This window comes from Kiloniellales bacterium, from assembly GCA_030066685.1.
Classification (GTDB): Bacteria; Pseudomonadota; Alphaproteobacteria; order Kiloniellales; family JAKSBE01; genus JAKSBE01.
The window spans coordinates 56621-114291 of sequence record JASJBF010000038.1 but is presented as its reverse complement, the minus strand read 5'-3'; the positions used below and the strand labels follow the sequence as shown (position 1 = coordinate 114291).

The following is a 57671-nucleotide window of genomic DNA, read 5'->3' as shown; positions in this document are numbered from 1 at the left end:
CCTGGAGGATGTCCTTGGGCAGGTCGATGACCACCGGTCCCGGACGCCCGGCCTGGGCGACGTAGAAGGCCTCGTGCAGGATCCGCGGCAGGTCCTCCATCGACTTGACCAGATAGTTGTGCTTGGTGCAGGGCCGGGTGATGCCGGTTGTGTCGGCCTCCTGGAAGGCATCGTTGCCGATCAGGTGGGTCGGCACCTGGCCGGTCAGGCAGACCACCGGGATGGAGTCCATCAGGGCATCGGTCAGGCCGGTCACCGCGTTGGTCGCGCCGGGGCCCGAGGTGACCAGCACGACGCCGACCTTGCCGGTCGAGCGGGCGTAGCCCTCGGCGGCATGGACGGCGCCCTGCTCGTGGCGCACCAGGATGTGACGGATCGCGTTCTGCTTGTGCATCTCGTCGTAGAGAGGCAGGACCGCCCCGCCCGGGTAGCCGAAAATCACCTCCACGCCCTGCTCCGCCAAGGCGCGCAGCACGATCTCCGATCCGTTGAGTTCCTCGCCAGCCATCGCTCCGACCCCAAATGCCCTCGGTCCGCTCGCTTGTCCCGTTCGCGCCGGCTAACCCCCTGCCCTTTATGGGCTTTTCAGCCTGCTCAGAGACAGCACGCGCGGCCCTCGGGCCGCGCGCCTCAGTTAAATTAGTCCCTCACCCGGAGGGGGTCAACAGGAAGTCGCAAATAATGTTAAAGATTTCTGCCCTCAAACTTTCCGAATATTGCGCGCTGAAAACCCGCGCCCCGGCGCCCTGGCCGCGCAGCCAAGTGTACTGCCGCTTGGCGTAGCGGCGGGTCGCCTGCTGGGCCCGGGCGACGGCCTCCTCGAGGGGGATCTCGCCGGCCAGGTGGGCGCCCAGTTCGGCGACGCCCACCGCCTTCATGGCCGGCAGGCCCGGCTCCAGGCCCAGGGCCAGAAGGCCTTCGACCTCGGCCAGGGCTCCGGCCTCGAGCATTCCCAGGAAGCGCCGGTCGCAGGCCGCGTAGAGCGCCACCCTCGGCGGGACCAGGGCCAGGCGTAGGAAGCGATAGGGCGGCGGCCGGGGGCTGTCACGCTGCCAGTCGAAGAGCGAGCGGCCGGTCGCCTCCAGGACCTCCCAGGCCCGCATCAGGCGCTGGCTGTCCGAGGGCCGCAGCCGGGCGCCGGCCTGCGGGTCACGCCCGGCCAGCTCGGCGTGGAAAGCCGCGCCGCCGAGCTCCCGGTGCCGGCGCCGGGCCGCCGCCCGGATGGTCTCCGGGACCTCCGGGATTGCCGAGAGGCCACGCTCCAGGGCCTGCAGGTAGAGCCCGGTGCCGCCGACGACAATGGGCAGGCGGCCGGCCTGCCGCGCCGCCTCGATCTCGGCCAGGGCCAGGGCCTGCCAGCGCCCGGCCGAGCAGACCTCGACGGCCGGCAGCACCCCGTAGAGGCGGTGCGGCGCCCGGGCCAGGGCCGCCGCGCCGGGACGGGCGGTCAGGATCTCGAGCTCCCGGTAGACCTGCAGGGCGTCGGCGTTGATCACGCTGCCGCCGAACTCCTCTGCCAGGTCGAGGGCGAGGCGCGACTTGCCGCCGGCGGTCGGGCCGGTAACCAGGACCACCGGCGGCTGCGCCTTTCGGCCGCTCCGGGGCTGCCGGGGCCCTTCTTCGCTGTTGCTCGCCTTCGACACCCGCTCAAATCCCTTGCCGCCGCACTGGCCGGCCATCTATATCGCCCGCCATGGACCACGTCGTCACGCTTATCGCCGCCCCCGGCGACCTCGAGCAAGCCCTGGTCGACCGGGTCGCGGCGGCCCTCGGCGCCTCAGGGGCCGCCTGCGGATCCGCCGACTGGCTGGCCGAGGCCGAGGCCTGCGATCTACCCATCGCCGGCCTCGCTCCCTCGCACGCCCGCCGGACCGTGCGGGGTGCCCTGGAGGGCGCCCCGGCCGATTTCGGCGTCGTCGCTCGGGAGAACCGGCGCAAGCGGCTGCTGGTTGCGGACATGGAGTCGACCATCATCGCCGAGGAGATGCTCGACGAGCTTGCCGCGCGCCTCGGGATAGCTGATCAGGTGGCCCCGATCACAGCCCGGGCCATGAACGGAGAGCTGGACTTCGCCGAGGCGCTGCAGGCCCGGGTCGGCCTCCTGACCGGCCAGCCGGCCAGCCTGCTCGAGGAGATGGCCGCCGGCGTGACCCTGAACCCCGGCGCGCGGGCCCTGGTGCAGACCCTGCGCGCCCAAGGCGCCTTGACGGCCCTGGTCTCAGGCGGCTTCACCTGCTTCACCGAGCCGGTCGGCGCGGCCTGCGGCTTCGACCGGCAGCAGGCCAATCGGCTGGTGATCGAGGACGGCCGGCTGACCGGCGAGGTGGCGGCGCCGATTCTGGACCGCGCCGCCAAGCGGGCGGCCCTGGAGGCCCTGGCGGCCGAGCAGGGGCTGGATCTGGCGGCGAGCTGCGCGGTCGGCGACGGTGCCAACGACGTCGACCTGCTCCAAGCCGCCGGGCTCGGCGTCGGCTACCGGCCCAAGGCGGCGCTGCGACGGGCCGCCGACGTCAGCCTCGACCACGGCGATCTGACAGCGCTGCTCTATCTGCAGGGCTACCGCAAGGCCGAGTTCAAAAGCTGACGCGCGTCCAGGCAGCGGCGGCGCGTCGAAGCATTTCCGGCGACTGAGGGTCAGCTGCTGCTGATCGGCACCGCGACCCACTGGAAGTCGCCCTGGCGCAGGACCAGGAGCGTGACCACCCGGTAGCCCTCGTCACGCGCCTTCTCGACCCGGTCGACGACCTCGGAGGGGCTGGAGACCTCCTCCTGATCGACCTCGACGATCACGTCCCCGGGGCGCAGGCCCTTTTCCGCGGCGGAACCGTTGTCGACGACATCGGTGATCACCACGCCCGCGGCCTTGTCGTCGAGCTGGAACCGTTGGCGCAGTTCGGGTGTGATCGCCGCCAGGCCCAGGCCGAGGGACTGGATCTGGCCGCTCTCGTCCTTCGGGGCCGGCTCCGTGGGTGAGACCGCCGCAACCTGGGTGTCGTCGAGCTCGCCCAGGGTCACGTTGAGCGACTGCTCGCTGAAGCCGTCGTTGCCCTTGCGCCAGACCGTGACCTTGACCTTTCGACCGATCGGCGTTTCGGCGACCATGCGGGGCAGCTTGCGCATCTCGCCGACCTCGCGGCCGTCGAAGCGCAGGATCACGTCGCCCTGCTTGATCCCGGCGGATTCGGCCGGCCCGCCCTCGGTGACGTGGGCGACCAGGGCACCCTGGGCCTTGCCCAAGCGCAGCCCTTCGGCCAGCTCCTCGGTCACCGTCTGAATCCGGACTCCGAGCCAGCCGCGGCGCACGGTGCCGCCGTCCTTGAGCTGGCGAATGACGTTGGCCGCCAGAGCCGAGGGGATGGCGAAGCCGATGCCCACCGAGCCGCCGGAGGGCGAGAAAATCGCGGTGTTCACCCCGACCACGTCGCCGTCCATGTTGAACATGGGACCGCCAGAGTTGCCGCGGTTGATGGCCGCATCGCTCTGGATGAAGTCGTCGTAGGGGCCGGCGTTGATGTCGCGCTGCCGGGCCGAGACGATCCCGGCCGTTACGGTGCCGCCGAGGCCGAAGGGATTGCCGATCGCCATCACCCAGTCGCCGATCCGCAGGCCGTCGGAGTTGCCCCACTTGACCGCCGGCAGGGGCTTGTCGGCATCGACCTTCAGCAGCGCGAGGTCGGTCTTCTCGTCGCGACCGACGATCTCGGCCTTATAGGTCGAGTTGTCGTGGAGCCGGACCGTCACCTCGTCGGCCTCGGCAATGACGTGGTTGTTGGTAACGATGAAGCCGCTGGAATCGATGATGAATCCGGAACCCAGAGAAGACGGTGCGCGGCGCTGCGGCGGTCCACCCTCGCCGCGCTGGCCGCGGCGTTCGAAGAAGTCTTTGAAGAACTCCTCGAACTCCTTGCTTTCACCCTGGGCGACGCTTTGGGTGGTCGAGACGTTGACCACGGCCGGCAGCAAACCTTCGGCCAGATCGGCGAAGCTCTCGGGGGCCGAGCGGGCCATGGGCTGGCCGCCCCAGGCCAGCAGGGTCACCAGAAAGACAGCGCCACCCTTGGCCAGGGCCTGATATCCCAAACGCAAAGCTCCGTTCCTTTCGCCATCTGACAGGCCAGCGATTATACTTCTCATCGCGCCGTGCATCACCTTTCTTCTCCAGCTACAGCCCCTCGGACAGGGTGCCCACCCTCAGGACTTCGCTCGGATATAGCAACTATTTCGTTAACCATAGCGAAGATTCGCAGATGGGATGTGGTTGGCGCCACCGTCCTGTCAAGCCGGGGGCGCCGCCTGCTCCAGCCTCGCCGCCACGAAGCTCGACCGCCCATAGGCCCCAAGACTTTGAACCGGACCGGGGTTCGCCGGAAGTCTGCGGCCTTGGAGCAGCAACGGACCCGGGCGAAATCCCATCAAGCCAGCCTCTCCAGGTTCGCGGACGATCTGGGCGGATTTGTGGCCGATCCAGGTTTCCCTTCGTCTAGCCGCGCAACAGCCAGACAAAGAGCGCACCTAGAGCGGCCGTGACCAAACCGCCGCCGCGGAGAACCTCCGGCGGCACCTCTGCCAATTTGCCGAGCGCGCGTCGGATCTGGTCCGGAAACAAAGCCCAAGCCAAGCCCTCTATGACCAGCACCAGCGCCAGCGCCGTGAGGAGCTCCGTCATTCACGATCACCACGACCCGCCGTGTCCGGGGGTCCGGCCGCGGCCGGCCGTTCGTCCTACTGGCCGCCAGGCTGGCCGGCAGGATTGTTGAAATAATTGAAGAACTCATTGGTCGGGGGGATCACCAGCATCGAGTTGTCGGGCCGGATCGACGCCTCATAGGCCTGCATCGAGCGGTAGAAATCGAAGAAAGCCTCGTCCTGGCCAAAGGCATCGTTGAGGATCCGGGTCCGCTCCGCCTCGCCTTCGCCGCGCAGGATCTCGGCCTGGCGCTGGGCCTCGGCGCGGATGACCGTCGCTTCGCGGTCGGCCTCGGCGGTGATCCTCAGGAATTGCTCCTGGCCCAGGGCACGGAACTCGGCGGCATCGCGCTTACGTTCCGCCTCCATCCGGGCGTAAACGTTCTGGCTCACCTCCGGAAGCAGATCGGCACGGATAATGCGGACGTCCAGGACGTTGATCCCGAAGTTCGACCCGGCGCGCCGGACCTCGGCGTTCACCTGGTCGCGAATCTGCTGCATCAGCCGCGTGCGATCCTGGGAGAGGATCGTCGTCAAGAGAACCTGGCCGAGCGTGGCGCGCAGCTTGTTGTTGACGATCGGCTCGAGCTTCAGCTGCAGCAGGTCCTCGTTGACGGCCACACGTATGAATTGCTCCGGACTGACGATCCGGTAGCGGATGAAGGCGTCCACGGTCACCCGCCGCTGATCCGCCAAAACAATGGTCTCGGCCCGTGGGTCCAGGTTCAGCACCCGCTTTTCCAGGTGACGGATTTCCTGCCAGGGCAGCTTGACCCCAATTCCAGGCTCGTCGACCACCCGCTTCAGCTCACCGAACTGCAGGACCACCGCCTGCTTGGTCTGGTGGACCGTGAACACGCTCAAGTAAGCGAGGAAGCCCAGAACCAGAATTACGACCCCAAGGATCAGAGATTTCTTGCCTTGCATCGGACTTTTCTCCCTGGGACCTACTGCTTGAGGTCCGGATTGCGCGCGGTTTCGGCTGCGCCCGGGCCCCGGCGCTGCAGCTGGTCGAGCGGCAGGTACGGCACCGCGCCGCTGGCGCCGTCCATGATCACCTTGTCGGTGTTCTGCAGGACCTTCTGCACGGTCTCCAGGTAGATCCGTCGGCGGGTCACGTCCGGGTTCTGCCTGTAGGCCTCGAAGACCTTGATGAAGCGTTCCGCCTCACCCTGAGACTCCTTGATCATGCGGTCGCGGTAGGCCTGGGCCCCTTGGATCATCCGCGTGGCCTCGCCGCGGGCCTCCGGGATGATCCGGTTCCGGTAGGCGTCGGCCTGATTGATCTTGGTGTCCTGGTCCTGGCGGGCCCGCTGCACGTCCTCGAAGGCGTCGGCTACCTGCTTTGGCGGCTGTACGTCCTGGAGGTTGACCGCCGTGATCGCGACCCCGGACTGGTACTCGTCCAGGATCCGCTGAAGGGTTTCTCGGGTCTCGGCGGCCAGGTTCTCCTTCTCCGTGCTCAGCGCCGGCTGGATGTCGGTACGACCGATGACCTCGCGCATGGCGCTCTCGGCCGCCAGCTTGATGGTCGCCTCGCGATCGCGGATGTTGAAGAGGAACTGGCCGGCGTTGTCGATCCGCCACTGAACGCTGAAGTCGATATCGATGATGTTCTGATCGCCGGTCAGCATCAGACTCTCTTCCGCACGGTCAATCTTGCCGCCGACCCCGTCGCCCCGGCGCTGGAATCCGACGTTGATCTGCCGCACGATGTCGACCTGGGGCGTCTCTACCGTCTCGATCGGGTAAGGCAGGTGCCAGTGGAGCCCCGGCGGGTCCAAGCTTTCCTGGTTGACCCATTCGCCGAAGCGCAGCTTTACGCCCTGCTCGCCGGGCTTGACCGTGTAAAAACCGGTAAAGAGCCAGACCGCGATCAGAAGGCCGATAACCAGAAGGAACCCGGAGCTGCCGCCCATGCCGGAGGGCAGAACGCTCTTCATGCGGTCCTGGCCACGGCGGATCAGATCGTCAATATCGGGCGGACGCGGACCGCCGCCACCGCCGGAGCCTCGGCCCCAGGGACCTTGCCCTCCACCGCCGCCTCCGGACGGGCCGCCGCCCCAGGGGCCGCCGCCGTTGCCGCCCCCGCCACCGCCTTGAGATTTCCAGGGCATCGTGAAGAATCCTCGCTATCCAGAAGGGCCGTGCCTACAAAGGACCGGCGCTTTGTCGTATATGAACCAGGGGATCGTCAACGCCAGTATAATCGACTTGCCGATTTGGCCCGGACAGTTTCTTCCTGCCTCTGTCGGGCATATCGGAAACTATGCGGAGTTTTCAAGGATGAGCCGGGTAACCGAGGCGCAGGTGCTGGAGGCGCTCAAGACCGTGATAGAACCGGGCCGCGGCCGGGACATCGTGGCCCTGAACATGGTCAACGGGGTCGTGGTCAGGGACGGCAACGTCGGATTCGCCATCGAGGTCGACCCGCGCCACGGGCCGGCGCTGGAGCCGCTGCGCAAGGAAGCCGAGCAGAAGGTCCTGGCCCTCTCCGGCGTGTCCTCCGTGACCGCCGTGCTGACCGCCGAGAAGGCCGCCGGCGGCGCGTCACCGGCGGAGGGGCAGCCGCGGCGGGTCGCCCAGGGCCCGGGCCAAGGACCAGGACAGCGGCCCGGCCCGGAGCGCGCCCTGGTGCCGGGGGTCCGCGCGATCGTCGCCGTGGCCAGCGGCAAGGGCGGCGTCGGCAAGTCGACGACGGCCACCAACCTGGCCCTGGCCCTGGCGACCCAGGGGCTCAAGGTCGGGGTCCTGGACGCCGACATCTACGGCCCCTCCCAGCCCCGCATGCTGGGGATCTCCGGCAAGCCGCAGTCGCCCGACGGCAAGACCCTGACCCCGATGGAGAACTTCGGCGTCAAGTGCATGTCGATGGGCTTCCTCGTGCCCGAGGATTCGCCGATGATCTGGCGCGGCCCCATGGTTCAGAGCGCCCTGCAGCAGATGCTGCGCGACGTCGACTGGGGCGAACTCGACGTCCTGGTGGTCGACATGCCGCCGGGCACCGGCGACGCCCAGCTGACCATGGCCCAGCAGGTGCCCCTGGCCGGCGCGGTCATCGTCTCGACCCCGCAGGACATCGCCCTGATCGACGCCAAGAAGGGCCTGAACATGTTTCGCAAGGTCGACATCCCGGTCCTCGGCATCATCGAGAACATGAGCACTTTCGTCTGCCCGAACTGCAGCCACGAAAGCCACATCTTCGGCCACGGCGGCGCCCGCCGCGAGGCCGAGAAGCTGGGCATGAGCTTCCTGGGCGAGATCCCGCTCGACATCGAGATCCGCGAGACCTCGGACCAGGGCCGGCCGGTCGTGGTCAGCCGCCCGGACAGCCCCCAGGCCAAGCGCTACGGCGAGATCGCCGAGGCCGTCTGGGGTCAGCTCTCGGCGCGCCTGGAGGGTGGCGGCCGTGCCGCGCCCAGGATCGTGATGCAGTAGGATCAGCGCGCCGCCTGAATCAGGGCCGGATCTCGATCGGGGTACCGTCGGCGACCCGGCGCCAGATGTCCCGGATCGCGTCGTTGGTCACCGCGATGCAGCCCTCCGTCCAGTCGCGCAGGAGGCCGGCCGCGCCGAGGGCCCCCAGGCCGTTGGGCAGGCCGTGGATCATGATCAGGCCGCCGGGTTCCTCGCCCCTCGCGGCCGCCCGGGCCCGGTCCGCCGCCTCTGGATAGGAAACGTGCAGCGAGAGGTGATAGCGGCTCTGCGGATTGCGCCAGTCGATGCGGTAGCGGCCTTCGGGCGTCCGGCCATCGCCTTCCCGCTGCTTGTGCCCTTCCGGATCGCGTCCGAGCGCGATGTCGTAGGCAATCAGCGCCGTCTCGCCGCGGTAGAGGATCAGGCGACGCTCGGCCTTGTGAACCACGATGCGGTCGGCCCGCTCAGCCTCCGGCGCCGGGACCGGCGGCTGCGCCGAGGCCGGCGGCGGCAAGGCGAAGAGCAGCATAATAAGCAGCGGCCGGAGCCCGACCGCCTTTCTCAGCTCGAAGAATCGCGCAGATCGCATGGCGAATCCCCCGGAAGAAGGCCCAGGGTGGAAACCCAATATGGCGATTCCTTGATTGCGCCTGCGGATCGCTCTGAGGCCCCCGGCCGCGGTCAGGTGCCGCCGAAGGTGCGCTTCAGATTCTCGAAACCGGCCTCGTAGACCTGGCGGATCACCGCCGTGGCGTCGCCTTCCGGCGCGCCCGAGGGCTCGAACTCGCTGGACCACTCGACGCTGCAGCCGCTGCCCTCGTCGCGCACCCGAAGCGTCGCCTCGTAGTTGGCGACCGGCAGGGGGCCGGAGATGATCGAGTAGGTGTAGAGCCGCTCCTTGTCGTCGATGTGCTCGAGCTTCTCCAGGATGGTGCCGCCGCCGGCCAGGTTGAGGCGCCGATGGACCTGGCCGTCCTTTTCTTCCTTTTCGCTGCTTTCGACGGCCGGGTGCCAGTCCGGCAAGGCGTGGAAGTTGCCGATCACCTCCCAGACCATCGCGGCCGGAACCGCCAGTTTCGTCGTTGCGCTGACCTTTGCCATTGCGCGACCTCCCTTCTAGAGCTTCCGAAGGGTTCATCCTATTGCGAGGCCGCCCGCGAAGCCAGCGGCGCGATCGGCCAGCAGCCGGGCACAGGGGCTAGGCTTCGCGGTCGAGCAGGGCCATAAGCTCGCGCCATTCGCGCTTGGACAGCCCCGAGTCCTCGGCCTCGACCGGCTCGCCGGCGAGCAGGCGCTTGACCACCGTCAGCGCCCGGCCCGACAGGTGGGCGCCGCCGACCACGTGGTTCTCGAAGGCCTCCGCGGTGATCGGTACCCAGCGCCGCAGCGTGTCGAGCAGAACGTCGGCATAGGCCCGGATCTCGTACTGGGCATGGGCGTCGGCACGCAGCCCGACGAAATGCAGCAGGTTGTGAAGGTCGATCTTCCAGTACCACTGGGTATAGATGTTGAGCGGCAGGTTCATGCGCGCCAACTCGCGCGCCAGGCCCTGGCGGCTCTCGTCGATGACCGAGCCGTCCTCGCGCTGGTTCAGCATTTCCTCGTAGCTGGCATAGCAGCGCGCCGCGTCCTCGCGCAGGAGGTCGAGCACGCGGGCCGCCTCCTCGCCCTCGAGCACCTCGCCGCGGCCCTGGCGATTGCTGCTCGACTGGGCCGCCAGGTGCTCGGGCGCCGGCACGTAGAACTCCTTGTCGAGGACCGAATAGCGCGCCGAGTACTCGTTGACGTTGGCCGTGCGATGGCGGATCCACTGCCGCGCGACGAAAATCGGCAGCTTGATGTGGTACTTGATCTCGCACATCTCGAAGGGTGTCGTGTGGCGGTGCCGCAGCAGGTAGTTGATCAGCCCCGCGTCCTGCCGCACCTGCTTGGTGCCGCGGCCGTAGGACACGCGCGCCGCCTGAACGATGGCGGCGTCGTCGCCCATGTAGTCGATGACGCGGACAAAGCCGTGGTCGAGCACCGGAATCGCCTCGTAGAGCACCTCCTCGAGGGCCGGCACGGTGACCCGGCGGGTCTCGCTGCGGGTTTCGCGCAATTCGCGCAGCTCTGACTCTTGCTCCTTGGTCAGGAGCTTGCGCAACTCGTTCCGCGGACCGGCGGCCTCGGCGGCCTTCTCGGCATCCTGCCCCTCACCGTTCCGATCGGGCTTCGAACTCTGTCCGGACATCGTTGATCCAGCCGCCTCCTTGCGGACTCCGATTCGTCAGGCGCAAGGATGACCCGGCCGTCCCAAGGCATCCAGCCCAAATCCACCCACAGCTTGTGGATGAACGCCTACGGCCCCGACACCCGCCGAGGGCCGGGCACACAATTAAATTATATCAATGCACTAGAAGGATACGCAGCGACCTTCACCCGGCCGCCCAAAGTCATTATATTACAAGGGCCGGCTTGTCCGGCTATGGCGATAAACGGCATGTGTAATAGGCGTTACGGACCCGGGGGCAGTACCCGGCGCCTCCACCAGTTTCCACCGCGCCCGGCCGATCCGGCGGGCGCGGTCTTGAGGGGGCGAAACAGGATCGACGTGCGTTCAAAGGCATGTTTTTCGCTCGGCATGGTACCGCCGTTATCGGGCCGTCTTAAAAGTGCCAACGACAATTCTCGTATGGCCCTCGCTGCCTAACACTAGGTAAGCGCGGCCCGGGGGGCGCCGGGCAACAGAAGCCCCCCACCGCCTTTGCACGACGGCCAATCCGGCCCGAGGGCGGACCCGGGCAGGGGAAAGAGATGGCCGAAGACGACGTCAAGCAGGGCATCCTGCGCTACGACAAGATGGTGGAGGATGCGCTGCGTCAGGTGCTGCGGCAGTCGCTGCAGTTCGTCGTGACGCACGGTTTGCCCGGGGAGCACCACTTCTACATCACCTTCCGGACCGATCACCCCGAGGTCGTCATGCCGGGCTACCTGCGCAAGCGCTACCCGGACGAGATGACCATCGTGCTGCAGCACCAGTTCTGGAACCTGGAGGTGGCCGAGGAGTACTTCTCGGTGAGCCTCAGCTTTTCCAACAAGCCGGAGTTGCTGGTCATTCCCTTCGCCGCCGTGGCGACCTTCGCCGATCCGTCGGTCCGCTTCGGCCTGCAGTTCGAGACCGGCGAGGGCGGCACTCAGGAGGACGAGGAAGCCGGTCCTCTGGTCAAGCTGCCGGAGGTCGCACCGCCGGACCCCGCAACCGCCGAGAACGCAGATCAGCCCGACGACGGCGAGAACAAGGAGGGCGCCGAGAACATCGTCGCCCTGGACCGCTTCCGCAAGAAGTAGCGGCGCCGCGCGTGCCCGTCCTGCCCGACGTCCTGGACCACGGCCTGCGGATCGTGTTCTGCGGCAGCGCCGCCGGCCGCGTGTCGGCCGAGCGCGGCGCCTACTATGCCGGGCCGGGCAACCGTTTCTGGGCGATCCTGGCGGCGACCGGATTGACCCCATCCCTGCTGCCGCCCGAGGCCTTTCCCCGCCTCACGGACTATCGCCTGGGCCTGACCGACATCGCGAAGGAGGCCTCCGGCGCCGACCATCAGCTGCCGCCCGGCAGCGACGATCCGGCCGCCCTTCGTGCCAAGATCCTGCGCTTTACGCCGCAGGTCCTCGCCTTCGTCGGCAAGCGGCCGGCGCAGGCCTTCCTCGGCAGGGCCGCCGACTACGGCCTCCAGGCGGAGAGCCTGGGTCCGACGAAGCTCTTCGTACTGCCCTCCCCCTCCGGCGCCGCCCGGCGCCACTGGGACGACTCCTGGTGGCACGCCCTGGCCCGCCTGGTGGCGTGACCCGGAGGACGGCACGGGATCACTCGGACAGGCCGTACTTGCGCCGGAATGCGGCCCGCAGGCCCTCGATACTGGCCTTCCAGTCCGGCTCCGGACGGAATCCGCCGGTCTCGATTTCCGGATCGTCGGGCAGCAGAACCATGGTCTGGTCCATCGTCTGGATCCGCAGCGCCTCGACCGCTCTGGGATCCCGATACTTCTCGACATACTTGGCGGCATATTCCGGGCCGCCGCGGCACAGCCAGGCATCATCCCAATTGCGCGGCAAGGCGATGTTCTCGGCCAGGACATGGGCCGCCAGGGCCTCGCGATGGGCCGGCTCGAGCTCGTCGAGCGGCGTGGCGAGCGGCACCAGGAGCTGGCGGATCAGCAGCAGCTTGTCCTCCACCGCCGGCGCGGAGGCGCAGCGGGAGGCGTCCTCGGCGATCCTGAGGCGCGCCAGGAGGTCGCCGACGATGGCCCCCTCGACCATGCCGGCCCGCTGATGCAACAGGGCGTAGGCGGCGAGGTAGGCCGAGGACCCCTTGCCGGCGTAAATCCGGCTCATGGTCCAGTCGAGCGCGGTCAGGATCTCCCGGTCGCCCTCCGCCGCCAGCAAGGCGGCCAGGGCCTCAGAACGGCGGCGCTGGTCATCGTAAGCCGTCAGCCGCGCCCAGAGCGTCTGGTCGTGGCGGCTCCGGCGTTCGGGCAGAGCCGCCAGGAAGGCCTGCCGACGCTCCACGTGGAGCGTCAGAGCCTCCGGCGCAGGATCCGCGGGTGCGGCTTCGGCCTGGGGCTCGGGCTCCGGTGGTCGGGCCGCCGTTGGGGCCTCGACTCTCGGCGGCCGGCTCTCCGCTACCGGCGGCTGGGGCGCGGCCGGCAGATCGCCGTCGCGCTCGGCGCGCCAGCGCTGCCCCGAAAGGCCGGGCTCGCCCCCGCAGGCGGTAAGGCCCAGCAGGACGACCAGCGACAGGGCGGACAGACGCTTCGACCGCACGTCCGGCTCCTCAAGAAGTTCCAATGCGTGGCGACCGCCAGGTCGTAGGACAGCGCCCGCGAAGACGCCGCCCCGAGAGATCTCTCGGCGCGGCCAGCTTCTGCTTGCCCTTGCAATAGGACCACAGAAATATGTCGCCGTCATGATCCGCGCGCACTTCCTCTTCGACGGACCGGCGGAGGCCGCCCTGACCCTGGTCCTGGCCCACGGCGCCGGCGCCCCGATGGACAGCCCCTTCATGGCCGCCTTCGCCGACGGCCTGGGCAGCCGCGGCCTGCGCATCGTCCGCTTCGAATTCCCCTACATGGCGGCCCGGCGCGCGGACGGCCGGAAACGGCCGCCGGACGGCCAGGCGAAGCTGCTGGAGGCTTGGCGCCAGACGGTCACGGCGCTGCAGCCGGCGCGCTTGGCCGTCGGCGGCAAGTCGATGGGCGGGCGCATGGCCAGCCTGATCGCCGACGAGGTCGGCGCCGCCGGCCTGGTCTGCCTTGGCTATCCCTTCCATCCCCCGGGCAAGCCGGAGCGTTTGCGCACGGCGCACCTGGAGACGATCGAGACCCCGAGCCTGATCGTCCAGGGGACCCGGGACCCCTTCGGCACCCGGGCCGAGGTCGAGGGCTACGCGCTCTCGGACGCGCTTCGTATCCACTGGGCCGATGACGGCAATCATGACCTGGTGCCCCGCAAGGCGTCGGGGCGCAGCGCCGACGGCAACTGGTCCCAGGCCATGGACGCGGTCGCCGGCTTCCTCCTGGAGTCCTAGCGAGACCCGTCGCACCCCGGAGGACCGCTTTGCCGGCTTCAACCGTCGTTGGCGACCCGGCGCCTGCCGGGGCGCCCCGCGCTGCCTCGCACCTCGCGGCCTGACGCCAGGACCCGCGCCGCGGGCAGGCGGACGGTCACCGTGGTGCCCTGGCCGGGCGCGCTCTCGAGCTCCAGGCTGCCGCCGTGCATCTCGGTCAGGCGCTGGGCCAGAGGCAGACCGAGGCCGGTCCCCTGGTGCCGGCTGGCAAGATCGCTTTCGATCTGGCCGAAGACCGCCAGGGCGCGCGGAATCTCCTCCGGCGCCAGGCCGATCCCGCTGTCCGAAACCTTGAACAGAAAGTCGCCGTTGTCGTCGAGCAGAGCCGAGAGCTCGATTCGCCCGCCTTCCGGCGTGAACTTGACGGCGTTGCTCAGCAGGTTGAGCAGGATCTGCTTGAGCGCGCGCGGATCTGCGCGCAGCTCGAGGGTCTCGACGTCGCTGCGCCGGCTGAGGCCGAGGCCGGCGGCAGCGGCCCGCGTCCCGATCAGGCGCAGACAGGAGTTCAGGAGCTGGCCGACCTGAACCAGATCCTCTTCGATCCGGTGCTTGCCGGCTTCGATCTTCGAGACGTCGAGCACGTCGTTGATGATGTCGAGCAGAAGCGAGCCGCTGGCATGGATGTCGTTGGCGTAGCTCTTGTAAGCCTGGTCGCCCAGGGGTCCGACCATCTCGTCCTTCATCATCGAGGAGAACCCGATGATGGCGTTGAGCGGGGTCCGCAGCTCGTGGCTCATGTTCGCCAGGAAGCCGCTCATGCTGCGCCGCGCGGCTTCGGCCTCCTCCTTGGCGAGCAGCAATTCCTGCTGGCGCCGGTGCAGCTCTGTGACGTCGGCGTAGACGCAGACCAGGCCGCCGTCGCGGGTCCGATGCTGGTTGACCCGCGCCACCGTGCCTTCGGCGAGTTCGACCTGGAAGCTGCTGCGGGCCGACCTGTGGCGGGCCAGCTGTATCTCGATCCAGGCCTCCGGCGGCTCTAGAAGCCGGTGTTCCGGATTTTCCGCCAGGAAGGCGCGAAGAATGTCCTCGTGGGTCCGGCCGGCCAGGGGCGCCTGCCAGCCGAGGGCGTGAAGGTCGCGAAATCGGGTGTTGCAGAGCAGCAGGCGGCCCTCGGCGTCGAACATCGCGAAGCCGTCGCGCATCGATTCGATGGCCTCCTCGAGGCGCCGCTGCGCGGTCTTGCGGCCGGCCTCGGCGCGCCGCTGCTCGGTGATGTCGCGCAGGTGCAGGATCGCCCAGGGCTCGTCCTCCAGGACCATCTCACTGATCACCAGCTCCAGATTGAAGCGATCGCCGTCGGCGCGCTCGCCCAGCAGCTCGAAGGGACCGCCGCGCAGCAGATGGAAGCTGAGGGCAAGCCGGGTCTGCGGCTCACTCTCCTGAGGCGAGGCGACGAGCACGGTCGCCTTTCGACCTTCGGTTTCCGCCGCCGTGCGGCCGAACATCCGCTCGGCGGCCCGATTGAAGGAGGTGATGCGCCCCCTGCCGTCGATGGTGACGATGGCATCGAAGCTGTGCTCGACGATCTGCCGCATGAAGGCGTCCTTGCGCCGAAGCTCCAGGCCCTGGGCGAGCAGGCCGAGATCCTGGCGGTCGATCCGCAGACCGAGCCCGTAGAGATAGGGTAGCAGCAACGAGAGCTGCCAGGGTGCCACGTCCAGGCTCAGCGGAAAGCTTGCCTGGACCGCCAGGGAAAGCCCGAAGACGCCGAGCAGGCCGAAGACCACGTAGAGCGTGCTTCGGCGCCAGGACAGGTGAGGAAATCGCCCGGCGAGGCCGAGGATCAACAGGAGGCTGACCAGGAGCACGGGCAGAGGCGCGAGCCGGGCGATCATCCGATCCTGGGCAATGGCCTCGTAGGCCATGAGCTGCACCATGGGCCCCGGCAGGATCCCATAGGCCGGTACGGCGATCTGCTCGCCCAGCTCGACGGCCGTCGCGCCGACGATGACCCGCTTGCCGCGCAGCAAGGCGGCGTCGAAGCGGCCGGCAAGGACATCGACGAAGGAGATCCTCGCGACATCCTCGACCCGGATCCCGAAGTCGAGGTAGAAGCCGGCCTCCGGAAGGTCGCGGCGCTGGGTCAGGAGGGCGCCCAGGCCGACCAGCCGGGTGCCGCTCCAGGGCACCAGGGCGGACATCCGGCGCAGGACCCCGTCGGAGTCGGGCTGCACGTTGACGCTGGCGAGGGTCGCGTGGCGGGTGAAGCGCGTCAGCGGCAGGTTGAGGGCAAGCTCGTCACGGCCGGCCTCGCCCCGGACCTTCTGCATGAAGGCCGGCAGGATCACCCGCCCGGCCGAGCCGGCCAGGGACTGCTCCAGCAGGGCGTCGTCCGCCGGGGTCGAAGGCGAGCTCAAGTCGACGTCGAAGGCGACCATTTCGGCGCCGGCGTCGATTAGGCGGTTCAGCAAGTCCGCGTGATGGGCCCGGGGCCAGGGCCAGGCATCGAGCTCGCGCAGGCTCTTGGAATCGATTTCCACCAGGACGACGTCGCCGCTGGCCGGCCGGCGCAGCAGATCGTAGCGGAGATCGAGATAGCTGCGCTCGAGGAACTCGAGGCCGCCGCCCAGGTAGAGTGCCGCGACCAGGGCTGAAATCGCAAACCGCGGCAGCCAGGCACGAAGCCTCTTCGCGCCGGCGAAGCGACCCAGGGCCGCGCACAGTTCGGGGCCGGGCAGGCGCATCACCGCCGGCCTCCGGAGCCGAGACCGCGCGGCGGCGGGGCGGGATCAGTCGTCATCGTCGCCCCCACCGTCGTCATCGTCCGACCCGCCCGAGTCGCCTGAGCCGCCCGACCCGCCCGAGCCGCCAGAGCCGCCAGAGCCGCCCGACCCACCTGAGCCGCCCGAGTCGCCCGACCCGCCTGAGCCGCCCGAACCGCCCGACCCGCCGGAACCGCCCGACCCACCTGAGCCGCCCGAACCGCCCGACCCGCCTGAGCCGCCCGAACCGCCCGACCCGCCTGAGCCGCCCGACCCGCCGCTTCCGGACGCCCCGGCGCTGCTGGAGCCGCCCGAGCCGCCGCCATCGGAGTCCCCCTGCCGGCCACGATCGCCGTTGGATGTGCCGGGCCGGCTCCGTCCGGCGTAGACGAAGTCTTGATCGGAGGCGCTTTCCGGATCACTTTGCGGCGCCGCCTCCGCCTCGGTGGCGGCTCCGGCCAGCGCGGCCGCGACCGCTGCCGGGACCGGCGCCTGGGCAGTCGCGCCGAGCGAGACGCCGCCCGAGGTCGCCGAGACCGAGGCCGTCAACCCCGGGCTGACATCTGCACTCTCCCCGTTTGCCGCCGAAGACACGCCGACCAGCCCGCTCTCGACGCTCACCATGGCCCTGCCGCGCTCGACCGAGACGGCGAAGCGGGTCCCCTTGACCACGGCGGCGAGGAAGGGGGTCTTGACCTCGAAGTCCCAGCCCAGCCGCTTCCTGACCTCGAAGACGGCCGAACCGATCAGCTGGAAGATTCGGGTCCTGGAGCCGGGGCGTGCCTCGGCCGGGAATATCAGGTGCGTGTTCTGCTCGAGGGTGACCTGGTCCTGCCCTCGGACGAGCCGGGCGAAACCCTTGAAGCCGGTCATGACCTCGAAGCCCGGCGCCACGACCCGTGCCCGCTCCAGTGTCTGCCAGTCCTCGGCCCCAGTGGCGCGGTAGACGACCGGGCCGGCCAGCGCCACGACGGCCCAGCCGGCACCGGCAAGCGGATCACGATCCGTCAAGGCCGCGGACTGCGAGGGATCGGCCCAGGCCAGACGGCAGAGTCCGATCTGAACCAGGAGGATTGCCAGAACCAGTGGCCAGATGCCTGCCGACAAGGCGCCGCGCCCGGGGCTCGAGGACCCGGCACACAGGTCGGCGGTCGCACCAACGGCTGGCACAGGCATAAATCGACCTCCCGGTGGCAGATTATTAAATAGTTAAATTCGATGACTATTATACCGAATACCGAAATCAACACCAACATAACTTGCAGTCATCTAAAATACTGATCTCCAACTACAAAATAATTTGTGTTAGTATTTCATATAAATACTAGATATTTTGCGGTCCCTGGATCCGCGTTGGAACGGAAGTCGGCCGGCGTCATCGACGGCGCCGAGAACAATTCGCCGTGGCCCCGGTGACCCACCTCCCGGCGATCTCGACAAGCATCCCCAACCTCGTCGAGGGCTGACCCGAAGGCTGCGTGCCGCGCTTGCCTCTTCCGGGCAGCCGGGGTTAGATCGTTCATGGTTTGTTTTCTTCCCGTATCTGCCGTCGCAGATGCCCAGAAGCCCCAGATCCTCTAGTCCGCGGGCCGTCGGCTCTGGGCCCAGGAGGTCGGGTTTCGGCGGCATTCTCGGCGCCCTGAGACACCGCAACTTCCGCGTCTACATCTCCGGTAACGCGGTCTCCCTGGTCGGCACCTGGATGCAGCGGACCGCCGTCGGCTGGCTCACCTGGGAGCTGACCCAGTCCGGCCTCTGGCTCGGCCTGGTCGCCTGCGCCGACCTGCTGCCGGCGGTCGTCATCGGCCCCTTGGGCGGGGTGCTGGCCGACCGCTTCGACCGCCTGCGGATCATGATGGCGGCGCAGACGGTCGCGCTGCTCCAGGCCACCGCTCTCTTCGGCCTGACCGCCGCCGGCGTGATCGGGGTCGAACTGCTGGTGCTGATCGTGCTGGTCCACGGGGTCGCGATGGGTTTCAACCAACCCTCGCGCCTGGCCCTGATGCCCGCCCTGGTCCCGCGGGAGGCCTTGTCGACCGGCATCGCGATCAACTCCGTGGCTTTCAACCTGGCCCGCTTCCTCGGCCCCGCGCTGGCCGGCCTCCTGATCGTCAGCGTCGGGGTTGCCGGCGCCTTTGCCGCCAACGCGCTCAGCTTTCTTTTCTTCCTGGTCGCGCTGTCGCGGCTCCGCCTGAGCGACGCCGCGCAGAACCCAAGACCCGGCGAAGGCGCAAGCGTCCTGGCGGAGCTGCGCGACGGCTTCGGCTATGCGCTCGGGCATTCCGGCATCGGACCGATGCTCTTCCTGCTCGCCACGGTCTCGCTTGGGGTACGTCCCTTCATCGACCTGATGCCGGGTTTCGCGGCGGCGGTTTTCGATGGCGGCCCCGAGACCCTCGCGGTCCTGAGCTCGACCGTGGGTCTGGGCGCCGTCGCCAGCGGGCTCTGGATCGCCCGGCGCGGACCCGGCGGCCTGACCCGCCTGGTGCTGATCAACACCCTGCTGAGCAGCCTGGCGATCCTGGGCTTCGTCGCCACCGAGTTCCTCTGGGTCGCGCTGATCAGCGTGGCCTTGGCCGGCATGGCCCTCGTCGCCAGTGCGATCTCCATGCAGACCCTGATGCAACTCGCCGTCGACGGCCACCGCCGCGGCCGGGTGCTGAGCCTCTACGGGATCATCTTCATCGGCGGCCCGGCCGCCGGTGCCCTGATCATGGGCGCGTTGTCAGAGCCGTTTGGCCTGCGCCTGCCGCTGGCAGCCGGCACGCTGCTCACGCTCCTGGTCTGGCTGCGGATCTGGCGACGACGTCAGGCCATCGCTGCGGCGCTGGAGACCTAAGTCCGGGCTTTCGCCCCCTGGCAAACCCGTCCCGGCGTGCTAAAACCCGGGCCGGCAGGCGTTGACGGAGGGATCAGGTCATGGCGCACGAGACCCGGATGGAAAGCGACTCCATGGGCGAGATCGCGGTCCCGGCGGACCGCTACTGGGGCGCCCAGACTCAGCGGTCGCTCAAGAACTTCAAGATCGGCGGCGAGACCATGCCGCCGCAACTGATCAAGGCTTTCGGCGTACTCAAGCTGGCCGCGGCGCGCAGCAACATGGCGCTGGGCGAACTCGACGAGAAGCTCGGCGCCGCGATCTGCCAGGCCGCCGAGGAGGTGGTGGAGGGCCGGCACCTGGATCACTTCCCCCTGGTCGTCTGGCAGACCGGCTCCGGCACCCAGACCAACATGAACAGCAACGAGGTCATCGCCGGGCGCGCCAACGAGATCCTGACCGGCCAGCGCGGCGGCAAGGAGCCGGTCCATCCCAACGACCACTGCAACCGCGGCCAGTCCTCCAACGACTCCTTCCCGACCGCGATGCACATCGCCGCGGTGCGCCAGCTGGTCGAGGAGACCGTGCCGGCCCTGGGCCGCCTGCACGCCGCGCTCGACGCCAAGGCCACGGCCTTCGCCGACATCATCAAGATCGGGCGCACCCACCTGATGGACGCGACGCCGCTGACGCTGGGACAGGAGTTCTCGGGCTACGCCAAGCAGATCGAGCTGGGCATTCGCCGGGTCGAGGAGGCGGTGCCGCGGCTGACCCAGTTGGCCCAAGGCGGCACGGCGGTCGGCACCGGCCTCAACGCGGCCGCCGGCTTCGCCGAGCGCTTCGCCGAGGAGGTCTGCAAGATCACCGGCCTGAACTTCCGGACCGCGGACAACAAGTTCGAGGCGCTGGCCGCCCACGACGCCATCGTCGAGGCCTCCGGCGCGCTCAACACGGTGGCCTGCTCCTTGATGAAGATCGCCAACGACATCCGCCTGCTCGGCTCCGGGCCGCGCTGCGGTATCGGCGAGCTGCTGCTGCCGGCCAACGAGCCCGGCTCCTCGATCATGCCCGGCAAGGTCAACCCGACCCAGGCCGAGGCCATGACCATGGTCTGCGCCCAGGTCATGGGCAACCACGTGACGGTCTCGATCGCCGGCTCAAACGGCCACTTCGAGCTCAACGTCTTCAAGCCGGTGCTGATCTACAGCCTGCTGCAGTCGGCCAAGCTGATCGCCGACGCCTGCGACAGCTTCAACGAGAACTGCGTCGCCGGCATCACCCCCAACACCGCGCGCATCCAGGCCCTTATGGAGGAGTCGCTGATGCTGGTCACGGCGCTCAACCCGCACATCGGCTACGACAACGCGGCCAAGGTCGCGAAGAAGGCCTACGCCGAGGACAAGACGCTGAAAGCGGCGGCGGTGGAGCTGGGCCTGCTGACGGCCGAGCAGTTCGACGGCTGGGTGCGCCCGGAGAACATGCTGGGGCCCAAGGCCCAGGCCTGACTGCCTGCCGCGGGCGCGCGCCCGATGACCGGCGGAGCGCGGCCGCGCAAGCGGTCGATCACCATCGCCGGCCACCGGACCAGCCTGTCCCTGGAGCAGGCCTTCTGGGACATGCTGGCGGCCTTCGCGCGCGAAGACGGCGTGTCGATCAACCGGCTGCTGACCGAGATCGACGAGGCCCGGGAGACCAACCTTTCGAGCGCCGCGCGGGTCTACGTGGTGGAGCGCCTGCGCGGCGGGGCCGGGCTGGGGCTCACTCGGTCGGCGGGCTCTTCAGGCCCTCCAGGATCTGGTTGATGAAGTCTTCCGGCTTGACCGGCTCCGGCTTGGCCTGAGGCGGCGGCGGGGCGGCCGGCGCCACCTCGTCCTCCTTCGGCGGCGTCCATTCCGGCTGCGCGACGGCCTCGGGCTGCGTCGCCTCTTCGGGCGCGGCCTCATCGGCCGGATCGGGTGTTTCGAGGCCCGGCTCCGCGGGGTCCGGGGCCGGCAGGGCCGGTTCCGGCTCGGGCTCCCTGCGGCGCCGGAAGGCCTGGCCACCGACCCGGACGTTCGGCTCGTCCAGGGCGCCGGTCAGGCCGACGCTCAGGTAGGCGTCCTCCGGCTCCGCGTCGCGAAAGACCTTGGTCTCGGAGTCCAGTGTCCACTCCACCAGATCGGCCTGCCCGGCCAGACGCGCCACCGCGCCTTGACCGGTCAGCTGCGTGTCCCGGGTGGTGGCGACGCCGTTCTCGAGGACGAAGCTGCCGCCGAGCGTGGCCGGCCTGCCGGCGAAGGCGCCCAGGAGCAGCATCGAGGCATCCGCGACGCCCCGGATCTGCTGCAGCTCCTGCCCGAGGACGCCGAGCAGGACCGCACCGACTTGTTCCTCTTGCTTCGCGGTGACCGTAACCTTGCCCTCGATCGTGCCCTGGCCGTCTAGGCCGGCGATCAGATCGTGCTCGCTGCGCCCGCGGGAAACCAGGTCGGCGTTCATGGTCACCGGCCCGGCGGCGCGATCGAAATCGAACTTCTGGCGCAGCAGAGGCTTGAGCTCGACGTCGACCGCGGAGATCCCGGCGCCGAGCTCGATCCCGTCGCGCAGGTCGGCCTTGCCGATCACCGTAAGCTTGCCGCCGAGAAAACCGCCGGCGAGGCTCTTCAGGTTCAGGATGCCGTCCGTGAGCTCGGCATCGACCGCGGCTTGCTCGATCTGGAGGTCTTCGAGCACCAGGGCGCCGGCCTTCAGGGTCAGTTCGGCATCGAAGCCCAGCAGGCCCGCCACGTCGATCGGCGTCCGCGACCAGCGCCCGTCGCTGCCGCCCGAGGACTCGCCGCCCGAGGGTCCGCCGGTCGATCCGGATCCGGCGCCCAGAAGGGCGGCGAGCGGCAAGCTGTCGGAGGCGAGCTCTGCGACGATCTTGGGGCGCTCGCCGGCCAGTTCGACCGCAACGCCGCCCTCGACGGCGCTCTCGCCGACCCGGCCCTTCAGATCTTCGAGCTTGAAGGCATCGGCGCTTCCGGCGAGCTTCGCCTCGAGGTCGAGCCCGCCCAGGTTCCGGTCTTCGAGGCTCGGGTCGGCGAGCCGTGACAGAAGAAACGCCAGGTTGCGATGTTCGGCGCGGACCGCGACGTCGAAGCTGCCGGCACCCTCGAGAGGCTGCACCCGGCCCTCCGTCGCGAACCTGCCGCCCAGGCTCTCGAGGGTCAGGTCGAGGTCGAAGGCCGTCAAGTCGCCGGCCAGCGAGCCGGCGACCTCGCTCGGGCCCAGCTTGGCGTAGGGCTCCGGGTCGAGGCCCAAGGCCTTGGCCAGGCGCGCCGGGTCGCCGATGCCCAGCTTCAGCTCGACCTCCGCCTTCGGCGACTGGTCGAGATTCTCGAAGGCGCCCTTGATCTCGAGTCGACTGCCGGCGAAGTCGCCGATGCGGCCTTCCTTGAGCATCAGCTTGCCCTGCTGCAAGGTTCCGGCCAGAGCGACGTCGCGGTAGTTGGCGTCGCGCGCCGTCAGCTCGCCGACCTGAACGTTGAGGTTCGCGTCGAAACGATCCCAGAAGCTTCCCGCCTCCCCTTCGGTGGCGTCTGCACCCTCCGGCTCGGCCGCGGTCGGGCCTGCGGGAAAATAGGCGTCGAGGTCAAGCTTGTCCGCGGCAAGTCCGATTCCGAAGGCCGGGCGCTTGCCCAGGGCGACGACAACCCCACCGTTGATCTCGCTGAGGTCGAGGGTGAGGTCCAGATCGGTCAGGTCGACCCGCTTCGCCGAAGCCGCCAGGCCGCTCTTGAGGTTCATTCGACGCAGCCGGTCGGCCGGCAGGTCCTCGACATCGACGCCGAGCCAGGCGAGCTGGCTGCGCAGGTTGCTGGTCGCCGCCTCGACCCGGCCGACGAAGCGCGCCGCCTTCGCCGAGGGCTCGAAGCCGCCCGACAGGGAGACGGCCGCGCCGCCGGGCAGCAAGGCCGCCGCCTGATCGATTGTGAAGGTCCCATCCTCGATCCGGGCTGCGACCGCGACCTGTCGAACCACCTGCTCCCGGTAGACCAGGGCTTCGATCCCGAGGTCGAGCCGGGCCACGAAGGTCTCAGGAAGGCCAAAGGCGGCCGAGGCCGCCCCGCCCTCGGCCGCCGGCGCGTCGACGTCGACGTCGTCGACCCCGGACTCCGACGGCGCGAGCGCATCGAGATCGAGGCGCGGGATCGTGACCGACAGCTTGCCTTCGGGCTTTTCTCCCAGGCGCAGCAGTCCCTCGCCGCTAGCCGAGCTCTCGCCCAGCGTGATCGCGATCTTCTGGGCGGAAATCTCCTCCGGCTCGCCGGCGATCTCGGTCTCGACCACGAATGGCAAGGCGAGATTCGAAGGCTGCGATGAGACCGGCCGACCGGCGAGGACCGCCACGGTCTGGGCCAAGTCGCTGCCCTCCGCCTGAAGCTTGCCCCGGAATGCGACAGTGTCGGGGTGCTGGGACAGGGAGCCGGCAAACCTTGCCTTCGCTTCGATCCCCCGTGGGCGCAGGGCCAGGCGCAACGGCGTCGCGCCGGCCTCGGTCCAGCGGCCGATCGCCAGCTCGACGCCGGTCTCGATCCCGCGAACGCGAATCTCACCGTCGAGCAGAAGCGGACCGCGCAGGGATTCCGCCGCAAGCTCTACGTCGACCTTCTCGATCTTCTCATCGATGCCCTCGGGGTCGTTGCGGTAGATCAGCGTCCCGTCGCTTATCGTGAAGCTGTCGAAGCGGACGTCGATCGGGAAATCGCCGATCTGCCGCGGCGCGGCTGCGCCCTCGACAGAGGCCGGGCCGGATTGGCCGTCGCCGCCGATCTCCCAGTTGCGACGCCCGTCCTCGAGGACCTCCATCAGGATGACCGGCTCGACCAGTTCGATCGTTTGAACCCGGACATCGCCGCCCAGGAGCGGCAGCAGCTCGACGCGCACCTGCAGCGCCTTGACGATCGCCATGTCTTGCGCTGAGCCGCCGGGAAGGTTCGCGAGGCGGACATTGGCCGCCGAAAAGCTGGGTGTCGGGACGATCTGCAGGTTGATATCGCCCTCGATGGCGAGGGCCCGGCCGGTCGCCTTCTCGAACTGCGTCGCGATCTCGGCCTTGTGGGCGTTCCAATTGATCAGGCCCGGACCCACCAGGACCACCGCGACGGCGAGCACGATCAAGCCCAGCAGGCCATAAAGGACGTACTTCACAGATGCTCTCCCCGCCACCCCGTGCGCCCAGGATCCCAGCCCCGGCCCGCGCCTGCCGCATCCCCACCGTCGCGCCGGGTTCCGCAGCCGCAGCGGTTCCCACGCGAGCGTTCTTGGCGGCCGTGCGGTCTTCTTGGAGTGGAAGACTAGCGCAAGGAACCGGGGCCCGGTCCAGCGAATTCAACGGCGCGCCAGTGGTTTATGGCCCAAGCCACAGAGCCTGGCAAGGCGTTCCCCGAGGACCGTCGCGCGACCCCTCAGGCGCTGAAGATCTTGCCCGGGTTCATCAGGTTCTCCGGGTCCAGGGCCTGCTTGACGGCGCGCATCACGGCGACCGCCTCGCCGTGCTCGGCCTGCAGGAAGCCGAGCTTGCCGTAGCCGATCCCGTGCTCGCCGGTGCAGGTGCCGCCGAGGGCGAGCGTCCGCATGATCATGCGGTCGTTGACCTCCTTGGCGCGGGACATCTCGTCCGCGTCGTCGGGGTCGATTAGGAAGACCAGATGGAAGTTGCCGTCGCCGACATGGCCCACGATCGGCGCGATCAGGCCCGAGGCGTCGATGTCGGCCCGGGTCTCCAGCAGGCATTCGGCCAGCCTGGAGATCGGCACGCAGGCATCGGTCGCCCAGCCCTGGGCCCCGGGGCGCAACGCGAGCGCGGCGTAGTAGGCGTCGTGCCGGGCCTGCCAGAGCTTGCTCCGCTCCTCCTGCCTGGTCGCCCAACGGAAATCGCCGCCGCCGAACTCGGCCGCGATCTCGCCGACCTGCTCGGCCTGCTCCCGGACCCCGGCGGTGCTGCCGTGGAACTCGAAGAAAAGTGTCGGCTTGGCCGGCAGGTCGAGCTCGGAATAGCGGCTGCAGGCCTCCATCTGGACCTCGTCGAGCAGCTCGATACGGGCGACCGGGATGCCGCTCTGGATGGTCAGGATCACCGTGTTCACGGCGCCCTCGAGATCTTCGAAGGCGCAGACCGCGGCCGAGGTCGCCTCCGGGATGCCATAGAGCCGGAGCTGGACTTCGGTGATCACCCCGAGGGTGCCCTCGGAGCCCACGAAGATGCGCGTCAGGTCGTAGCCTGCCGCCGACTTGCGCGCCCGCCCGCCGGTCCGGATGATCCGGCCGTCGGCCAGCACGACGGTCAGCCCCAGGACGTTCTCACGCATGGTCCCATAGCGGACCGCGTTGGTCCCCGAGGCCCGGGTCGCGGCCATCCCGCCCAGGGAGGCGTCGGCGCCGGGATCGATCGGGAAGAACAGGCCGGTGTCGCGCAGATGCTCGTTGAGCTGCTTGCGGGTGACGCAGGCCTGGACCCGGCAGTCCAGGTCCTCGGCGTTGACCTCCAGAACCTCGTTCATCGCCGAGAGGTCGATGCAGACGCCGCCGCGGAGGGCCGCCACATGGCCCTCCAGGGAGGTGCCGGTGCCGTAAGCGATAACCGGCTTGCCGTGCGCCGCGCAGACCTTGACGATCTCGGCGACCTCTTCTGTCGACTGCGCAAAGGCCACCGCCTCGGGCGGATAGGCCGCGTGGTAGGAGACGTCCTTGCCGTGGTGCTCGCGCACCGCGGCCGAAGTCGACAGCCGCTCCCCCAGAAGGGCTTGCAAGGCCTCGATCGCCGGATCCTTGACAGCAGGTTCGGTGCTCACGTATCGCCTCCTTTACCGTCCGGATGATACCAAAGCGGTGCCGCCGGGGTAAGGCCAGCCTCGGCCCTTGAGCACGATGATATGAGGTTGAACCAACCTCATTTCTGAATCGTGCTCTAAACTGTTGAAGCAGAGCCGAATTCAGAGTTGAAGTCCAATCGACTTCAAATCATCCCGCTCCAGCCCGCATTTCTCACCGTGGTCATGGGCCCTTGGCCATGTTCTCCGGCAGCCAGGTGGCGACGTCGGGGACCAGGACCAGCAGCGCGACCGCCAGGACCATGATCAGGAAGAAGGGCACCGCCGCCCGGGCGATAAAGCCCATGTCCTTGCCGGTCATGCCCTGCAGGACGAAGAGGTTGAAGCCGATCGGCGGGGTGATCTGGGCCATCTCAACCACGATCATCAGGTAGATGCCGAACCAGATCATGTCGAAGCCGGCCGCTCGCACCATGGGCTCGATCACCGCCATGGTCAGCACCACGGCGGAGATGCCGTCGAGAAAGCAGCCGAGCACGATGTAGAACACGGTCAGCGCCGCGATCAGGGCGAAGGGCGAGAGCTCCAGGGTGGCGATCCAGGTCGCCAGCGCCCGCGGCAGGCCGGTGAAGCCCATGGCCAACGACAGGAAGGCCGAGCCGGCCAGGATGAAGGCGATCATCGCCGAGGTCCGCGTCGCCCCGAGCAGGGATTCCGTGAAGCTTGACCGATTGAGCGAGCCCTGGAGGCCGGACAGCACCAGGGCACCTACGACCCCGAGCACCGCCGCCTCGGTCGCCGTCGCCAGGCCCAGGTAGATCGAGCCCATGACCGCGAGGATGAGAAGGATCACCGGCAGCAACTGGGTCGCCGCGCGCAGCTTCGCGATCAGGGTGTAGGCCTGGGTCTCGAGCTCCGCGCGGTGGCCGCTGAACAGCGACCAGAGCACGACGTAGCTCATGAACATCAGGGCCAGGCAGATACCGGGCAGGATCCCGGCGATGAAGAGCTTGGCGATGGATTCGTTGACCGTGACGCCGTAGATGATCAGCGTAATCGAGGGCGGGATCAAAAGCCCGAGGGTCCCGGCGCCCGCCAGGGTGCCGATGATCATGCGCTCGGGATAGGCGCGCCGGCGCAGCTCGGGGATCGACATCTTGCCGACCGTCGCCACGGTCGCCGCCGAGGAGCCGGAGATCGCGGCGAAGATCGCCGAGCCGGCGATGTTGACGTGCAGCAGGCCGCCCGGCAGGCGCTGCATCCAGGGCGTCAGGCCCTTGAAGAGGTTCTCCGAAAGCCGGGTCCGGAACAGGATCTCACCCATCCAGATGAACAGCGGCAGGGCGGTCAGCGACCAGGAGGAGCTGGCCGCCCAGATCGTCGTCGCCATGGCATCGCCCACCGGCCGCGTGGTGAAGAGCAGCATGCCGAAGGTGGCGACGCCGGTCAGGGAGAGCGCGACCCAGATCCCGGAGCCGAGCAGGAAGAACAGAACCGCGATGAAGATGATCGTCAGGGTGAGCTCGTTCATACCTCGCCCTCCGCGATCCCGCCCTTGGCGACCGTCGGATCCTCACGCCCAGCCAAGAAGACGATCAGGCTGTGGACGAAGCAGATCGCGAGGACGACGGACCCGAAGGACAGCAGCGTCTGCGGGATCCAGAGCAGCAGGGCGTCGTCACCCTCGCTGCGGTCGCCCAGCTTCCAGGAGACGTGGGTCATGCGGACCAGGTACCAGGCCAGGTAGACCGCCAGGACCGCGCCCATGCCGAGGCACCAGAGCTGGACCCCGCGCCGGACCCGGCCGCCGACCGCGTTCAGCAGGATGCCGACCCGGATGTGGCCGCCGGCGCGCAGGGTGTGGGCGAGCGCCAGGAAGCTCGCGCCGCCCATGGCGTAGCCGGCGTACTCGGTCAGGCCGGGCACGTAGGCGCCGATCAGGCGGCTGATGATGCTGGCGATGATCAGCAGCGCCAGGGCCAGCAGCAGCAGGGCCGCGGCGTAGCCGCACCAGAGGTAGAACCGGTCGAGCCACCGGTCCACGGCCGCAAGGATGCGCATGGGGAAGGTCCCTTGAAGGCGGCGAAGGCGTGCGGGCCCCGCGCCGGCCGGACCGGAGCGGGACCCACGCGCGCCGGCGTTACATCTTCTTGTAGGCCTCGATCACGGACTTGCCGTCGCCGCCCGCCCGCTCGAGCCACTCCTGCGTCATCTGGTCGCCGATCTTGATGAAGTCGGCGCGAAGCTGGTCGCTGGGGCCTTCGATGGTCATGCCGTTGGCGGCGAGCTGCTCCTTGTACCAGTCGGCCAGCTCCTGCGCCTTGGCCCAGCCGGCCGCCTCGGCGTCCGCGGCGGCCTTCGTGACGACGCCCTGGGTCTTTTCGTTCAGGCCGTTCCAGGCCTCCAGGTTCACCACCACCATGTTCTTGGGCAGCCAGGCCTGGACGTCGTACCAGTACTTGACGTGTTCCCAGATCTTGCGGTCGTAGCCGGTCGATCCGGACGAGATCATGCTGTCGGCGACGCCGGTGGCGAAGGCCTGGACCAGCTCCGCCGCCTCGATCTTGGTCGGCACCGCGCCCATCAGCTCGGCCAGGCGGGAGGTTGCGGCGTTGTAGGCGCGGAACTTGACGCCCTTCATGTCGGCCGCGCTTTCGACCGGGTTCTTGTTGTAGAGCCCCTGGGGCGGCCAGGGCACGGCGTAGAGCAGCTTGACGCCCTTCGCCTCCAGGACCTGCTCCAGGGCCGGCTTCGAGGCCTCGTGAAGCTTCCGGGCATCGTCGAAGCTGGTCGCCAGGAACGGCAGGGCGTCGATCTCGAAAATCGGATCCTCGTTGCCCAGGGCCGAGATCAAGCGCTCGCCGATCGGTGCCTGGCCGGTGCGGACCGCGCGGAAGATCTCGCCGCCCTTGAACAGCGAGCCGCTGGGATGGGTGACGATCTCCAGCTCGCCGCCAGAGGCCTCGGTCACCGCCTTGGCGAAGGCGGTCGCGTTCTCGGAGTGATAGTTGGTCGCCGCGTAGGCCAGCGGCATGTCCCATTTCTCGCCGGCCTGCGCGGTCGCGAGCCCGGCCGCCATGACGGCCGCCGCCGCCGCGGCGGCGAGCGATGTCCTCGAGTGCGTCATTCCTTTGTCTCCCTGCTTCTTCTCGGGTCCAGTTCAGATTTCTCCCGGCTCAGCACCGCCGCCTCGAGGGCGTGCCGCGCCGCCGGACGATCTGCCGGCCTTCGTATCTCGGCACCGGCAGTCTAACGCGGGCCGCCGAGATTACCCGCTGATTCTTGGTCGCCCTCAGACCTGATCCCGGGTCGCGGCCGGTCATGACGCGCCCGCCGCGATCCAGCCGATCGCCTGGTTCAGGTCGTAGACCGGCCGCCCGGTCGCCTTCGCCAGCGCCCGGCAATAGGGCGAGAGGTTGGTGCACTCCAGAAGGATCGCCGCCGTCTCGGGGCCGCGCGCCAGGAGCCGTCGGCCCGCGGCGCAGACCTCGTCCTCGGCCGCCTCCCGGTCCAGCGCCGGCAGGTCGCCGGCGATCACCCGATGGAGCTCGCCGCCCTCGATCCCCTCGACCAGAGTGCCGGCATCCGACCAGGGCCCGAAATGAGCGGCGCTCAGCCGCCGGGCGTCGAAGGTCAGCACCCCGATCGTCGCGGCTTCGCCGTAGACCTGCCGCAGGAAGGGCAGCAGCGCGAAGGCCGAGGCGATCACCGGCACGGAGACGGCCTGCTCCAGGCGCCTCTGCAGGGCTCCGAGAAAACCGCAGCTGGTGGCGATCAGCGACACACCGTCGCTTTCCACCAGGGCGTGCGCCGCGCCGATCAGCGCCCGCGCGGCCGCCTCGTCCGCCGCGCCTTCGCGCACCACGGCCGCCACCGTCGCCGCCTCAACCCGGCGATAGACCACGGGAAAGGGAAAGCTCTGCGGATTGCCGATGTCGCCCGGAAGCCGCGGGAAGCGCGTGTTGAGCTGAACGACGCCGAGGCGAAAGGACACGGTGTCGCACCCTCACAGCGAGGTCGCCGCCCGCGCGGCCTGGTCGTAGAGCCCGGAAAGCGCGCGCAGGAGCTCGGCCGCCTTGCCGATCTCGGGGTTCAGGGCCTCGACCCGGCCGCCGGTAAAGGGGTCGAGGGCGGCGATCAGGCAGGCCTCGCGGACCTCGCGGTAGCCCGCGCAGGCCGCCTGCCCCGCCTCGCTGGTCGAGAAAAAGATCTCCTTGCCGCGGCGCCGCCGCTCGATCAGGCCGAGCTTGGAGAGCTTCTTCAGCGCGTAGGTCACCAGGTGGCTGTCCTCGACGTTCAGGGCCAGGCAGATGTCCGCCAGCTTCTTCTCGCGGCCCCGGTGGTTGACCCAGTGCAGCACTAGGACGTCGAGGGCGCCCAGGTCCTTGAGGCCTGCCGCGGCCATGCAGCGCACGATCCAGCGGTTGAAGGCGTGCCCCGCGATGATCAGCCCGAACTCGAACTCGCTGAGCTCGGGCGAGGCCTCGGAGACCAGATGCGCCGAGGAGACGATCGGCCGGCCGGACGCGGGGGCGGTCATGGGGTCGATCCTCGAAGTCGGGCGCGGCGGGGAGTTCCCCCCCATCCCGGCCCTCCCCCTTCAGGGGGGAGGGGTTGCCGCAGCGGCACGATCCTTTCTTCCTCCCCCCTGAAGGGGGAGGGCCGGGGTCGGGGGGACCACCACGCTGGGTCGTCGGGAAGGAGGGGCACGATCATTCCGCCGCCTCCCGGGCCGTGTCCGGTGGGCCGAAGCCGCCGCCGCCGGGGGTCTCGATGACGAAGACGTCGCCCGGCTGCAGCTCGGCGCGGTCGGTGCCGGTGAGTACCTCGCGGCCGCCGTCGCGCCGCTCCACCCAGTTGCGGCCCAGGGCGCCCGGCTCGCCGCCGTCGATCCCGAAGTTCGGCACCTTGCGGTGATTGGAGAGGATCGAGACCGTCATGTCCTCCAGGAAGCGCAGGCGGCGGACCGTGCCGTCGCCGCCGCGCTGCCGGCCCTTGCCGCCGGAGCCGCGGCGGATGGCGAAGGATTCCAGGACCACCGGAAAGCGCCACTCCAGCACCTCCGGATCGGTCAGGCGCGAGTTGGTCATGTGGGTGTGGATGGCATCGGTGCCGTCGAAGTCCGGCCCGGCGCCGGAGCCGCCGGCAATGGTCTCGTAGTACTGGTGCCGGTCGTTGCCGAAGGTCAGGTTGTTCATGGTGCCCTGGGCCCCGGCCAGCACGCCGGTGGCGCCGAAGAGGCAGTCGGTGATCGCCTGGCTGGTCTCGACGTTGCCGGCGACCACGGCGGCCGGATAGTCGGGCTTCAGCATCGAGCCCTCGGGGATCACGATGTCCAGCGGCTTGAGGCAGCCCTCGTTCATCGGGATCTCGTCGTCGACCAGGGTCCGGAAGACGTAGAGCACCGCCGCGCGGCAGACCGCCGAGGGCGCGTTGAAGTTGCTCTCCAGCTGCGCGCTGGTCCCGGTGAAGTCGATCCGGGCGCGGCGCGCCGGCTTGTCGACCGTGACCGCGACCTCGATCCGGCTGCCGTTGTCCATGGGATAGACGAAGTGGCCGTCGGCGAGCCGGTCGAGCACCCGGCGGACCTGCTCCTCGGCGTTGTCCTGGACGTGGATCATGTAGGCCTGCACGACCTCCAGCCCGAAGTGCGCGACCATCTTGCGCAGCTCCTGGACGCCCTTCTCGTTGGCGGCGATCTGGGCCTTGAGGTCGGCGATGTTCTGGTCCGGGTTGCGCGCCGGAAAGGGGCCGGAAGCCAAAAGCGCCCGCATCTCGGCCTCGCGGAAGCGGCCCTCGGCGACCAGGCGGAAGTTGTCGATCAGCACGCCCTCCTCCTCGACCGTGCGGCTGTCCGGCGGCATCGAGCCGGGCGTGGTGCCGCCGATATCGGCGTGGTGGCCGCGGCTGCCGACGTAGAACAGGATCTCGCGGCCCTCGGCGTCGAAGACCGGGGTGATCACGGTGATGTCGGGCAGGTGGGTGCCGCCGTTGTAGGGCGCGTTGAGGACGTAGACCTCGCCGGGCTGGAGCTTGCCCCGGTTCTGGCGGATCACGGCGCGGACGCTCTCGCTCATCGAGCCCAGGTGGACCGGCATGTGCGGCGCGTTGGCGACCAGGTTGCCGCCGGCGTCGAAGACCGCGCAGGAAAAGTCCAGCCGCTCCTTGATGTTCACCGAGTAGGCGGTCTTCTCCAGGGTCGAGCCCATCTGCTCGGCGATCGACATGAAGAGGTTGTTGAAGATCTCCAGCATCACCGGGTCTGCCTGGGTGCCCACGGCGTGGGCCCGCTCCAGCGGCACGACCCGCTCCATGACCAGGTGGTTGCGCGCGGTGAGGCGGGCCTGCCAGCCCGGGTCGACCACCGTGGTGCTGCCCGACTCCAGCAGGATCGCCGGGCCGTCGAGGCGGTCCCCCGGCGCCAGCTCGGCGCGCTCGAAGACCGGCGTCTCGTACCAGGCCTCGCGGGCGAACATCCGGGTCGTCGCCTTGGGCCGGGGTGCGGCGCGGCCTGCCGGGGCCTCCAGCCGCGGGTCGTCGGCAGCGTCGGTCGCGCCGATGGCCTCGACCGAGATCGCCTCGACGATGTGGCCCTTCTCCGGCATGAAGAAGCCGTAGCGCTGCTGATGAGCCGCTTCGAAGGCCTCGATCACCGCCGGGCGCGGACCGAAGTCGACGATCATGGCGGAATCGGTGCCTACGTAGCGCAGGTGAACTTTCTTGAGCACCGAGATCCGGGCCCCGGCGATGTCCTGGCGCCGCAGTTCCTTGCGCGCCTCGGCGGCCAGGGCCTCGAGCCGATCGTCCAGCTTGGTCAACAGCGCGTCACCCAATTCGGCTTCGACGGCCGCCTCGCGCATCGCCCGCACGTCGGCGAGGCCCATGCCGTAGGCCGAGAGCACGCCGGCGAAGGGGTGCAGGAAGATCCGGGTCATGCCCAGGGTGTCGGCGATGTCGCAGGCGTGCTGGCCGCCGGCGCCGCCGAAGCAGTTGAGCACGTACTCGGTGACGTCGTAGCCGCGCTCGATCGAGATCTTCTTGATCGCGTTGGCCATGTTCTCGATCGCGATGCGGCGGAAGCCGTCAGCGACCTGCTCAGCCGTACGTGTATCGCCGGTTTCTTGCTCGATACGTACGGAAAGGGCGGAAAAGCCTTCCCTTACGACCGCGGCATCCAGGGGCTGATTGCCGGCGGGGCCGAAGACCGCCGGGAAGAAATCCGGGACGATCCGGCCCAGCATCACGTTGGCATCGGTCACGGCGAGCGGCCCGCCGCGGCGGTAGCAGGCGGGTCCGGGCTTGGCCCCGGCCGAGTCCGGGCCGACCCGGTAGCGCGCGCCGTCGAAGTGCAGGATCGAGCCGCCGCCGGCCGCAACCGTATGGATCTGCATCATCGGGGCCCGCATGCGTACGCCTGCGACCTGGGTTTCGAAGGCGCGTTCGTACTCCCCGTCGAAGTGCGCGACATCGGTGGAGGTGCCGCCCATGTCGAAGGAGATCAGCTTGTCGAAGCCGCCCATGGCCGCCGAACGTACGGCGCCGACGATGCCGCCGGCCGGGCCGGAAAGGATCGAGTCCTTGCCTTGGAACAGGCGGGAATCGGTCAGGCCGCCGTTGGACTGCATGAACATCAGGCGGGTGTCGCCCAGCTCGCTGGCGACCCGGTCGATGTAGCGGCGCAGGATCGGCGAGAGGTAGGCGTCGACCACCGTGGTGTCGCCGCGCGAGACCAGCTTCATCAGCGGGCTGACCCGGTGGCTGACCGAGATCTGGGTGAAGCCGATCTCCGCGGCCAGCTCGGCGACCCGGCTCTCGTGGTCGTGGAAGCGGTAGCCGTGCATCAAGACGATGGCGGCGGCTCGCAGGCCCTGGGCGTAGGCAGCCTCCAGGTCCCGGCGGACCGCGTCCAGGTCGAGCGGCCGCAGCACCTCGCCCTGGGCGCTAAGCCGTTCCTCGACCTCGATCACCCGCTCGTAGAGCAGCTCCGGCAGCTCGATCCGGCGGGCGAAGAGCCGGGGCCGGTTCTGGTAGGCGATCCGCAAGGCGTCGTGGAAGCCCTCGGTGATCAGCAGGACCACCCGCTCGCCCTTGCGCTCGAGCAGGGCGTTGGTCGCCACCGTGGTGCCCATCTTGACCGCCCCGATGGCCGCGGCCGGGATTTCCGCGCCCGGCGCCAGGCCGAGCAGGTCCCGGATTCCCTGAAGGGCGGCGTCGGCGTAGAGTTCCGGGTTCTCCGACAGGAGCTTGTGGGTCAGCAGGGCGCCGTCGGGCCGCCGCGCCACGACGTCGGTGAAGGTCCCGCCCCGGTCGATCCAGAACTGCCAGTCGCCTGCCGTCACGTCACGCCCCTGCCCTGGTATCTCCAATGGCGCCCTCGCGGGACCGCGCGAAGCTCCGGCGCCGATATTGGCGATACGTTGGCATTTTACCGATAAATTGTCAACTCCAGCGGCGCCGCAATTTTGGCCTTTTTGAACCGCCGCCCCGTCACGATCTGGGATAGACTGTCCAATATGCGGATCCGGCGCGTGCTTCTCGGCTCACTCTTGCTTCTTGCAATCCTGCTCGGCGGCCCCCTTTTGGCGGCGGTGACCGGCATGGTGGACGTCTCCGGCGACTGGAGCACGGCAAGCCGCGAGCCGGCCGGGGTGGCGCCGGACCCGGCAAACACGCCCGAGGCCGTGGTCCAGGTCTACGGGGCCCGCGCCTTCGGCTGGCGCGGCGCCTTCGCCGTGCACACCTGGGTCGCGGTCAAGCGGGCCGGCGCGCCGGTCTACACGACCCACGAGGTGATCGGCTGGCGCTTCTTCCACGGCGGCTCGCCGGTGGTCAGCCGCCAGGGCGTGCCCGACCGCCACTGGTTCGGCGCCCGGCCCGAGATCTACCGGGACCTGCGCGGCGCGGCCGCCGAGGCCGTAATCGGGCGCATCGAGGCCGCCGTTCGGTCCTACCCTTTCAAGGCCGAATACCGCACCTGGCCGGGGCCGAACTCCAACACCTTCACCGCCTGGATCGCCCGCGAGGTCCCGGAGCTGGGCCTCGAGCTGCCGCCGACCGCGGTCGGCAAGGACTACCTAGGCACCACCCGCTTCGCCGCGCTCAGCCCCAGCGGCACCGGTGTCCAGATCTCGCTGCTCGGCCTGCTCGGCGGCCTGGCGGCCTGGGAGGAAGGCCTGGAGCTGCACGTCCTGGGCCTGACCCTGGGCATCGATCCGCTCGACCTCGGGCTCAAGCTGCCCGGCCTCGGCCGCCTGGCCCCGGCGCGGTCGAAGAGCGCCTCCGGATCTTCCACCGGCTGATCCGAAGCTCTCGATCCCCTGCGGGTTTCGCGCACCGCCCTTGCGGCCGTCCGCGCGCCATGGAATAAGCGGGGGGAAACCGGCCGCCTGAGCGGCCTGTCAGGACTCGACAGCACCGTGAGCATTTGGGGCAAACTGCTGGGCGGCGGCGTCGGTCTCGCCCTCGGCGGACCGCTGGGCGCACTGCTGGGTGCGGTGGCCGGGCATGCGGTCGACAAGATGAGCCAGTCGATCCGCGAAGCCGGCGAGGACGGCGAGCCGGGCGACGCGACCAAGCGCATCGCCTTCACCATCGGGGTCATCGTGCTGGGCGCCAAGATGGCCAAGGCCGACGGCCGGGTGACCGAGGACGAAGTCCGCGCCTTCCGCGAGGTCTTCCACGTCCCCCAGGACGAGCTGAAGAACGTCGGCCGGCTGTTCAACCAGGCGCGCCGGGATGCCCGCGGCTTCGAGCCCTACGCCAAGCAGATCGCCCGCATGTTCCGCGACAACCCGGCGGTGCTCGAGGAGCTGCTCGACGGCCTGTTCCACATCGCTCGGGCCGACGGCCGCATCGCCGAGCCGGAGATCGACTACCTGCACCGGGTCGCCGAGATCTTCGGCCTGGACAAGCGCGCCTGGGATCGCCTGCGGGCGGCCAACCTCGGCAAGGCCGAGGAGGACCCCTTCAACCTGCTCGGCGTTGCGCCGGACGCCGGCGATGACGAGATCAAGACCGCCTACCGTGCCCTGGTCCGCGAGAACCATCCGGACCGCCTGATCGCCCAGGGCATGCCCCAGGAGTTCATCGACCTGGCCAACGAGAAGCTGGCCAAGATCAACGCCGCCTACGACCGGATCGCCAAGGACCGGGGCCTGAATTGATCCGGACCGAGCGCCGGGCCGCCGGGTTTTCGCAGGCCGCCGCCTAGTGTCCTTCGCGATCAGGCCGCTGCACGTCGCGCTCTACGTCCTCGTGATGTTCGTCTGGGCGCTGAACTTCCCGATCGCCAAGGTCGGCCTGGCGCAGCTGCCGCCGATGCTTCTGATGGCGCTGCGCTTCGCCCTGGTCGCCGTGATGCTGCTGCCCTTCGTCCGGCCGCCGCGCGGGCAGTGGCGCGACGTCTTTCTGATCTCGGTGACCCTGGGCCTGCTGCACTTCGCCCTGATGTTCACCGGCCTCAGCCGCCTGGACGCGGCGACCGCGGCCATCGCGATCCAGCTCCAGGTGCCCTTCGCCTCGATCCTGGCGGCGATCTTCCTGCGCGACCGCCTGGGCTGGCGCCGGGGCCTGGGCATGGCCATCGCCTTCGGCGGCGTCGCCTTCATCGCCGGCGAGCCGCGGCTGCAGGGCCAGTACCTGGCCCTCGGCCTGGTCCTGGCCGCGGCGGCGATGTGGTCGATCGCCAACCTCCAGGTCAAGCTGCTGGGCCAGGTCGACGGCATGATGCTGATCGCCTGGACCGCCGCCTTCGCCACGCCCCAGCTCCTGGCGGCGTCCTTCGTGCTGGAGACGGGCCAGCTCGAGGCCCTGGCCGCAGCCGACTGGCGCGCCTTCGGCTCGGTGGCCTACCAGGCAGCCTTCGTGGTGGTCCTGGGCTACGGCCTCTGGTACTGGCTGCTGCAGCGCTACGAGGTCAACCAGGCCATGCCCTTCACCCTTCTGGTGCCGCCTTTCGCCGTGGTCGCCTCGGTCGTCTTCCTCGACGAGACGCTGACCCTGCCCATGGCGCTGGGCGGGGCCATGACCGTGCTGGGCGTCGGCATCATCGTGCTGCGCCGCCCGCGCACCACGGCACCGGAAACGGAAAGGTTGTAGGAATGACCACCGTGGAACGACCCTCCCCCAACCACAACGCCCGGCCGGAGGGCCAGGCGGTGGACATCCTGCTGCTGCACTACACCGGCATGGAGAGCGCCGAGGCGGCGCTCGAGAGGATGTGCGATCCGGCGGCCGAGGTCAGCGCCCACTACTGCATCGACGAGGACGGCACGCTCTACATCCTGGTGCCGGAGGGGCGCCGGGCCTGGCACGCCGGCCGGGCGCTCTGGGGCGGGGAAAGCGATATCAACAGCCGCTCGATCGGCATCGAGCTGGTCAATCCGGGCCACGAGTTCGGCTATCGCGCCTTCCCCGAGCCGCAGATGGCGCGGCTGATCGCGCTGGCCGGCGAGATCCTGGACCGCCACCCGATCCCGCCCGCGCGGGTCCTGGGCCATTCCGACGTCGCGCCGCTGCGCAAGGAGGACCCGGGCGAGCTCTTCGACTGGCCGCGCTTGGCGGCGGCCGGCATCGGCGTCTGGCCGAACGACCCGCCCCCTCTGGCCGAGGCCCCGGCCGAGGCCGAGGTCCGCGCCGCTCTGGCCCGCTTCGGCTACGGCTACCTGGACGCGGACCCGACGGCCGTGCTCCGCGCCTTCCAGCGCCACTTCCGGCCGTCCGCGGTCACCGGCAAAGCCGACGCCGAGACCGCCGCGCGCCTGCTCGCCCTGGTGGGCCGCCTCGCTTGACCCGAGAGAGCCCTGGGCATACCTAGAAGACAGGGTCAGACGGCCGGATGGCTGCCTTCGGGCCGCTTCGGCGGTTCCGGGGGAGGAAAGTCCGGGCTCCACGGAAACACGGTGCCGGGTAACGCCCGGCGGGGGCGACCCCAGGGAAAGTGCCACAGAAAGCAAACCGCCGGCCCCCGGGCCGGCAAGGGTGAAAGGGTGCGGTAAGAGCGCACCGCGCGCCCGGCAACGGGCGCGGCACGGTAAACCCCACCGGGAGCAAGACCGCATAGGGACGGCAGGCTCGCCGCAAGGCGGGCCGGGCGGGTTTCCGCGTCGCCGTCCGGGTAGGTCGCGCGAGGCGTCCGGCGACGGGCGTCCCAGAGGAATGGCCATCCCCTCAACGCGCCCCCGCGGCGCGCCGAGGGACAGAACCCGGCTTACAGGCCGTCTGATCCCTTTTCTGTTTCCGGCTTCGCCCGACCCGCCGCCCGGCGCGCACGCGGCGGCTGTGTGACCGAGCCCCAAGTATCGCTGCCTCTCGGCAGGCCCCGCCCCGGGACCTCCTCCTGATTGTCACGCTTGGAACATATAGTGAACAGACCTTAGCCGCATTCTCAACTTATAGGATGACTGCAAGGCGGGAAATCAGCTTCCGAATTTACATGGCCGCGGCCTCAAGAAGCCCTGGTTAATCATTTCTTAACTTAAGACTTTTACTTCCGGTCCCGTTGACACCCATGAGATCCCATGATATCCCATGATCTCCCGCTGTAGGACGATGGATACCCATGCGTAATCGAAGGTCCGATTCGGGAATGTGGGGCCGGGCCGCAAAGCCAGGGGACGCGAGTGTCGGTGTTTATTGGCACCTTCGAGAACAAGGTCGACCGCAAGGGACGGGTCTCCGTCCCGGCGACCTTCCGTTCTGCGCTCCAGGGCCAGGCCTTCCACGGGATCATCGCCTTCCGCTCCTACCGGGCGCCGGCGATCGAGGCCTGTGGCATGGACTTCATGCAGCGCCTGAACGAGAGCGTCTCGGACATGGATCTCTTCTCCGAGACCCACGACGACCTGGCGACCACGATCTTCGCGGATTCCCATCAGCTGGCGCTGGACGGCGACGGCCGGATCATGATGCCGGCGGAGCTGGCCGAGCATGCCGGCATCACGGACCGGGCGGCCTTCGTCGGCAAGGGCCCGATCTTCCAGATCTGGGAGCCCGGGCGCCTGGACGAGCACAAGGACGCGGCCCGCGAACGGGCCCGCAGCCAAGGCCTGACCCTGCCGCTGCGGCCGGGCGGAGGTGGCCGATGACCGCCCCGCGCCAGGAGTCGACGGGCGCCCCCGGCGGGCACGTCCCCGTTCTTCTGAACGAGGTGCTGGAGGCGCTGGCGCCGCGCGACGGCGCGATCTACGTCGACGCGACCTTCGGCGCCGGCGGCTACAGCCGCGCCATCCTGGAGGCCGCCGACTGCGCGGTCTGGGGCCTGGACCGCGATCCCGAGGCGATCGCCGAAGGCCGGCCCCTGGCCGAAGGCTACGCCGGCCGCCTGACCCTGGTCGAAGGGCGCTTCAGCGAGATGGACGAGCTGGTCACGGCACGGCCCATCGACGGCGTGGCCCTGGACCTCGGCGTCTCCTCCATGCAGCTGGACCGGCCGGAGCGCGGCTTCTCCTTCCGCGCCGACGGCCCCTTGGACATGCGCATGGGCGGCCAGGGCCCGAGCGCGGCCGACCTGGTCAACGGCTGCCCGGAAGCGGAGCTGGCCGACATCATTTACCGCTACGGCGAGGAGCGCCGCTCCCGCCGCATCGCCCGTGCCATCGTCGAGGCGCGCCGCAGCGCGCGGATCGAACGCACCCTGCAGCTGGCCGAGATCGTCGGCGCGGCGGTGAGGCCCCACGTGAGGCCAAGGGGCGAGACCATCCATCCGGCGACCCGGACCTTCCAGGCCCTGCGGATCGCCGTCAACGACGAGCTGGCGGAGATCGACGCCGGCCTGGCCGCGGCCGAGCGGCTGCTCGCCCCCGGCGGGCGCCTGGCCGTGGTCGCTTTCCATTCCCTTGAAGACCGCAAGGTCAAGAGCTTCCTGCGCACGCGGAGCGGGGCCCTCCCCAGGACCTCCCGTCACCTGCCCGCCACTACGCAGGTTGACCGGGCTCCCACCTTTGAGCTCCTCCTCAAAGGGGCCCGGAAGCCGACGGCGACGGAAATCTCCGTCAACCCCAGGGCGCGCTCTGCCCGGTTGCGCGCCGCCCGTCGTACGTCGGCAGATGCTTGGCGGCCGGCCGCCTCAGGAGGCGACTCGTGAGTCGGCTGGCCGCCGTTCTTTGGATTTTCAGCGCCGCGATGATCGCGGTCGTGCTCTTCGGGCTCAAGCACGAGGTGCAGCGGCTGGAGCGCGAGCTGCAGCTGGTCAGTCGGCAGATCGTCGCCGACCAGAGGGCGGTCCACGTGCTCAACGCCGAATGGAGCTACCTGAACCGGCCGGCGCGGATCGCCGACCTGGCCGAGCGGCACCTGCGGCTTCAGCCGCTGAGCACCGCACAGATCGTCGAGATCGAGGCCGTGCCGACGCGGCCGGTCCCCGGCGTCAAGCCGCAACCGCCCCGGAAACTCGTCAACGCGGAGCGCCTGCAATGAGCCGTCGCATCCCCTCCCCGCGCCGGCCCCGCCGGCCCCGGGCCGCCGAGCGCGAGGTCGCGCCGGTCGACCTGGTTCTGCTCGACGGCACGACCTCGCAGGCCCTGGAGGCCGGACGCACCCGGCTGATCGCCGTCGGGCTGCTGTTCTGCCTGGCCTTCGGCGTGATCGGCCTGCGGGTCGTCGACCTCGCCCTGCTGCGCGACGGCAACGAGCCGCGCCTGGCGGCCGAGGCCGGGCGCAAGACCCTGGTGACCGACCGGGCCGACATCGTCGACCGCAACGGCATCGTCCTGGCCACCAGCCTGCCGACCGCTTCGCTCTACGCCAACCCGCGCCAGGTCCGCGACCCCGAGGGCACCGCGGCCGCCTTGGCCAGCATCCTTGCAGACGTCAACCCGGTGGTCCTGGCCGGCAAGCTGCGCAGCGACCGCTCCTTCGTCTGGCTCAAACGCAACCTCTCGCCGCGCGAGCACTACGAGGTCAACCGCCTCGGCGTGCCCGGTCTCGACTTCAAGCGGGAAGAGCAGCGGGTCTACCCGCACGGTGAGCTGCTGACCCACGTCCTGGGCCTGGTCGACGTGGACAACAAGGGGATCGCCGGCCTGGAGAAGCGCTTCAACGGCCGCCTGCGCGGCGCCGCCGAGCCGCTGTCCCTGAGCATCGACCTGCGCCTTCAGCACATCCTGAGCGAGGAGCTGCACGGCGCCATGACCGCCTTCGAGGCGATCGGCGCGGCCGGCATGATCCTCGACGCCGAGAGCGGCGAGGTCCTGGCGATGTCCTCGCTGCCGACCTTCGAGCCCGAGCAGGCCGGCAAGGCGAACGAAGAGGCCCGCTTCAACCGCGCCGCCCTGGGCGTCTACGAGATGGGCTCGGTCTTCAAGATCTTCACCACTGCGCTCGCCCTGGAGAGCGGCACGGTGACCCTGGCCGACGGCTTCGACACCAGCAAGCCGATCCGGGTCGCGCGCCACACGATCCGCGACTACAAGCCGAAGAACCGCTGGCTGTCGATCCCGGAGATCTTCGTCTACTCCAGCAACATCGGCACCGTGCACATGGCCATGGAGACCGGCACCGAAGCGCAGCAGGGATTCCTCGACTCCCTCGGCCTGATGACCCCGGCCGCAATCGAGCTGCCCGAGGTCGGCGCGCCGATGCTGCCCTCGCCCTGGCGCGAGATCAACACGATGACTATCTCTTTCGGACACGGGATGGCGGTCTCTCCCGTGCAGTTGACCAGCGCCGTCGCCTCCGTGGTGAACGGCGGTGAGCTGCGCCCCGCGACCCTGCTGAAGCGGCCCGCGGGCGCGCCCGAAGGAGGCCGTCGGGTGCTGAGCACCGCAACTTCGCAGAAGATGCGCTGGCTGATGCGCCAGGTCGTGCTCCAGGGCACCGGCGGCAAGGCCGCAGCCCCGGGCTACCTGGTCGGCGGCAAGACCGGCACCGCGGACAAGCTGCGGGACGGCCGCTACAGCCGCGGCTCCAGGATCGCGTCCTTCGTCGGCGCCTTTCCGATGCACGCGCCGCGCTACGTGATCTTCGCGATGGTCGACGAGCCGAAGGGACAGAAGGAGAGCTACGGCTATGCCACCGGCGGCTGGGTCGCCGCCCCGGCCGTGGGCCGGGTGGTCGAGCGGATCGCCCCGCTGGTCGGCATCAAGCCTTTGCCCGTGCGAAGCGAGGAAGAGGGGGAAACCACGGATCTGATGGTCCAGGCGTCGGCAGAGGGTTTTGCCTTTGCGTTTGAGTGACTTGGCAGAAGGAACAACCTGTGAAATGGCCGCAGGCGCTAAGCTTACAGACATCGAAATCCGCGGCCTGACAGCCGACAGCAGGCAGGTTGAAGACGGTTACCTCTTCGCCGCCCTCCCCGGGACCCGGCAGGACGGCCGGGCCTTCATCGACGATGCTCTGGACCACGGCGCAGCCGCGGTCCTGGCGCCTTTGGGGACCCGGCTCAAAGCCCCGAAGCGGCCGGTCGCGCTGCTCACCGATGAGAACCCGCGGCGGCGCCTGGCGCTGATCGCGGCCCGCTTCTTCGCCGAGCAGCCGGCCAACATCGCCGCCGTGACCGGGACCAACGGCAAGACTTCGGTGGCCAGCTTCACCCGGCAGATCTGGGAGGCCGACGGCCAGCGCGCCGCAAGTCTCGGCACGCTGGGCCTGGAGCCGCCGGTGATGGAGGGTCCGGGCAGCCTGACCACGCCCGATCCGGTCGCCCTGCACCACTGCCTGTCGGACCTGGCCCGGGCCGGCTACGACCACCTGGCGATCGAGGCCTCGAGCCACGGACTCGACCAGTTCCGGCTCGACGGCCTGAGGGTCACCGCGGCGGCCTTTACCAACCTGTCGCGCGATCATCTCGACTATCACGGCGACATGACCAGCTATCGCGAGTCCAAGCAGCGGCTCTTCGCCGACCTGCTGGTCTCCGGCGGCGGCGGCACGGCGGTCCTCAACGCCGACGCGCCGGAGAGCGGCCACTTCGCGCAGGCGGCCGAGGCCCGGCGCTGCCACGTTCTGACCTACGGCCGCCAGGGCAAGGATATCCGGCTGCACGACGTCGCGCCCGAGGCCGAAAGCCAGATCCTGGACCTCGAGGCCTTCGGCAAGCGCCGCAGTCTGCGCCTGCCGCTTGCCGGCGCCTTCCAGGCCCACAACGCCCTGGCCGCGCTCGGCCTGGCGGTCGCGACCGGCGTCGGGCCCGAGGGGGCCTTGGCGGCGCTCGAGAGGCTGTGCCCGGTCCACGGCCGGCTGGAGAAGGTCGGCGTAACCCCGCGCGGCGGCCAGGTCTACGTCGACTACGCCCATACGCCCGACGCCCTGGCGAGCGCGCTGCAGGCCCTGCGCCCGCATTGCCGAGGCCGGCTGATCGTGGTCTTCGGTGCCGGCGGCGACCGCGACCCCGGCAAGCGGCCGATGATGGGCGCCGCGGCGGCCGAGCACGCCGACCTGGCCATCGTCACCGACGACAACCCGCGCAGCGAGGACCCGGCGGCGATCCGCCGGGCGATCCTGGCCGCCGTTCCGGAGGCCGCCGAGTCCGGCGACCGGGGCCAGGCGATCCGCGATGCCGTCGCCCGGCTGGAGGCCGGCGACCTGCTGCTGATCGCCGGCAAGGGCCACGAGACCGGCCAGACCGTTGGCGACCGGGTCCTGCCCTTCGATGACTGCGAGGCGGCGCGGACCGCGATCGCCGGCCTGGCGGGTGGTGCTGGATGACTGCCGAGCTCTGGACCGCGAAGGAGGCCGCGCTGGCGACCGGCGGCCGGGCCCAGGGCGACTGGGCGGCCGCGGGCGTCTCGATCGACAGCCGGGCCGTGGCCGTCGGCGACCTCTTCATCGCCTTGAAGGGGCCCAGCTTCGACGGCCACGACTTCGTCGCCGACGCCCTCGGCCAGGGCGCCGCCGCGGCCATGGTCTCCAAAGCTCCCGAGGGCCTTCCGGCCGATGCGCCGCTGCTGCTGGTCGGCGACACCCTGGAGGCGCTGACCGCCCTGGGCCAGGCGGCCCGGACCCGCAGCCAGGCGCGCTTCATCGGCGTCACCGGCAGCTGCGGCAAGACCGGCACCAAGGAGGCACTCAAAGCCTGCCTCGCCGCCCAGGGCCCGACCGCGGCCAGCGTCGCCAGCTTCAACAACCACTGGGGCGTGCCCCTGTCTCTGGCCCGCATGGCGCCCGAGTCCGCCTACGGGGTCTTCGAGGTCGGCATGAACCACGCCGGCGAGATCTCGGCCCTGACCGCGGTCCTGCGCCCGCACGTCGCGATCATCACGACCATCGAGCCGGTGCACCTGGAGTACTTCCCCTCGGTCGAAGCCATCGCCGACGCCAAGGCCGAGATCTTCGAGTCCATGGGTGCCGACGGCACCGCGGTCCTCAACCGCGACAACGCCTTCTACGACCATCTCGCCGGCAAGGCCCAGGCCGCGGGCGTGGGCCGGGTCATCGGCTTCGGAAGCGCGGCGGGCGCCGAGCTGCGCCTGGAGTCCTGCGAGCTCGGCGAGCGCTCCAGCCAGGTTCGGGCCGAGATCTTCGGCCGGCGCGTCGACTACAGCCTCGGCCTGCCCGGCCGTCATTCGGTGATGAACTCCCTGGCTGTGCTGGGCGCCGTCGAAGCGGCCGGCGCGGATCTGGGCAAGGCGCTGCTCGAGCTGGCCAGGCTCGCGCCGCTCAAGGGCCGCGGCGCCCGGGACGCGATCGCCCTGCCCGACGGCGGCAGCTTCGAGCTGATCGACGACAGCTACAACGCCAACCCCAGCTCGCTGCGCGCCGCCATCGCGGTCCTCGGCGCCAGCCAGCCGGCGACAGGCGGCCGCCGCATCGCGGTGCTGGGAGACATGCTCGAGCTCGGCGCCGAGTCCGAGCGGCTGCACGCCGGGCTGGCGGCACCCATCGCCGAGGCCGGCGTCGATCTGGTCTTCTCCTGCGGGTCGCTCATGGCGGCCCTGGCCGAGGCGTTGCCGACCGCCCTGCGCGGCGGCCACGCCTCGGACTCGCAGGCCCTCGCCCCCGAGGTCGTGGCGGCGCTTGGCCCCGGCGACGTCGTCCTGGTTAAGGGTTCCTTGGGCAGCCGGATGGCGGTCGTGGTCGAGGCCCTCAAAGCTATTGGCGGCGCTCCCCCCGAAGCGACCAAAGGCAAGTGAGGTCGGACCCCGGATGCTGTTCAACCTGCTGACCCCGTTGTCCGACGAGTTCCTCGTCTTCAACCTGTTCCGCTATCTAACCTTCCGCAGCGGCGGCGCGGTGCTGACCGCCTTGCTGATCTCCTTCGTGCTGGGCCCGCGGATCATCGCCTGGCTGCGCCGAATCCAGAAGGAAGGCCAGCCGATCCGCGAGGACGGCCCGGAGAGCCATCTGGTGACCAAGGCCGGGACCCCGACCATGGGCGGTGTCCTGATCCTGCTCGCGATCTCGATCTCGACCCTGCTCTGGGCCGACCTGACCAACGGCTACGTCTGGGCGATCCTGATCATCACCGTCGGCTTCGGCCTGATCGGCTTCACCGACGACTATCTGAAGCTGACCCACCGCAGCTCCAAGGGCCTGTCCGGGCGGATCAAGCTGCTGGCCCAGATCCTGATCAGCCTGGCCGCGACCCTCTGGATCATGGACATCAGCCCTCAGAACATGGCGCAGCACCTGGCGGTGCCCTTCCTCAAGGACCTGCTCTTGAACCTCGGCTGGTTCTTCGTCGGGGTCGCGATCTTCGTCATGGTCGGCGCCTCCAACGCGGTCAACCTGACCGACGGCCTGGACGGCCTGGCCATCGTCCCGGTGATGATCGCCGCCGCCTGCTTCGGCTTCATCGCCTACCTGGTCGGCAACGCGGTCTTCGCGAACTACCTGCAGATCCACTACGTGCCCGGCACCGGCGAGCTGGCGGTGTTCTGCGCCTCGCTGGTCGGCGCCAGCCTCGGCTTCCTGTGGTTCAACGCCCCGCCGGCCATGGTCTTCATGGGCGACACCGGCTCGCTATCCTGCGGCGGCGCGCTCGGCGGCATCGCGGTTATCACCAAGCACGAGCTGGTCCTGGCGATCATCGGCGGCGTCTTCGTGCTGGAGACCGTCTCGGTCATCGTCCAGGTCGCCTCCTTCAAGCTGACCGGCAGGCGGGTCTTCCGCATGGCGCCACTGCACCACCACTTCGAGAAGAAGGGCTGGCACGAGCCGACGATCGTGATCCGCTTCTGGATCATCGCCTCGATCCTGGCGCTGGCCGGCCTGGCGACCCTGAAGCTGAGGTGAGGCCGGGGTCGTGCGGATCGAGCTGCCATTCTTCAACGCGCTGCCGGTCGCCGTGCTCGGGCTCGGCAAGTCCGGTTTGGCCGCGGCCCGGGTCCTGAGGGACAGCGGCGCCGAGGTCTGGGCCTGGGACGACAACGAGGACGTCCGCGCCCGGGCCCGCGAGGACGGCATCCCGATCGTCGACCTGCACGCCTGCAACTGGCAGGAGCTGACCACCCTGGTGCTCTCGCCCGGGATCCCGCACGGCCATCCCGAGCCGCACCCCGTGGCCGAGCTGGCCCGCAGACACGGCGTCGAGATCATCGGCGACATCGAGCTGCTGGCCCGGGCCCAGCGCAACGCCCAGTACCTCGGCGTGACCGGCACCAACGGCAAGTCGACCACCACCGCGCTCATCGGCCACATCCTGGAGACCGCGGGGCGCAGCGTGGAGATCGGCGGCAACCTGGGCATCCCGGCGCTGGAGCTCGAGCCGCTCGACCTCGGCGGGATCTACGTGCTGGAGATGTCCTCCTACCAGCTGGAGCTGACGCTCTCGATCACCTTCGACGTCGCCGTCCTGCTCAACATCACGCCGGACCACCTGGAGCGCCACGGCGGCTTTGAGGGCTACGTGGCGGCCAAGCGCAACATCTTCCACCGTCAGACCAAGCCGCGCACCGCGGTGATTGGCGTCGACGACGAGACCTGCCGCGGCATCTGCGACGCCCTGCGCGCCGCCGACGAGCAGGTCGTCGTGCCGATCTCGGGCGAGGGCCGGGTGGTCGGCGGCGTCTACGCGGCCGAGGGCGTGCTCTACGACGAGACCGAGGGCGGCCCGGTGCCGGCCCTCGACCTGCGCGAGATCATCAGCCTGCCGGGCGCGCACAACTGGCAGAACGCCGCGGCCGCCTTCGCGGCCTGCAAGGCGGTCGGCCTGCAGCCGGCGGTCATCGCCGCCTGCCTGCGCAGCTTCCCGGGCCTGGCGCACCGCCAGGAGGCCCTGACGGTGATCGACGGCGTGCTCTACGTGAACGACTCCAAGGCGACCAACGCCGACGCCGCGGCCAAGGCCTTGGCCTGCTACGACGCGATCTACTGGATCGCCGGCGGTCGCGCCAAGGACGGCGGCCTCGGCGCCCTGGAGCCCTTCTTCAACCGGATCGTCCATGCCTTCCTGATCGGCGAGGCGGCGGAAGCCTTCGCCGCCGCGCTCGAGGGCAAGGTGGACCACAGCATCTGCGGCGACCTCGAGACGGCCGTCGCCAGGGCGCAAGCCCTGGCGACGGCGGACGGGAGGGACCATCCCGTGGTCCTGCTTTCGCCGGCTTGCGCGTCCTTCGACCGCTACCCCAACTTCGAGGTCCGCGGCGAGGCCTTCCGGCAACTGGTGACCGCCCTGCCCGGGCACCGTCAGGACCCGGAGGTCTTCGCGCCCGCGAGCCTGGAGTCCGAAGCGGAGGGCCCGCGGGCATGAGCAGCTTCACCCGGGCCGATACCTCCCTGCTGGGCCGCTGGTGGTGGACCATCGACCGCTGGACGCTCTTCGCGATCGGCGGGCTGATGGCCCTGGGCATCGTCCTGATGCTCTCCGCCTCGCCGGCGGCCGGCGGCCGGATCGGCCTCGGCGGCTTCGACCTGGCACAGCGCCAGGTGGTCTTCCTGCCGATCGCCGCCGCCCTGCTGCTGAGCACCTCGCTGCTCTCGGCGCGGGCCGTGCGCCGCCTCGCGGTCTTCGGCCTGCTGGCCGGCGCGGTCCTGCTGGTGCTGACCCTCTTCGTCGGCACCGAGATCAAGGGCGCCTCGCGCTGGCTCAACCTCTACGGCTTTTCGATCCAGCCCTCGGAGTTCGTGAAGCCCTGCCTGGCGGTCGCCACGGCCTGGATGTTCGCCGAGGCCAAGCTGGACCCGCGCTTTCCCGGCAACCCCATCGCCATCGGGCTCTACGGCTTGGTCACCAGCCTCCTGCTGCTGCAGCCCGACGTCGGCCAGGCCTTCCTGGTGCTGGCCACCTTCGGCGCCCAGCTCTTCCTGATCGGCCTGCCGATGGTCTGGGTCGCCGGCTTCTGTCTGCTCGGCGTTGCCGGCCTGGCCGCCGCCTACGTCCTGCTGCCCCACGTGACGGTGCGCATCGATTCCTTCCTCGACCCGAACAGCGGCGACCACTATCAGGTCGACCGCTCGATCGAGGCCTTCATGAACGGCGGCCTCTTCGGCCGCGGCCCCGGCGAAGGGACGATCAAGGCTCAGCTGCCCGACGTTCACGCCGACTTCATCTTTGCCGTCGCCGGCGAGGAGTTCGGCGCCCTGGTCTGCCTGGGCATCGTCGCGCTCTTTGCCTTCGTCGTGCTCCGCAGCCTCTCGAGGCTGCTGGCCGAACGCTCGCTCTTCGTGCTGCTGGCCGCCACCGGCCTGCTGGTGCAGTTCGGCCTGCAGGCGCTGATCAACATGGGCTCGACCCTCCGCCTGATGCCGACCAAGGGCATGACCCTGCCCTTCATCAGCTACGGCGGCTCCTCGCTCCTGGCCCTGGCCCTCGGCATGGGCATGCTGCTGGCGCTGACCCGGCGCCGCTTCAGCCCGGAGGAAGGGTCATGACGGCGTCGCACAGCAGCCCGACGCCGGGCCGGATCGTCGCCCTGGCGGCCGGCGGCACCGGCGGCCACATGTTTCCGGCCCAGGCGCTGGCCCGCGAGCTGCTGAGCCGCGGCTCCAAGGTCGCGCTGATCACCGACCGCCGCGGCAGCGGCTTCGGCGCCGACCTGCCGGAGGTGCGCACCGAGCGGATCAATGCCGGCGCCCTGGCCGGCGGCAGCATCGCCAAGAAGCTGAGCAGCGTCGGCCGCCTGGCCCTCGGCTATCTCCAGGCGCGCAGCCGCCTGCGGCGCCTCAAGGCGGACACGGTGGTCGGCTTCGGCGGCTACGCGAGCGTGCCGACGGTGATGGCCGGCGCCCATCGCGGCCTGCGCGTGGTCTTGCACGAGCAGAACGCGGTGCTCGGCCGCGCCAACCGCCTGCTCGCCCCGCGCGCCCACACCATCGCGTCCTCCTTCGCCGAGGTCAGGGGTCTGAAGGACGAGGACCGGAACAAGGTGGTCTTCACCGGCAACCCGGTCCGCCCCGCCATCGCCGCCCTCGGCGAAGCGCCCTATCCACGGCCGGAGCCCGAGGCGACCCTGCGCCTGCTGGTGATCGGTGGCAGCCAGGGTGCCGAGGTCTTCAACACTGTGGTTCCGGCCGCGGTCGAGGCCCTGCCGGAAGGCCTGCGCCGGCGCCTGGCGATCAGCCAGCAGGTCCGCGGGCCGGCGACCGACAAGGTCCGCGGCGTCTACGAGACCGCCGGGGTCACCGCCAATCTCGCCGGCTTCTTCGAGGACATGCCCGAGCGCCTGCGCGGCGCCCACATGGTGATCGGCCGGGCCGGCGCCTCGACCATCGCCGAGCTGGCCGCGGCCGGCCGGCCGGCGGTGCTGGTCCCCTACCCCTACGCGGCCGACGACCATCAGACCGCCAATGCCCGGGCCTTCGCCGCGACCGGCGGCGGCTGGGTCCTGCCGCAGGCCGAGCTGACCGCCGGCGACCTCTCGGAGCTGCTCGCCCGCCTTCTGGCCGACCCCTCCGCGCTCCAGGACGCGGCCGCGGCGGCCTACGGCTTCGGCCGGGCCGGGGCCGCCGGGCGCCTGGCCGACCTGGTCTGCGGCAGCGGCACCAATCAGGACGACCCCGCCAGAAGGGAGGCCGCGGCATGAACGCGATTCCCTTCGACATCGGGACCCTGCACTTCGTCGGCATCGGCGGCATCGGCATGAGCGGGATCGCCGAAATCCTGCACAACCTCGACTACCAGGTACAGGGCAGCGACATCGCCGAGAACCCCAACGTCCAGCGCCTGCGCGGTCTGGGCATCGAGATCGCCATCGGCCACGACGCGGCCAACCTCGGCAGCGCCCAGGTGGTCGTGGTCTCATCGGCGATCAAGCCCGAGAACCCGGAGCTGCAGGCCGCCCAGGCCCGCTTTATTCCGGTGGTCCAGCGCGCCGAGATGCTGGGCGAGCTGATGCGCCTGAAGTGGTCGGTCGCGGTCGGCGGCACCCACGGCAAGACCACGACGACCTCGATGATCGCCGCGGTGCTGGACGCCGGCCACTTCGATCCCACGGTGATCAACGGCGGCATCATCAACGCCTACGGCACCAACGCCCGCCTTGGCGCCGGCGACTGGATGGTGGTCGAAGCCGACGAGAGCGACGGCTCCTTCGTACGCCTGCCGGCGACCCTGGCCGTCGTCACCAACGTCGACCCCGAGCACCTCGACTTCTACGGCAGCGTCGAGGCGCTGCACGACGCCTTCCGCAGCTTCCTGGAGAACATCCCTTTCTACGGGGTCGCGATCCTCTGCATCGATCACCCGGCGGTGCAGAGCCTGATCGGCCAGATCTCCGACCGCCGCGTTGTCACCTACGGCCTCAGCCCGCAAGCCGACGTGCGCGGCGTCAATCTCGTGAACGATCGCGACGGCACGATCTTCGACGCGGTCATCGCCGACCGCAAGGCCGGCAGCAGCCGGACCGTCAGCAGGCTCAAGTTGCCGATGCTCGGCCAGCACAACGCCGTCAACGCGCTGGCCGCGGTCGCCGTCGCCCAGGAGCTGAAGATCACCGACGAGGTCCTGCGTGAAGCGCTGGGCGGCTTCCGCGGGGTGAAGCGCCGCTTCACGAAGACCGGCGAGGTCGACGGCATCACCATCATCGACGACTACGGCCATCACCCGGTCGAGATCTCCGCGGTCCTGAAGGCCGCGCGGGCGGCGACCGGCGACAAGGTCATCGCCGTGGTCCAGCCGCACCGCTTTTCGCGGCTGGCCAGCCTGTTCGAGGAATTCTGCGGCTGCTTCAACGACGCCGACCACGTCCTCGTGGCCGAGGTCTTCGCCGCCGGAGAAGAGCCGATCGAGGGGGTCGACCGCGACGCCCTCGTCGAGGGCCTGCGCGCCCGCGGCCACCGCCACGCGGTGCCGCTGTCGGGGCCCGAGCAACTGGCCCCCAAGGTCAGCGAGATCGCCGGGAGGGGCGATTTCGTGGTCTGCCTGGGGGCCGGCAACATCACCGCCTGGGCGAACAAGCTGCCCGAGGAACTGGAAGGTCTTAGGAGGGGAGGCGACAACCCGAAACCTGCAGGAGCGGGGCTATGATCGCCATGACGAAGCACAGCAAGACTCCCCTGATCGACCGACTGCCAAGTGTAAGGGGCCGCCTGACGGCCGAGGCGCCCCTGGCCGGCATCACCTGGTTCCGCGTCGGCGGCACCGCCGAGGTCATGTTCCGGCCGGCCAACCGCGACGACCTGATCGAGTTCCTGCGCCAGAAGCCGCGCGACCTGCCGGTCACGGTGATCGGGGTCGCCTCCAACCTGCTGGTTCGCGACGGCGGCGTGCCGGGCGTGGTCCTGCGCCTGGGACGCGGCTTCGCCGAGATCCGTGCCGAGGGCGAAGAGGTCTTCGCCGGCGCCGGCGCGCTCGACTTCAACATCGCCACCGCCGCCCGCATCGCCGGGACCGGCGGCCTGGAGTTCCTCTGCGGCGTGCCCGGCACCCTGGGCGGGGCGCTGCGCATGAACGCCGGCGCCTACGGCCGCGAGCTCAAGGACGTGCTGATCGAGGCCGAGGCCGTCGACGGCTACGGCAACCTGCACCGCCTGGCACCGGAGGACTTCGGCTTCCGCTACCGCGGCAGCGCGATCCCCGAGGACTGGATCTTCCTGTCCGCCCGCCTACGCGGCGAGGCCGACGATCCCAAGGTGATCGCCCGGCGCATGACCGAAATCCAGACCGCCCGCGCCGAAAGCCAGCCGGTCCGCACCCGCACCGGCGGCAGCACCTTCAAGAACCCCGAAGGCGCCAAGGCCTGGGAGCTGATCGACAACGCGGGCTGCCGCGGGCTCAAGCGCGGCGGCGCCATGGTCTCGGAGAAGCACTGCAACTTCCTGATCAACACCGGCAACGCCACCGCCGCCGACATCGAGGCGCTGGGCGAGGAGGTCCGCCGGCGGGTGCGGGACGACAGCGGGATCGAGCTGCAGTGGGAGATCCGCCGGATCGGGATCGCCGGGGACGGCGACCGGGGGGAGGCGGCATGAGCAGGCGCGTCGCAGTCCTCTACGGCGGCATCTCGGCCGAGCGCGAGGTCTCCCTGGTCAGCGGCCGCGACTGCGGCAAGGCCCTTGGCGAGGCCGGCTTCGCGGTCGAGATGGTCGACGTCACCGACGACGTCGGCGCCCTGATCAAGGCGCTGACCCCGGCGCCGGACGCGGTCTTCAACGCCCTGCACGGGCGCTGGGGCGAGGACGGCTGCGTCCAGGGCCTGCTCGAGCTGCTGCACATCCCCTATACCCATTCCGGGGTCATGGCCTCGGCCCTGGCCATGGACAAGGAGATGGCCAAGCGGGTGTTCCGCGCCAACGGGCTGCGCTGCGCCGAGAGCGTCGTCGCCAGCCGCGAGCAGATCCTGGCCGCCGACGTCCTGCCCCGGCCCTACGTGGTCAAGCCGGTGGCCGAGGGCTCCAGCGTCGGCGTGCGCATCGTCGAGGACGGCGACAACGAACCGCCCCTGGGCGCCGAGGAAGCCTGGCAGTCCGGCGATCAGATCATGGTCGAGCGCTTCATCCCGGGCCGCGAGCTGACCGTCTCGGTCATGGGCGAGCGGGCGCTGGCGGTGACCGAGCTGAAGCCCAAGCAGGGCTTCTACGACTACGAGGCCAAGTACACCGAGGGCAAGACGGTCCACGAGGTGCCGGCCAGGCTGCCCGAGGCGATCTACGAGGAGTGCCTGGAAAGCGCGCTCGAGGCGCACCGGGCCCTGGGCTGCCGCGGCGTGAGCCGGGCCGACTTCCGCTACGACGACACCGAAGGCGGCGACGACAAGATCTACCTGCTGGAGGTCAACACCCAGCCGGGCATGACGCCCTTGAGCCTGGTGCCCGAGCAGGCGGCGCATCTCGGCATCGGCTTTCCCGAACTCTGTGCCTGGTTGGTGGAGAACGCGACATGCGAGACCTGAGCCTGCGCGTGGAGCCCCGCGCCCCGAGCATGAACAGGGCCAAGGCCCGCCCTCGCAAGGCGCCGCTGGTGACGCGCGGGCGCCTGATCCTGGGCGCAGCCGGGCTGCTTGGCCTCTTGGTGCTCGGCCTCGCCTGGTCCGGTTGGTTCGCCCGCAGCGCTGAGCGTATCGCCGCGGCCTGGCTGGAGGGCACGGCGGAAGCCGGACTGGCGGTCGAGGAGGTGCTTCTGGTCGGCCGCAACCGGACCTCCAAGCAGGCGCTGCTCGACAGCATCGGCGTCCAGCGCGGCACGCCCATGCTTGCGATCGACCCGCAGGCGACCAAGGAACGCATCGAAGCCCTGCCTTGGGTCGCAACGGCAATGGTCGAGCGCCGCCTGCCCGATGTCCTGCTGATCGAGATCACCGAGCGCCAGCCCTTGGCACTCTGGCAGAACCGCGGCCGCAAGTTGGTGATCGACCGCGCCGGCGAGGTGATCTCGGCGGCGCGGCCGGAGCGCTTCGCCGCTTTGCCCCTGGTGGTCGGCCAAGGCGCCCCGAAGCACACGGCGGCCCTGCTCACCGTGCTGGCGCGCGAACCGCAGCTTCGGCCCCTGGTGGTCGCCGCGGTGCGGGTCGGCGAGCGGCGCTGGAACCTGCGGCTGCGCGGCGGCATCGACGTGCGGCTGCCCGAGGACGAGGTCGCCGAGGCCTGGGCCGAGCTGGCACGGCTTCAGCGCGAGCACGGCCTGCTGCAGCGGGAGATCCTGGCCATCGACCTGCGCCTGTCCGACCGGATGGTGCTGCGCATGGCGCCCGACCTGGCGCCGGGGCGCGCCGCCACCGGGCCCGGCAAGGACACGTGAGGGGGGTCCCGGAAGGGATCGGAACGGGGAACGGATGACGACGTGATGAAGCGGGTGCCCGGCAAGAACAGCAATGGCCTGATCGCCGCGCTCGACGTCGGCTCGAGCAAGGTCTGCTGCTTCATCGCGGAGACCGACGGCATCAAGCATCCGCGGGTCATCGGGATCGGCCAGCAGGCCAGCCAGGGCGTCAAGGCCGGCAGCATCATCGACATGGAGGCCGCCGAGGCGGCCATCCGCAGCGCCGTCTACGCCGCCGAGGAGATGGCCAGCGAGACGGTGAACGAGGTCGCGGTCAACCTCTCGGGCGGCTATCCGGCCTCGCGCCAGGTCCGGGTCGAGATCCCGATCGTTGGACAGGAGGTCGGCGAGCTCGACCTGCGCCGCGCCCTGGAGGAGGGCCAGCAGGCCACCTGCGGCCGGCTCGATCCCGCCGCCGCGCCGCAGCTGATCCATTCGATCCCGGTCGGCTTCACCCTCGACGGCAACCGCGGCATCCGCAACCCGCGGGGCATGATCGGCGACCTGCTGGGCGTCGACATGCATCTGGTCACGGCGCGCAGCAGCTCGGTGCGCAACCTCAGCACCTGCGTCGAGCGCTGCCACCTCGATGTCGGCGGCTTCGTCGTCTCGCCCTACGCCTCGGGCCTCTCGGTCCTGGTCGAGGACGAGCGGGAGCTGGGCGTGACCCTGGTCGACATGGGCGGCGGCACGACGACCATCGCGGTCTTCCTCGAAGGCCAGGTGATCTTCACCGATTCCATCCCGGTCGGCGGCAGCCACGTCACCAGCGACGTCGCCCGCGGCCTTTCGACGACCCGGCAGCAGGCCGAGCGCCTGAAGACGCTCTACGGCCACGCCATGGCAGCCGAGGTCGACGACCGGGAGGTGATCGAGGTACTTCCGGTCGGGGAAGAGGACAGCGGCGCGACCCAGCAGATCGCGCGCTCCTACCTCACCGGCATCATCCAGCCGCGCCTGGAAGAGACCTTCGAGCTCGTGCGCTCGCACCTGGAAGCCAGCGGCCTGGACAAGCTGGCGGGCCGGCGGGTCGTCCTGACCGGCGGCGCCTGCCAGCTGCCCGGCGTCCGCGACCTGGCGGCGCTGGTGCTCGACAAACAGGTTCGTCTCGGCCGCCCGCTCAGGATCCAGGGCCTGGCCGAGGCAACGTCCGGTCCCGCCTTCGCCACCTGCAGCGGGCTGATCGCCTATGCGATCGCCGCGAACCTGCCGCTGGCGGCCGAGACCCGGACGAAACGTGGGGAGCCCGACGGCCTGATGGGCCGCCTGGGTCATTGGTTCCGTGAGCACCTGTGAGAGCAGGATCTTCGAGGTCCCGGCCGGTCCGGGATCCGCAACTTGCCGGTAGGACCGGCCGTACCGCCCGCCTTAGGGGGCAAGTGGAGGCAGACATGTCCTTGAACCTCAACGTTCCAACCAGCGAAGCCCAGTTGAAGCCAAGAATCACCGTCATCGGCGTGGGGGGCGCCGGCGGCAACGCCGTCAACAACATGATCCAGTCCAACCTGGAAGGCGTCGAGTTCGTGGTCGCGAACACCGACGCCCAGGCGATCGCGCAGTCGCTCTGCAGCCGGACCCTGCAGCTCGGCCGCAACATCACCCAAGGGCTGGGCTCCGGCTCGCGCCCGGACATCGGCAAGGCCGCCGCCGAGGAGGCCCTGGACGAGATCCTCGCCGACCTCGAAGGCGCCCACATGGTCTTCATCACCGCCGGAATGGGCGGCGGCACCGGCACCGGCGCGGCGCCCGTCATCGCCCGCGCCGCCCGCGAGCAGGGAATCCTGACCGTCGGCGTGGTGACCAAGCCCTTCCACTTCGAGGGCGTGCACCGCATGCGCATCGCCGAGTCCGGGATCCAGGAGCTGACCCAGTTCGTCGACACCCTGATCATCATCCCGAACCAGAACCTTTTCCGCATCGCCAACGAGAAGACGACCTTCGCGGACGCCTTCAAGATGGCCGACGACGTCCTGCATGCCGGCGTCCGCGGCGTCACCGACCTGATGGTCATGCCGGGCCTGATCAACCTCGACTTCGCCGACATCCGCACGGTCATGACCGAGATGGGCAAGGCCATGATGGGCACCGGCGAGGCCGACGGCGACAACCGCGCCATCGCGGCGGCCGAGGCGGCGATCTCCAACCCGCTGCTCGAGGACGTGTCGATGAAGGGCGCGCGCGGGGTGCTGATCAACATCACCGGCGGCCCCGACCTGACGCTCTTCGAGGTCGACGAAGCGGCCAACCGGATCCGCGACGAGGTCGACCCCGAGGCCAACATCATCTTCGGCTCGACCTACGACGACAAGATGGAGAACCAGATGCGGGTCTCGGTCGTGGCCACCGGCATCGATATCGCCGAGGGTGCCAAGCCGCGTCCGGTCACGCTCAGCCTGGTCGCCAACCCGGCGGCAGGCGGCGCCCAGGCCGCGCCGGCCGGCAACGCCGCCGAAGGCGGCGACCAGATCACGGCGCAAGCCGCCGCCGAGGTGCCGGCCCAACCCATGGCGCAGCCCGCCGCCCAGTCCATCGTCAGCGAGCCGCAGCCCTCGGCGGCTCCGGATCAGGCCGGCGAAGCGCCCCTGGAGCTGACCGAGCCGCTGGTCGAAGAGGTCCGTGAGACCGCGCAAGCGGTATCGAGCGAGCCGCCGGCCGGGGAGACCTTCATCGCGCCCCAGCCCATGGACCCCGGCCAGGAGGCGTCGGCGCCCATGGTCCAGGCCAACCCCTTCGCCGCGGCCGACGTGGTCAACGCCCCGCCGGCCGCGCCGCCGAGCGAAGCGCCCGCCGTACCGCAGGCGCAGAGCGCGGCCGCTCAGGGCGCCCTGGCCGAGAGCCGGACCGTCGGCGATCCCGTGTCTCCGGCGACCCGGAGCCGGGCCCAGGCGATCCTGGCCCGCATGAGCGGCGCCGCCCGCGCGCTGCAAGCCGCCGCCCAGGGCCACGACACGGCCGAGTCCCGCCCGGCACAGCCCAAGGTCGAGGCTGCGCCGCAGCCGCAAGTCCAGGCCCAGCCGCAGGTCCAGCCCCAGTTCGTGGCCCGGCCCCAGGCGACGGCCCACGAAGCCCCGAAGCTCGAAGCGCGGGTCGAGGAACACCAGCCGGCGCCATCCTCGGGCGAGGGCCAGCCCCGTCTGACCGGATTGGACCCGGCCGATCGCCCGTCGAACAGCCCGGTCGACGACGATCTCCTTGATATCCCGGCCTTCCTTCGCCGGCAGGCCAATTAGCCTCCGACTGTCGGCAGGGAGATCCGGCCCTAGGCTTCCGGGAGGAGTACCCCCTGCTCCTCCCGGAAGTTCTTCGGAACGGCGGCGAGCGATGCGGTTTCCGGGGCTTTCTCCGCCCATTCTCACGAAGCCGCCCGATGCTTGAGGGCGAAGAGCAGTCAACCTATAGTCCCAGGCGTAGCGGGGCGGCCGAAGCCGCCATCGGGAGATCGGATCGCATGTCCAGTTCGCCAGCAAGATCCCAGGGGTCCAAGAGCCTTGGCCTGCGTGCCCTGGGCGCAGCCGCGATGCTGCTCCTGATCGGTGCCTGCGCCTCCGAAGAGGAGGAGTTCAACTACGTTGAGCGGCCGGTC

At 69.8% G+C, this 57671-nt stretch carries 49 protein-coding genes and 2 other RNA genes (2 of these 51 running past the window's edge); 31 read left to right on the top strand and 20 right to left on the bottom strand.

The window, feature by feature from the left end; translation table 11 throughout:
• Positions 1–508, bottom strand: the beginning of a protein-coding gene (locus tag QNJ30_21695) for an acetolactate synthase 3 large subunit (GenBank protein ID MDJ0946069.1). Its footprint begins 1253 nt before the window's first position; only the first 508 of its 1761 coding nucleotides appear in the window; the start codon lies at positions 506–508; its stop codon lies beyond the left edge, outside the window.
• Positions 509–647: 139 nt separating this feature from the next.
• Positions 648–1574: a tRNA (adenosine(37)-N6)-dimethylallyltransferase MiaA gene (gene miaA, locus QNJ30_21690; GenBank protein ID MDJ0946068.1), complete on the bottom strand. Its 927-nt coding sequence runs from the start codon at positions 1572–1574 to the stop codon at positions 648–650.
• Positions 1575–1693: 119 nt separating this feature from the next.
• Between miaA and serB the strand changes: the two genes are divergently transcribed.
• Positions 1694–2584 carry a phosphoserine phosphatase SerB gene (gene serB / locus QNJ30_21685; GenBank protein MDJ0946067.1) on the top strand — a complete coding sequence of 297 codons (891 nt, stop codon included), beginning with the start codon at positions 1694–1696 and terminating at the stop codon, positions 2582–2584.
• Positions 2585–2634: 50 nt separating this feature from the next.
• Here serB and QNJ30_21680 read toward each other — a convergent pair whose 3' ends face one another.
• The 4 genes from QNJ30_21680 to hflK form a co-directional block, all read right to left on the bottom strand.
• Positions 2635–4146 (bottom strand): DegQ family serine endoprotease, encoded by a 1512-nt coding sequence (locus tag QNJ30_21680; protein ID MDJ0946066.1) that lies wholly within the window; start codon positions 4144–4146, stop codon positions 2635–2637.
• Positions 4147–4480: 334 nt separating this feature from the next.
• Positions 4481–4666 (bottom strand): DUF2065 domain-containing protein, encoded by a 186-nt coding sequence (locus tag QNJ30_21675; protein ID MDJ0946065.1) that lies wholly within the window; start codon positions 4664–4666, stop codon positions 4481–4483.
• A gap of 56 nt (positions 4667–4722) precedes the next feature.
• A complete protein-coding gene (locus tag QNJ30_21670; protein ID MDJ0946064.1) occupies positions 4723–5613 on the bottom strand; it encodes a protease modulator HflC in 891 nt (296 codons plus the stop codon).
• Positions 5614–5633: 20 nt separating this feature from the next.
• Positions 5634–6803: an FtsH protease activity modulator HflK gene (gene hflK, locus QNJ30_21665; GenBank protein ID MDJ0946063.1), complete on the bottom strand. Its 1170-nt coding sequence runs from the start codon at positions 6801–6803 to the stop codon at positions 5634–5636.
• Between the two features lie 169 nt (positions 6804–6972).
• Here hflK and apbC point away from each other — a divergent pair, with 169 nt between their 5' ends.
• The gene (gene apbC, locus QNJ30_21660; GenBank protein MDJ0946062.1) at positions 6973–8124 is read left to right on the top strand and encodes an iron-sulfur cluster carrier protein ApbC; all 1152 of its coding nucleotides are present in this window, start codon (positions 6973–6975) and stop codon (positions 8122–8124) included.
• 19 nt (positions 8125–8143) lie between these two features.
• Here apbC and QNJ30_21655 read toward each other — a convergent pair whose 3' ends face one another.
• From QNJ30_21655 to thyX, 3 genes are all read right to left on the bottom strand, one after another.
• A complete protein-coding gene (locus QNJ30_21655) occupies positions 8144–8692 on the bottom strand; it encodes a L,D-transpeptidase family protein (protein ID MDJ0946061.1) in 549 nt (182 codons plus the stop codon).
• Positions 8693–8784: 92 nt separating this feature from the next.
• Positions 8785–9204 carry an SRPBCC family protein gene (locus QNJ30_21650; protein ID MDJ0946060.1) on the bottom strand — a complete coding sequence of 140 codons (420 nt, stop codon included), beginning with the start codon at positions 9202–9204 and terminating at the stop codon, positions 8785–8787.
• A gap of 97 nt (positions 9205–9301) precedes the next feature.
• Positions 9302–10333, bottom strand: coding sequence for an FAD-dependent thymidylate synthase (thyX, locus tag QNJ30_21645; protein MDJ0946059.1), 1032 nt, complete (start codon positions 10331–10333; stop codon positions 9302–9304).
• Positions 10334–10512: 179 nt separating this feature from the next.
• Here thyX and ssrA point away from each other — a divergent pair.
• The 3 genes from ssrA to QNJ30_21630 all read left to right on the top strand — a co-directional run bounded on the left by ssrA (position 10513) and on the right by QNJ30_21630 (position 11927).
• Positions 10513–10842: a transfer-messenger RNA gene (gene ssrA, locus QNJ30_21640) on the top strand.
• Positions 10843–10896: 54 nt separating this feature from the next.
• Complete coding sequence (locus tag QNJ30_21635) at positions 10897–11430, top strand: ClpXP protease specificity-enhancing factor SspB (protein ID MDJ0946058.1); 534 nt, start codon at positions 10897–10899, stop codon at positions 11428–11430.
• A gap of 11 nt (positions 11431–11441) precedes the next feature.
• Positions 11442–11927 (top strand): mismatch-specific DNA-glycosylase, encoded by a 486-nt coding sequence (locus QNJ30_21630; protein MDJ0946057.1) that lies wholly within the window; start codon positions 11442–11444, stop codon positions 11925–11927.
• Positions 11928–11946: 19 nt separating this feature from the next.
• Here the strand turns inward: QNJ30_21630 and QNJ30_21625 are convergent, their stop codons facing one another.
• The gene (locus QNJ30_21625; protein ID MDJ0946056.1) at positions 11947–12903 is read right to left on the bottom strand and encodes a hypothetical protein; all 957 of its coding nucleotides are present in this window, start codon (positions 12901–12903) and stop codon (positions 11947–11949) included.
• A 142-nt stretch (positions 12904–13045) separates the two neighbouring features.
• Here QNJ30_21625 and QNJ30_21620 point away from each other — a divergent pair, with 142 nt between their 5' ends.
• A complete protein-coding gene (locus QNJ30_21620) occupies positions 13046–13666 on the top strand; it encodes a dienelactone hydrolase family protein (protein ID MDJ0946055.1) in 621 nt (206 codons plus the stop codon).
• Between the two features lie 38 nt (positions 13667–13704).
• On the opposite strand, the gene QNJ30_21615 is transcribed toward QNJ30_21620, so the two are convergent.
• A complete protein-coding gene (locus QNJ30_21615; protein ID MDJ0946054.1) occupies positions 13705–16389 on the bottom strand; it encodes a CHASE2 domain-containing protein in 2685 nt (894 codons plus the stop codon).
• A gap of 45 nt (positions 16390–16434) precedes the next feature.
• Positions 16435–17514, bottom strand: a complete 1080-nt coding sequence (locus QNJ30_21610) for a FecR family protein (protein MDJ0946053.1) — start codon at positions 17512–17514, stop codon at positions 16435–16437.
• Between the two features lie 448 nt (positions 17515–17962).
• Here QNJ30_21610 and QNJ30_21605 point away from each other — a divergent pair, with 448 nt between their 5' ends.
• The 3 genes from QNJ30_21605 (at position 17963) to QNJ30_21595 (ending at position 21027) form a co-directional block, all read left to right on the top strand.
• Complete coding sequence (locus tag QNJ30_21605; protein ID MDJ0946052.1) at positions 17963–19246, top strand: MFS transporter; 1284 nt, start codon at positions 17963–17965, stop codon at positions 19244–19246.
• An 80-nt stretch (positions 19247–19326) separates the two neighbouring features.
• Entirely contained in the window at positions 19327–20730 is a 1404-nt protein-coding gene (gene fumC, locus QNJ30_21600; GenBank protein ID MDJ0946051.1) for a class II fumarate hydratase, read from the top strand.
• A 24-nt stretch (positions 20731–20754) separates the two neighbouring features.
• Complete coding sequence (locus QNJ30_21595; GenBank protein MDJ0946050.1) at positions 20755–21027, top strand: ribbon-helix-helix domain-containing protein; 273 nt, start codon at positions 20755–20757, stop codon at positions 21025–21027.
• Here QNJ30_21595 and QNJ30_21590 read toward each other — a convergent pair.
• The 8 genes from QNJ30_21590 to QNJ30_21555 form a co-directional block, all read right to left on the bottom strand.
• The gene (locus QNJ30_21590) at positions 20984–24397 is read right to left on the bottom strand and encodes an AsmA family protein (protein MDJ0946049.1); all 3414 of its coding nucleotides are present in this window, start codon (positions 24395–24397) and stop codon (positions 20984–20986) included. The two genes, QNJ30_21595 and QNJ30_21590, sit on opposite strands and share 44 nt — an antisense overlap.
• A 257-nt stretch (positions 24398–24654) precedes the next feature.
• Positions 24655–26040, bottom strand: coding sequence for an FAD-linked oxidase C-terminal domain-containing protein (locus tag QNJ30_21585; protein MDJ0946048.1), 1386 nt, complete (start codon positions 26038–26040; stop codon positions 24655–24657).
• Positions 26041–26242: 202 nt separating this feature from the next.
• Positions 26243–27550 carry a TRAP transporter large permease subunit gene (locus QNJ30_21580; GenBank protein ID MDJ0946047.1) on the bottom strand — a complete coding sequence of 436 codons (1308 nt, stop codon included), beginning with the start codon at positions 27548–27550 and terminating at the stop codon, positions 26243–26245.
• A complete protein-coding gene (locus QNJ30_21575; protein ID MDJ0946046.1) occupies positions 27547–28080 on the bottom strand; it encodes a TRAP transporter small permease in 534 nt (177 codons plus the stop codon). Before QNJ30_21575 ends, QNJ30_21580 begins: the two co-directional genes overlap by 4 nt.
• 79 nt (positions 28081–28159) lie before the next feature.
• Positions 28160–29146, bottom strand: coding sequence for a TRAP transporter substrate-binding protein (locus QNJ30_21570; protein MDJ0946045.1), 987 nt, complete (start codon positions 29144–29146; stop codon positions 28160–28162).
• Between the two features lie 192 nt (positions 29147–29338).
• Positions 29339–30013 carry an aspartate/glutamate racemase family protein gene (locus QNJ30_21565; GenBank protein ID MDJ0946044.1) on the bottom strand — a complete coding sequence of 225 codons (675 nt, stop codon included), beginning with the start codon at positions 30011–30013 and terminating at the stop codon, positions 29339–29341.
• 12 nt (positions 30014–30025) lie between these two features.
• The gene (locus QNJ30_21560) at positions 30026–30559 is read right to left on the bottom strand and encodes a winged helix DNA-binding protein (protein MDJ0946043.1); all 534 of its coding nucleotides are present in this window, start codon (positions 30557–30559) and stop codon (positions 30026–30028) included.
• A 172-nt stretch (positions 30560–30731) separates the two neighbouring features.
• Complete coding sequence (locus tag QNJ30_21555; protein MDJ0946042.1) at positions 30732–34358, bottom strand: hydantoinase B/oxoprolinase family protein; 3627 nt, start codon at positions 34356–34358, stop codon at positions 30732–30734.
• 174 nt (positions 34359–34532) lie between these two features.
• Between QNJ30_21555 and QNJ30_21550 the strand changes: the two genes are divergently transcribed.
• The 22 genes from QNJ30_21550 to QNJ30_21445 form a co-directional block, all read left to right on the top strand.
• Positions 34533–35318, top strand: a complete 786-nt coding sequence (locus tag QNJ30_21550; protein MDJ0946041.1) for a DUF3750 domain-containing protein — start codon at positions 34533–34535, stop codon at positions 35316–35318.
• A gap of 117 nt (positions 35319–35435) precedes the next feature.
• Positions 35436–36182: a TerB family tellurite resistance protein gene (locus QNJ30_21545; protein MDJ0946040.1), complete on the top strand. Its 747-nt coding sequence runs from the start codon at positions 35436–35438 to the stop codon at positions 36180–36182.
• Between the two features lie 46 nt (positions 36183–36228).
• Positions 36229–37116, top strand: coding sequence for an EamA family transporter (locus tag QNJ30_21540; protein ID MDJ0946039.1), 888 nt, complete (start codon positions 36229–36231; stop codon positions 37114–37116).
• Positions 37117–37118: 2 nt separating this feature from the next.
• Positions 37119–37808, top strand: a complete 690-nt coding sequence (locus QNJ30_21535) for an N-acetylmuramoyl-L-alanine amidase (protein ID MDJ0946038.1) — start codon at positions 37119–37121, stop codon at positions 37806–37808.
• Positions 37809–37843: 35 nt separating this feature from the next.
• An RNA gene (gene rnpB, locus QNJ30_21530) (RNase P RNA component class A) lies at positions 37844–38246 on the top strand.
• A gap of 393 nt (positions 38247–38639) precedes the next feature.
• Positions 38640–39104, top strand: a complete 465-nt coding sequence (gene mraZ / locus QNJ30_21525; protein MDJ0946037.1) for a division/cell wall cluster transcriptional repressor MraZ — start codon at positions 38640–38642, stop codon at positions 39102–39104.
• A complete protein-coding gene (gene rsmH / locus QNJ30_21520; GenBank protein MDJ0946036.1) occupies positions 39101–40102 on the top strand; it encodes a 16S rRNA (cytosine(1402)-N(4))-methyltransferase RsmH in 1002 nt (333 codons plus the stop codon). Before mraZ ends, rsmH begins: the two co-directional genes overlap by 4 nt.
• Entirely contained in the window at positions 40099–40434 is a 336-nt protein-coding gene (locus tag QNJ30_21515; GenBank protein MDJ0946035.1) for a hypothetical protein, read from the top strand. The genes rsmH and QNJ30_21515 overlap by 4 nt, the downstream gene beginning before the upstream one ends.
• Positions 40431–42191 carry a penicillin-binding protein 2 gene (locus QNJ30_21510; GenBank protein MDJ0946034.1) on the top strand — a complete coding sequence of 587 codons (1761 nt, stop codon included), beginning with the start codon at positions 40431–40433 and terminating at the stop codon, positions 42189–42191. The genes QNJ30_21515 and QNJ30_21510 overlap by 4 nt, the downstream gene beginning before the upstream one ends.
• Before the next feature lie 25 nt (positions 42192–42216).
• Positions 42217–43662 carry a UDP-N-acetylmuramoyl-L-alanyl-D-glutamate--2,6-diaminopimelate ligase gene (locus QNJ30_21505; protein ID MDJ0946033.1) on the top strand — a complete coding sequence of 482 codons (1446 nt, stop codon included), beginning with the start codon at positions 42217–42219 and terminating at the stop codon, positions 43660–43662.
• The gene (locus QNJ30_21500; GenBank protein MDJ0946032.1) at positions 43659–45086 is read left to right on the top strand and encodes a UDP-N-acetylmuramoylalanyl-D-glutamyl-2,6-diaminopimelate--D-alanyl-D-alanine ligase; all 1428 of its coding nucleotides are present in this window, start codon (positions 43659–43661) and stop codon (positions 45084–45086) included. Before QNJ30_21505 ends, QNJ30_21500 begins: the two co-directional genes overlap by 4 nt.
• A 13-nt stretch (positions 45087–45099) precedes the next feature.
• The gene (gene mraY, locus QNJ30_21495) at positions 45100–46188 is read left to right on the top strand and encodes a phospho-N-acetylmuramoyl-pentapeptide-transferase (GenBank protein MDJ0946031.1); all 1089 of its coding nucleotides are present in this window, start codon (positions 45100–45102) and stop codon (positions 46186–46188) included.
• 10 nt (positions 46189–46198) lie between these two features.
• Positions 46199–47644: a UDP-N-acetylmuramoyl-L-alanine--D-glutamate ligase gene (gene murD, locus QNJ30_21490; GenBank protein MDJ0946030.1), complete on the top strand. Its 1446-nt coding sequence runs from the start codon at positions 46199–46201 to the stop codon at positions 47642–47644.
• A complete protein-coding gene (locus tag QNJ30_21485; protein MDJ0946029.1) occupies positions 47641–48765 on the top strand; it encodes a putative peptidoglycan glycosyltransferase FtsW in 1125 nt (374 codons plus the stop codon). The genes murD and QNJ30_21485 overlap by 4 nt, the downstream gene beginning before the upstream one ends.
• Positions 48762–49916, top strand: a complete 1155-nt coding sequence (gene murG / locus QNJ30_21480; protein MDJ0946028.1) for an undecaprenyldiphospho-muramoylpentapeptide beta-N-acetylglucosaminyltransferase — start codon at positions 48762–48764, stop codon at positions 49914–49916. Before QNJ30_21485 ends, murG begins: the two co-directional genes overlap by 4 nt.
• Positions 49913–51358, top strand: a complete 1446-nt coding sequence (gene murC, locus QNJ30_21475) for a UDP-N-acetylmuramate--L-alanine ligase (GenBank protein MDJ0946027.1) — start codon at positions 49913–49915, stop codon at positions 51356–51358. Before murG ends, murC begins: the two co-directional genes overlap by 4 nt.
• A complete protein-coding gene (murB, locus tag QNJ30_21470; protein ID MDJ0946026.1) occupies positions 51355–52302 on the top strand; it encodes a UDP-N-acetylmuramate dehydrogenase in 948 nt (315 codons plus the stop codon). The genes murC and murB overlap by 4 nt, the downstream gene beginning before the upstream one ends.
• Positions 52299–53222, top strand: a complete 924-nt coding sequence (locus QNJ30_21465; protein MDJ0946025.1) for a D-alanine--D-alanine ligase — start codon at positions 52299–52301, stop codon at positions 53220–53222. The genes murB and QNJ30_21465 overlap by 4 nt, the downstream gene beginning before the upstream one ends.
• Positions 53210–54067 carry an FtsQ-type POTRA domain-containing protein gene (locus QNJ30_21460; protein ID MDJ0946024.1) on the top strand — a complete coding sequence of 286 codons (858 nt, stop codon included), beginning with the start codon at positions 53210–53212 and terminating at the stop codon, positions 54065–54067. Before QNJ30_21465 ends, QNJ30_21460 begins: the two co-directional genes overlap by 13 nt.
• A 45-nt stretch (positions 54068–54112) precedes the next feature.
• Positions 54113–55384 (top strand): cell division protein FtsA, encoded by a 1272-nt coding sequence (gene ftsA / locus QNJ30_21455; GenBank protein MDJ0946023.1) that lies wholly within the window; start codon positions 54113–54115, stop codon positions 55382–55384.
• Between the two features lie 95 nt (positions 55385–55479).
• On the top strand, positions 55480–57318 hold the full coding sequence (gene ftsZ / locus QNJ30_21450) for a cell division protein FtsZ (GenBank protein MDJ0946022.1): 1839 nt from the start codon (positions 55480–55482) through the stop codon (positions 57316–57318).
• 218 nt (positions 57319–57536) lie between these two features.
• Positions 57537–57671, top strand: the beginning of a protein-coding gene (locus QNJ30_21445; GenBank protein ID MDJ0946021.1) for an outer membrane protein assembly factor BamD. Its footprint extends 666 nt past the window's final position; only the first 135 of its 801 coding nucleotides appear in the window; its start codon is at positions 57537–57539; the stop codon falls past the right edge of the window.

What these genes read in the sequence shown, in the direction of transcription:
- serB (MDJ0946067.1), top strand. Translation starts at nt 1,694, where the DNA reads ATGGACCACGTCGTCACGCTTATCGCCGCCCCCGGCGACCTCGAGCAA.
- QNJ30_21680 (MDJ0946066.1), bottom strand. Translation starts at nt 4,146, where the DNA reads ATGCACGGCGCGATGAGAAGTATAATCGCTGGCCTGTCAGATGGCGAA.
- QNJ30_21675 (MDJ0946065.1), bottom strand. Translation starts at nt 4,666, where the DNA reads ATGACGGAGCTCCTCACGGCGCTGGCGCTGGTGCTGGTCATAGAGGGC.
- QNJ30_21670 (MDJ0946064.1), bottom strand. Translation starts at nt 5,613, where the DNA reads ATGCAAGGCAAGAAATCTCTGATCCTTGGGGTCGTAATTCTGGTTCTG.
- hflK (MDJ0946063.1), bottom strand. Translation starts at nt 6,803, where the DNA reads ATGCCCTGGAAATCTCAAGGCGGTGGCGGGGGCGGCAACGGCGGCGGC.
- apbC (MDJ0946062.1), top strand. Translation starts at nt 6,973, where the DNA reads ATGAGCCGGGTAACCGAGGCGCAGGTGCTGGAGGCGCTCAAGACCGTG.
- QNJ30_21655 (MDJ0946061.1), bottom strand. Translation starts at nt 8,692, where the DNA reads ATGCGATCTGCGCGATTCTTCGAGCTGAGAAAGGCGGTCGGGCTCCGG.
- QNJ30_21650 (MDJ0946060.1), bottom strand. Translation starts at nt 9,204, where the DNA reads ATGGCAAAGGTCAGCGCAACGACGAAACTGGCGGTTCCGGCCGCGATG.
- thyX (MDJ0946059.1), bottom strand. Translation starts at nt 10,333, where the DNA reads ATGTCCGGACAGAGTTCGAAGCCCGATCGGAACGGTGAGGGGCAGGAT.
- QNJ30_21635 (MDJ0946058.1), top strand. Translation starts at nt 10,897, where the DNA reads ATGGCCGAAGACGACGTCAAGCAGGGCATCCTGCGCTACGACAAGATG.
- QNJ30_21620 (MDJ0946055.1), top strand. Translation starts at nt 13,046, where the DNA reads ATGATCCGCGCGCACTTCCTCTTCGACGGACCGGCGGAGGCCGCCCTG.
- QNJ30_21615 (MDJ0946054.1), bottom strand. Translation starts at nt 16,389, where the DNA reads ATGCGCCTGCCCGGCCCCGAACTGTGCGCGGCCCTGGGTCGCTTCGCC.
- QNJ30_21605 (MDJ0946052.1), top strand. Translation starts at nt 17,963, where the DNA reads ATGCCCAGAAGCCCCAGATCCTCTAGTCCGCGGGCCGTCGGCTCTGGG.
- fumC (MDJ0946051.1), top strand. Translation starts at nt 19,327, where the DNA reads ATGGCGCACGAGACCCGGATGGAAAGCGACTCCATGGGCGAGATCGCG.
- QNJ30_21595 (MDJ0946050.1), top strand. Translation starts at nt 20,755, where the DNA reads ATGACCGGCGGAGCGCGGCCGCGCAAGCGGTCGATCACCATCGCCGGC.
- QNJ30_21580 (MDJ0946047.1), bottom strand. Translation starts at nt 27,550, where the DNA reads ATGAACGAGCTCACCCTGACGATCATCTTCATCGCGGTTCTGTTCTTC.
- QNJ30_21575 (MDJ0946046.1), bottom strand. Translation starts at nt 28,080, where the DNA reads ATGCGCATCCTTGCGGCCGTGGACCGGTGGCTCGACCGGTTCTACCTC.
- QNJ30_21570 (MDJ0946045.1), bottom strand. Translation starts at nt 29,146, where the DNA reads ATGACGCACTCGAGGACATCGCTCGCCGCCGCGGCGGCGGCGGCCGTC.
- QNJ30_21560 (MDJ0946043.1), bottom strand. Translation starts at nt 30,559, where the DNA reads ATGACCGCCCCCGCGTCCGGCCGGCCGATCGTCTCCTCGGCGCATCTG.
- QNJ30_21550 (MDJ0946041.1), top strand. Translation starts at nt 34,533, where the DNA reads ATGCGGATCCGGCGCGTGCTTCTCGGCTCACTCTTGCTTCTTGCAATC.
- QNJ30_21535 (MDJ0946038.1), top strand. Translation starts at nt 37,119, where the DNA reads ATGACCACCGTGGAACGACCCTCCCCCAACCACAACGCCCGGCCGGAG.
- rsmH (MDJ0946036.1), top strand. Translation starts at nt 39,101, where the DNA reads ATGACCGCCCCGCGCCAGGAGTCGACGGGCGCCCCCGGCGGGCACGTC.
- QNJ30_21510 (MDJ0946034.1), top strand. Translation starts at nt 40,431, where the DNA reads ATGAGCCGTCGCATCCCCTCCCCGCGCCGGCCCCGCCGGCCCCGGGCC.
- QNJ30_21505 (MDJ0946033.1), top strand. Translation starts at nt 42,217, where the DNA reads ATGGCCGCAGGCGCTAAGCTTACAGACATCGAAATCCGCGGCCTGACA.
- QNJ30_21500 (MDJ0946032.1), top strand. Translation starts at nt 43,659, where the DNA reads ATGACTGCCGAGCTCTGGACCGCGAAGGAGGCCGCGCTGGCGACCGGC.
- mraY (MDJ0946031.1), top strand. Translation starts at nt 45,100, where the DNA reads ATGCTGTTCAACCTGCTGACCCCGTTGTCCGACGAGTTCCTCGTCTTC.
- QNJ30_21485 (MDJ0946029.1), top strand. Translation starts at nt 47,641, where the DNA reads ATGAGCAGCTTCACCCGGGCCGATACCTCCCTGCTGGGCCGCTGGTGG.
- murG (MDJ0946028.1), top strand. Translation starts at nt 48,762, where the DNA reads ATGACGGCGTCGCACAGCAGCCCGACGCCGGGCCGGATCGTCGCCCTG.
- murC (MDJ0946027.1), top strand. Translation starts at nt 49,913, where the DNA reads ATGAACGCGATTCCCTTCGACATCGGGACCCTGCACTTCGTCGGCATC.
- murB (MDJ0946026.1), top strand. Translation starts at nt 51,355, where the DNA reads ATGATCGCCATGACGAAGCACAGCAAGACTCCCCTGATCGACCGACTG.
- QNJ30_21465 (MDJ0946025.1), top strand. Translation starts at nt 52,299, where the DNA reads ATGAGCAGGCGCGTCGCAGTCCTCTACGGCGGCATCTCGGCCGAGCGC.
- QNJ30_21460 (MDJ0946024.1), top strand. Translation starts at nt 53,210, where the DNA reads ATGCGAGACCTGAGCCTGCGCGTGGAGCCCCGCGCCCCGAGCATGAAC.
- ftsA (MDJ0946023.1), top strand. Translation starts at nt 54,113, where the DNA reads ATGAAGCGGGTGCCCGGCAAGAACAGCAATGGCCTGATCGCCGCGCTC.
- ftsZ (MDJ0946022.1), top strand. Translation starts at nt 55,480, where the DNA reads ATGTCCTTGAACCTCAACGTTCCAACCAGCGAAGCCCAGTTGAAGCCA.